Source organism: Streptomyces sp. NRRL S-337, assembly GCF_000720175.1.
Classification (GTDB): domain Bacteria; phylum Actinomycetota; class Actinomycetes; order Streptomycetales; family Streptomycetaceae; genus Streptomyces; species Streptomyces siderophoricus.
Genome location: NZ_JOIX01000053.1, coordinates 1 through 48,534 on the forward strand (window position 1 = coordinate 1; position 48,534 = coordinate 48,534).

Sequence of the window (48,534 nt, forward strand, 5' to 3'; positions counted from 1 at the left end):
GAGTCCGTCTCGTGGGCTCGGAGATGTGTATAAGAGACAGGACAAGGAGAGGGCCGGAGGAGTACCGCCGGAGGACCACGGGCCGCGGGCGGCCGACGGCAGGCCGGGCGGCAGACATCTCGGGCGGGAGGAGGGCGCGGCGTCACTGGCGGCCGTGATCCGCGGGCCGGCGGACCGGCCCCTGCCGGCCGGCGCCCGGCTGCGTATTCGCCGGCCGCGCCGCCTCCCGCGACCGCGCCCACCGCCCCGGCCGCCCGGCAGGCGGGCCCCCGTCCGACGGCCGGTCACAGTGGCGGCGAGTCTGCCCGGAGTGCCGACGATCGCGATCGCACCATCGGTGTCGGTGCGCAGCACCCGGGCGCCCTGGGCCCGCAGCGCGGCGATCGTCCGCGGCGCCGGATGGCCGTAGGGGTTGTCGGCGCCGCACGAAATCAGCGCCAGGCGCGGCGCCAGCTGGTGCATCAGCGGCGGATCCTGGTGTGCGGAACCGTGGTGCGCCACCTTCAGGACGTCGACCCCGGCCAGCTCCGGATGTGCCGCCAGCAGCGCCTGCTGCGCAGGCGGTTCGAGATCACCGAGCAGCAGGAGCGTCAGTCCGCCGGTCCGTACGAGCAGGGTCACGCTGGCGTCGTTGGGCCCGTCGAGCACGGGGGCGAACGGCACGACCGGAGGCCAGAGCACCTCCCAGCGGAGCGGGCCGAGCCGCCGCTGCTCCCCCGGGACGGCGCGCACGAGCGGGATCCGGGCCCGGGCGGCCGTCTCTCGTACGAACTGGGCCTGGCCCGGCGGATCTTGGAGGGTGGTGGTCTCGATCGCGCCGACCGACCGGCCACGGAGCACGCCGGGAAGTCCGTCCACGTGGTCGGCATGGAAGTGGGTGAGGACGAGCAGGGGGATCCGGCGGATACCCAGTTCCGTGAGGCAGCGGTCGATCGCGCGTGGCTCGGGGCCGGTGTCCACCACCAGAGCCGTACCGTCGCCGGCGGCCAGCACCAGGCCGTCGCCCTGCCCCACGTCGCAGACCACGGCACGCCACCCGGGTGGCGGCCAGCCGGTGATGACACGGGTGAGAGGAGCGGGGCGGCACACCGCCAGCAACAGCGCGAACGCACACAGGACGCAGAGCCAGGGACGGCGCACCACGCGTCGCCCGACCGGCACCAGCGCCACCATGACGGCCGCCAGCGCCAGCGCACCCACCCAGCCGCCGGGCCAGCCGATCTCAGCTCCGGGCAACGCCGCGCCCGTACGGGCGACACCGGCGATCCACTCGGTGGGCCAGCCGGCACACCACGCCAGCGCCTTGGCGACCGGCAGGACGAACGGGGCGGCGGCGAGCGCGGCGAACCCGAGGACCGTCGCCGGACCCACCGCCAGCTCGGCCAGCAGATTGCACGGCACCGCCACCAGGCCCACGCGGGCGGCGAGCACCACGATGACGGGCGCACAGACCGCCTGTGCCGCGGCAGCGGCGGCGAGCACTTCGGCGAGCTGGGGTGGCACCCGGCGCCGCTGGAGGGCGGCGCTCCAGCGCGGTGCGAGCAACAACAGTGCGCCGGTGGCCAGTACGGAGAGCAGGAAGCCGTACCGTCGCGCGAGCCAAGGGTCGTAGAGCACCAGGAGCAGCACCGCGGCGGCCAGCGCGGGGAGCAGCGAACGACGGCGGCCGGTGCCGATCGCCAGCAGGGTGATCAGGCCGCAGGCAGCGGCCCGCAGCACGCTCGGATCCGGTCGGCACACGACCACGAAGCCCAGCGCGAGCACGCCGCCGATGACGGCGGTGCCGCGGAGCGACAGCCTCAGGCGGGGCGCCAGCCCACGCCGCTCGGCACGCGTGGCGAGGTGCGGCGGGCCGATCAGCAGGGCGAGCACGATCGTGAGATTGCTGCCGGAGACAGCGAGCAAGTGCGTCAGATCGGTGGCCCGGAAGGCCTCGTCCAGATCCGGCGGCACGCGCGAGGTATCCCCTACGACCAGACCGGGCAGCAGCGCACGGGCGTCGGGCCGGAGCCCGTCCGTGGCCTCCCGCAGCCCGGCCCGCACGCGTCCGGCCACCCGCTGCAACACGGACGGGCCACCGACCTTGACCGGCGGCGCGTCGGCGTCGACCCGCAACACCGCGGCGACCTGATCACCCGGCATGAGCGGCGGTACGGCCCGCGCCACGACCCGGATCCGCGTCGACGGCAACAGCCCGCGCCAAGCCTCCGACAGCGACGAGGCCGCTGACGCCGAGCGCCCACCGCGCCGGTCCCGCTCACCCCCGGAGCCCTCGCCGCCGGGGCTCGCGCCATCGGGGCCCTTGCCGTCGGGCGCCTCGCCGCCAGGGCCCGCACCGCCAGAGCCCTCGCCATCGGCACTGTCGGCCCCGGCACCGGTGCTCTTCCCCTCGCCTCCGCTGCCGCCGGACGGCGCACCTTCGTCCCTTCCGCCCTGCCGTACGAGGACCAGAACCGGGGTGCGCACGGCGGTGACCGCTCCGGACGGTGCGGTCACCCGCACGGCATCGGCGTTGAACACCACGGCCGCAGGCGTCCGTTGGGAGCCGCGCACCCGGGGCCGGGTCAGCCGAGGATCATCCGTCACCTCCAGCTCCACCGTCACCCGTGCATAGCGGTCCGCCAGGTCAGGCAGCGGACCACGCCGGACGTCCGCTGCATGCAACGCCGCGGACGCCGCCCCTGCGACAGCACCCAGCAGCACGGCGGCCAGCGCCACCCACGCCCCGGAGGACCACCGACGGGAGAAGCCGGACCGGCGCATGCGACCCGCTCCGCCGCCCCGAGCACCCCCTGCCCCGCCCGCCGCCTCACCACCCGCACCCGCCCCGCTCTGCCCGCCCTCCTCGTACCGTTCGTCCTGCTCGTACTGTTCATCCTGCTCGTACTGTTCGTACTGCTTGCGCTCCTCAGTTCCCTCGCACTCCCCGCCTCCTCCGCGTTCCGCCCGGCGCCGTAGGACAGCCACTCGTAGCGCGACTGCCGCGAGCATCAGCCCCACGGCGCAGGCCACCGCCACCCCGTCGCCGGATGCGCCCAATCCGATCGCCGCGGCGGCCCAGGCCGCCAGTGCCGGTCCGGCCAGGCGCAGATCGGGCGGCCCTTCCTGCTGCGGGTCCGAAGCGCCGCGCGGCGAGGGGGACGTGGCGTGCACCGAGGGCCGGGCGGCGGTCATGGCTCCACCAAGGGCCGCAGATCGGCGAAGCGGCGGTCGCCGATACCGGTCACCTGACGAAGCTGCTCCACCGAGGTGAAGCCGCCGTGCTGGGTACGGAATTCGATGATGTGGCGCGCCAGTACGGGGCCGACCCCCGGCAAGGCGTCGAGCTGCTGCTCCGTCGCCGTGCTGAGGCTCACCGGCCCGCTCGGACCGGTTCCGCCGCCCGCCGTCCCGCCGCCCGTACCACCGGTCCCGGCACCACCGATGCCGGCACCGCTCCCGGCTGCGGCGCCCGGCACGCCGACCGCGATCTGTTCACCGTCGGTCAGCAGCCGCGCCCGGTTGAGCCCGCTGATATCCGCCCCGTGCAGCACACCGCCCGCGGCCCGCAGCGCGTCGATCACCCGTGAGCCCGGCGGCATACGGTGGATGCCGGGATGCCGGACCTTGCCCGTGACATCAACGACCAACTGGCGCCCACCACCGCCCGGTGAACCACCCGATGAACCAGTCGCGCCCGTCAACGAGGTCGACGAGGATGCGGGTGACGGGAGCGCCGACGAGTGCCGGTCGGCGGCCACACCGGGCCCGTGGTGCTGGTCGTCCGAACCCGTTGCGGACCGTTCGACGGCCGGGGCGCGTACCGGTTCCGGGCGCCCGGTCCAGAAGTGGTGCACCGCGAACGCCACCGCCACGATCAGCACCAATGCCAGGGCGGCCAGTGCCCTGGGGTCGGTACCGCACCGTAACTGCAGCCACAGCGGGAGCCGTTCGCGCACCGCCAGCCAGGACCGCTCCGCCCGGCGCGGGGGTCGGGGCTGGGGCGGGGGATCGTGTCCGGGTGGCGGCGGTCCGGTCATCGCGGACGCCCGCTCCGTATCGCCGAAGATCGCCGCCACCCGGGCCCGTACCCGCTCACGCTCCCGCTCCTCACGCGCCCGCGCACGAGAGGGGACCGCGGGTTCGCGCACAGGTTCGGGCGAGGACGGCACAGCTTCGCCCACCAGCTCTGGCGAGGGCGCCAAGGATGCGCCCACCAACTCGGGTGAGGGCGCCACAGATGCGCCCACCGACTCCGGAGGGGGTGACGAGCCAGAAAGAGATGACGACCCGGGACGAGACGGAGAGTCAGGACGAGGTGACGTGTCAGGAGGAGCTGACGTGTCAGGACGAGGGGAACTATCAGGAGGAGATGGAGTATCAAACGGTACGTTTTGCTCGTACGGGGCTGTTGAGTCGGACGCCCACGGCCAGCCGGATAGTTCGGCAGAGGCTTCCGGCGCCGAGGAGGGGCTGTCGGCCGGCGCGGCCCTCGTGGAAACGGATACGGACGAGTCGAGTCGAGCAGTCTGCGAGGAGTTCATAACTCCTCACGCTAAGTGACCGATGCAAAGTCCGCTGAGCGGCGTCAAATCCCGTGGACAACCCCACAGTTGTGGATAACTTCGCCACCCACACGGGCCCTGCCGTGCCCCTCACGCCTCGCTCAGCGCGGCGACACCACGACCCCCAGCAGCCCCGGCCCGGTGTGTGCGCCGATCACCGCGCCGACCTCGCTCACATGGAGCTCGTTCAGTCCCGGGATCCGCTCACGGAGCCGCTGGGCGAGCGCGTCGGCGCGTTCCGCGGCGGCGAGGTGGTGCACCGCGATGTCGATCTGGCCCTCGCCCGCCCGTTCCGCTGCGATCTCCTCCAGCCGCGCGATGGCCTTGGACGCCGTACGGACCTTCTCCAGCAGCTCGATCCGTCCGTCCGCCAGCTGGAGAAGCGGTTTGACGGCCAGCGCCGAGCCGAGCAGGGCCTGGGCCGCGCCGATCCGGCCGCCGCGCCGGAGGTAGTCCAGGGTGTCGACGTAGAAGTAGGCGGAGGTCCCCGCGGCCCGCTTCTCCGCCGCGGCGACCGCTTCGTCCATGTCGCCGCCGGCTTCCGCGGTCTCGGCGGCGGCGAGGGCACAGAACCCGAGGGCCATGGCGACCATCCCGGTGTCCACGACGTGTACCGGAACCGGGGCTTCCTTGGCGGCCATCACGGCCGCATCGTAGGTGCCGGAGAATTCCGAGGAGAGGTGGAGGGAGACGATGCCGGTCGCTCCGGCCGCCGCCACCTGGCGGTAGGTGTCCGCGAACGTGGCCGGGCTGGGCCGGGACGTCGTCACGCTGCGCCGCTTCTGCAGGGCCTGGGCGACGGATCTCGCGGAGATCTCGGTTCCCTCTTCGAGGGCCTGGTCCCCCAGGACGACGGTCAGCGGTACGGCCGTGATGCGGTGGCGCTCGACGGCCGTCCGCGGCAGGTAGGCCGTGGAATCGGTGACGATCGCGACATGGCGGGACATGACTGGGAGATTATCCGGGGATCGGGACGTCGCACAGTGCGGGTCCGTCCCCAAGATCTTCCAGGTTTCCCCAAGGCTCTGCCAAGTGCCCAGCGGGCAACGGAAGCATCACCCCCGCGACGCCCTCGCGACGAATCTCGTGACGGTCCTCGTGACGGCCCCACGACGGCCACGGTCGCCCGGGGGCACTCCGGTGGGCGCACCCCGGCGGCGGAGTCCCAGTTGGCGTCACCTGGCAGCGGGCTCTCCCGGTTGGTGCCCCCTGAAGGCGGGCTCCCGGTGGGCCTCCCCTATGGCCACGGGTGGGATGGGCCTTCCCCGGGGCCCCGCCCCCCACCCGCCTCCTCCACCTCGCCTCGCTCAAGTCTTGGTCGTACCGGTGCCCCTGCCGGTACCGCTGCCTGCTCCCCTGTCCCCGCTCCCGCCCCTGCCCTCCGGCCGCGAAGTCGCCACGTCTTGCGCCCGCGGGGTCTTCTCCCACGGGTACGTCGGCCGGCTGCGGTCGTCGCGCGCGGTGATCGCCCGCTGCTGCTCTTCCTCATCCTCCGGCACCCCCGAGCGGTGACCGCCGGGCGACGTCCCCTGCCCCGTCCCTCGAACGTCCCCGGAGCGACCCCAGCCCCCACCCCGGCCGTCCCGATCTCTCGCCGGCTCGTCAGGAGCCTGGGTCCAGTGGCGCAAGGCGCCCGCCTCGACGTCGATCTGGTCGGTGAGTGCCGCGAGGTCGTCGTCGGCGAACTTGCGTGCCCGGTCGCGGGCGGCCCAGCGGAGCGACTCGGCGGAGTGCGTGATCCGCTCCATGCGCTCCCTCAGCTCCGGGAGGCGGGCGGCGATGGTGGCCCGGTCGGGCTCGCGCTCCAGGCGTTTGAGGTCGGCGTCCAGCTCGTGGCCATGGGCGCTCAGCCGCTCGAACAGGCCGATCGCCTCGCTCAGGGAGGCATCGTCCGGAGGGCCCCCGTACAGCACGTCCTGGGTGGCCCGCATGGACGTTCTGAGCGACAGCCGCAGCTGGGCCAGCTCGCCGACCACGCCGGGCTGGGCGAGCTGCCGGGCCCGGAGGGTGGTGTCCTCGACCGTTCTGCGCGCCTGGGCGACCGTACGGTCCACGCCGCGCTTGGTCGCCTTCACGGCCTTGACCGTCAGGAGCACGCCGGCCAGGACGAACAGCACGAAGAGCAGTCCGAGGATGGCGGCGGCGGCTTCCATGGGATCTCCCCCAGGCGTGTCGGTGGCGCCGGACTTTCGTCCGCGCCCTGTCCTTCCACCGTAAACGGAAAGGGCAGGTTGCGGGGTCCGGAAGAACCCCCAACCTGCCCTTAGGGGAAACCCCCTATGCCGCGTTCAGCCGGCCGGCCTGCTGCCCGCCCGGCCGGCGCCCGCCGCTCATGTCCTCACGGACCGGCGGGCGCCGTCGATGGCTCACGTCCTCACGGACCGGCAGCCCCTCGGTGGCTCACGCCGGGACGATGTTCACCAGCTTCGGGGCGCGGACGATGACCTTGCGGATGTCCGCGCCGTTCAGCGCCGCGACCACCGCCGGCTCGGCCAGTGCGGTCGCCTCCAGGTCGGCGTCGGAGATCGACGGGGCGACCTCCAGACGGGCCTTGACCTTGCCCTTGATCTGGACGACGCAGGTCACGGTCTCGTCCACGACGTACGCCGGGTCCGCTACGGGGAAGTCCGCGTGCACCACCGAGTCGGTGTGGCCCAGCTTGCGCCACAGCTCCTCGGCGATGTGCGGGGCCAGCGGGGCGATCAGCAGGACCAGCCGCTCCGCGACCGTGCGCGGGACCGGGCCGCCCGTCTTGGTCAGGTGGTTGTTCAGCTCGGTGACCTTGGCGATGGCGGTGTTGAAGCGCAGGTTCGCCAGGTCCTGGCCGACCCCGTCGATGGCCTTGTGCAGGGCGCGCAGGGTGTCCACGTCGATGTCCGACTCGGGCACGTCCGCGACCGTGACCTCACCGGTCGCCTCGTCGACGACGTTGCGCCACAGGCGCTGCAGCAGGCGGTACTGGCCGACGACCGCCCGGGTGTCCCACGGCCGCGACACGTCCAGCGGGCCCATCGCCATCTCGTACAGGCGCAGGGTGTCCGCACCGTATTCGGCGCAGATCTCGTCGGGGGTGACGGCGTTCTTCAGGGACTTGCCCATCTTGCCCAGCAGGCGGCTGACCTTGTCACCCTGGTAGTAGTAGGCGCCGTCCCGCTCCTCGACCTCGGCGGCCGGGACGGCGATACCGCGGCTGTCCCGGTAGACGAAGGCCTGGATCATGCCCTGGTTGTACAGCTTGTGGAACGGCTCGGAGGACGAGACGTGCCCCAGGTCGTGCAGCACCTTGGACCAGAAACGGGCGTACAGCAGGTGCAGCACGGCGTGTTCGGCGCCGCCCACGTACAGGTCGACACCGCCGGCCGGCTGTCCGTCGCGCGGTCCCATCCAGTACTGCTCGACGGCCGGGTCGACCAGCGCGTCGTCGTTGCGGGGGTCCAGGTAGCGCAGCTCGTACCAGCAGGAACCCGCCCAGTTGGGCATGGTGTTGGTCTCGCGGCGGTAGCGCCGCACGCCCCGGCCGTCACCCAGGTCCAGCTCGACGTTGACCCAGTCCTCGTTGCGGGACAGCGGGGTCTCGGGCTGGGTGTCGGCGTCGTCCGGGTCGAAGGTGCGCGGGGAGTAGTCCTCGACCTCGGGCAGTTCCAGCGGCAGCATCGACTCGGGCAGCGCGTGCGCCACGCCGTCCTCGTCGTAGACGATCGGGAACGGCTCGCCCCAGTAGCGCTGGCGGCTGAACAGCCAGTCGCGCAGCCGGAAGTTGACGGTGCCCTCGCCGATGCCGCGCTCGGCCAGCCAGTCGGTGATCTTCGCCTTGGCCTCGGTGACGCCCAGGCCGTCCAGCGAGATGCTGTCGCCGGACGAGTTGATGATCTTGGCGTCGTACGAGGCGAAGGCGTCGTCCCAGGTGGCGGGGTCGGTGCCGCGGCCGTCCGTCGGCTCGACGACGCAGCGCATGGGCAGCTCGAAGGCGCGGGCGAAGGCGAAGTCGCGGGTGTCGTGCGCGGGCACGGCCATGATCGCGCCGGTGCCGTAGCCCATCAGGACGTAGTCGGCGATGAAGACCGGGACCTGCTCGCCGCTGACCGGGTTGGTGGCGAAGACACCGGTGAAGACGCCGGTCTTGTCCTTGGCCTCGGCCTGCCGTTCGAGGTCGGACTTGGCGGCGGCCTGCTTGCGGTAGGCGGCGACGGCCTCGCGCGGGGTGGCGTGGCCGCCGGTCCACACGTCGTGGGTGCCCTCGGGCCAGGCGCCGGGGACGATGGTGCCGGTGGTGTCGCCGTCCTCGGAGCCGGCGATCAGCGGGTGCTCGGGGGCCAGCACCATGTACGTGGCGCCGAACAGGGTGTCCTGACGGGTGGTGAAGACGGTGATCTTGTCGTCGCCCACCGGGAAGTCGACCCGGGCGCCCTCGGAGCGGCCGATCCAGTTGCGCTGCTGCAGCTTGATGGCCTCCGGCCAGTCCAGCGCGTCCAGGTCGCGCAGCAGCCGGTCGGCGTAGGCGGTGATGCGCATGTTCCACTGGCGCAGCTTGGCCTTGAAGACCGGGTAGTTGCCGCGCTCGGAACGGCCCTCGGCGGTGACCTCCTCGTTGGCCAGTACGGTGCCCAGGCCGGGGCACCAGTTGACCGGCGCGTCCGAGGCGTACGCCAGGCGGTACTCACCCAGGATGTCGGCGCGCTCGGTGACGCTCAGCTCGGCCCAGGGCCGGCCGTCGGGGGTCGGGCGGGTGCCGGCCTCGAACTGGGCCACCAGGGTGTCGATCGGGCGGGCGGCGTCCGCCTCCGGGTCGTACCAGGAGTTGAAGATCTGCAGGAAGATCCACTGGGTCCACTTGTAGTACGCCGGGTCGATCGTCTCGACCGAGCGGCGCGGGTCGTGGCCCAGGCCCAGCCGGCGCAGCTGGCGGCGCATGTTGACGATGTTGGCCTCGGTGGAGACCCGCGGGTGGGTGCCGGTCTGGACGGCGTACTGCTCGGCGGGCAGGCCGAAGGCGTCGAAGCCCAGGGTGTGCAGGACGTTGTGGCCCGTCATGCGCTGGTGGCGGGCGTAGACGTCGGTGGCGATGAACCCCAGGGGGTGGCCGACGTGCAGGCCGGCGCCCGACGGGTAGGGGAACATGTCCATGATGAACTTCTTGGGGCGGGCCACCAGCTCCGGGTCGCCGGCCAGATCCCCGCTCGCGTTCGGGGCCTCGTAGGTCCCGTCCTTCTCCCAGAAGTCCTGCCAGCGTGCCTCGATGTCGGCGGCCAGCGCGGCCGTATAGCGGTGCGGCGCTGCCACCTCGGCAGCGGTGGTCGTCTCGCTCATCGTCCTCAAAGCTCCATCGATCGTCTCTGCCTGCGGAAACGCGCCTTGTTCCGGAACTTGTCCCCGGAACTCCGGAAACAAAAAGACCCCTCGCACAGGAGGGGACGCCGCGCCGATTCCGACGGGTCTGTCATCCGTCGGCACTGATCAGCGCGGCCCGCTAAGCAGAAGGCGTACGGCACGCATGGCGCCAGGGTACCGCAAGGGCGTGCGGGGCCCGCGCCGGGATTCCCCCGGCGCGGGCCGCGCCGATCCGTCAGGGACGGTAGGAGCTCACGTAGCCGGCGCTGGGGCTGCCCACGCCGGTGACTTCGTCGTAGCCGACGACGGCGTGCAGGGAGCTGTCCTTGCCGAGGCTGCGCAGCGAGGTCGTGGTGCCAGCGCTGCTGTCGGTGCCGTTGACGTAGTCCACGCGGACGACGGCGAGGTCACGTCCGGCGCCCAGCGGGTGGTCGGTGACGTCGTGGTAGGCGGACGTTCCGTAGCGCTGGTAGATGCCGGGGTTGGCGAAGCCGATGGCCACACCGTGCCGGGCCTGCTGGGCGAGCGCCTGGACGCCGGCGATGACCGGGGCGGCCAGGGAGGTGCCGCCGATGCGGTACTCGTCGTAGCCGAGCTTGCCGCCGGGCAGGGTCTGGGTCTGTCCCACCAGGAAGCCGGTGTTGGGGTCGGCGACCGCGGAAATGTCCGGAACGGTGCGCATCCGGCCCTTCAGGAGGGTGTTGGACAGCGAGTCCGGGACGACTCCGCGCTGGTAGAAGGGCTGCGCGACGGTCTTGCTGACGCCGCCGCCGGCCCCGCCGTTGAAGGCGCCGGGGAAGCCGGCCCAGCTGCTGCCGTCCTTGGAGAGCAGCGCCTTCTGGGTGCCCCAGCCGGTCTCCCACTGGTACTTGTCGTGCTTGCCGACGGCCAGGGAGGTGCCGCCGACGGCGGTCACCCAGGCGGAGTTCGCCGGGGTGTCGACCTGCTTGGTGCCGGTGTTGGCGACCTCGTCACCGTTGTCGCCGGAGGAGAAGTAGAAGCCAATGCCCTGGACGGCGCCCTGCTGGAAGAGCTGGTCGTAGGCGGCGGCCACGTCCGGGGTCTCATTCGCCTCGATGTCGCCCCAGGAGTTGGAGACGATGTCGGCGAGGTGCCCGTCGACGATCTTGCCGAGCGAGTCGATCAGATCGTCGTCCATGCAGGAGGAGGCGCCGACGTAGACCACGTCGGAGGCCGGGGCGACCGCGTGGACGGCCTCGACGTCGAGGGTCTCCTCGCCGTACCAGCCGGCCGCGCCGCACTCGTCGATGTGCGTGTACTTGTTGGGCAGCACCTGGGAGAGCTGGCCGCGGCGGTACGCGGCGTCGCCGTTGCGGGCGGCGTACGTGGCGGCGTCCTTGGAGATCGTCGGCGAGGCGAAGGCGTCGGTGATCGCGACGGTGACACCCTTGCCGGTCCACTTCTTCGCGCCGTAGGCGGCCCGCAGCTGCTTGCCGGTGTAGCCCTTGACCGCGTACGGCGCCTTGCTCCCGTAGGCGGACGGCAGGCTCTTGTTGGTGCGCGAGCCGTAGTACGAGGAGAACGGGCCGGAGTTCCGGAAGACGCCCTCCGGGGGCGGCAGTTCGCCGGAGTGGTGCTTGGCGAGCTTCGGCGCGTTGTCCAGGCCGGTGACCGTCAGCACCGCGTCGGCCAGCGTGGCGGGCGCGGAGGCGGTGGTCGACGGGGCGTGGTAAGTGTGCCCGCCCTTGCGGTAGTTGTGCAGGTCGGTGGCGAAGGCCTGCTCGGCGGCGGCCGCGTCGCCCTGGACCGTGAGGTAGCGGTGGGTGGAGCCGGTGACCTTCAGGCCGGACTTCGTCAGCCAGTCGGTCACCTTGGCTATCTGGTCACGGGTGGCGCCGAAGCGCGCCCGCGTCTGGGCGGGGCTCAGGTACTTCCCGTACGCGGCCGAGTGCGGGTCGGACACGGCCCGGGCGTAGGCGGCCAGGCCCTTGGCGTCGCGGCCGGCGAGGTAGACCCGGGCGGTGACGGCCGTGGAGTCCGCGGTGGCGCCCTGGTCGGCCTTCTGGGTGGCCCAGAGGGGCTTGGTGCCCAGCAGTGCGTGCCGGCCACCGTCGTGGCCCGCGGCGTCGGCGGCGGGCGCGCCGAGTGCGAGCGCGCCGGCGACCAGGGGCAGCGCGGCTGCCCAGGCCAGACCGGCGCGGACGCGCGGTGATCCGGTGTGGCTTGATCTCATGTAACCCCCTGCTGTGGCGATGCGATGCGCTGCGGGGTGACGCGGTGCGCCGGTGCGCCGATGCGCGGCACCTCACGAGCGGTGCATGCGGTGGATGTGACGCTCACGCGATTCGCCACTCTTTCGGTGAACTGTTCATGTCAGGGGAATGTGATCACCAAGAAGAGGCCAAGGAATGACAAGGACTGGTCAGGAATGACCATCCGGCGAACAGTGAATCCGCCATAGCGGACAGGTACTTGACGGGGTGTCACTCCGCATGCCAAGCACTCACCCCACCCGGGAGCCGGGCGCACACAGCAGAGCAGGCCGTCCGCAATGGACGGCCTGCTCTGTTTTTGTGGAGCTAAGGAGAATTGAACTCCTGACCTCCTGCATGCCATGCAGGCGCTCTACCAACTGAGCTATAGCCCCAGATTTTGTTTTCCGCCCGGTTCCCCGCTGCGGCATCGCCTACATTACACGGACCTCCCCGCCTTCTGCCAAATCGTTCTCCCGAGGGCCCGTGGACGGGGCGCGCGGTACTGTCGGCAGGCCGTGCCCGATTCGTCCTGGGGGAGCCGTACGCCGTGACCGCGCTGGAGCTGGAACAGCCCACCGACCCCGGCGGCCCGCACCCCGACAGGGGCGTCCTGCGCCGCCATCCGACGGCCGCGGCGGCGCTGGCCTGCCTGGTCTCCTTCAGCGCTTTCTGGATCGCCCAGCGGCTCGCGCACGTCACGATGATCGACCTCATGGTCTACCGGGCCGAGGGGCTGACCGTCCGCAACGGCGAGTCCCTCTACGACATGGTGGCCACCTCGGCCCACCTGCCCAACACCTACCCGCCCTTCGCCGCACTGCTCTTCACCCCGCTCACCCTCCTCGGCGTCCCGGCGATGCGCACCCTGGCCACCGCCGGGAACCTGCTGCTGCTCGTCGCGGTCGTCGGCCTCTCGCTGCGCCTGGCGGACCGGCCCCGCCGGCTGCCCCGGCCGGCCGCCGCCCTGGCGGTCTCGGCGCTGCTGGTGTGGTGCGAGCCGGTGTGGACGACGCTGCGCTACGGCCAGATCAACCTGCTGCTCGCCGCGCTCGTGCTGTGGGACCTGACCCGCAAGGACAGCCACCGGTTCGCGGGTATCGGCATCGGTATCGCGGCCGGCATCAAGCTCACACCGGCACTGTTCGCCGTCTTCCTGGCCGTGGCCGGCGCCGTCCGGGCCGGGCAGCGCCTGCGCTCCGGCGCCGGTCCGCGCGCCGCCTGGAACCCCTGGCTGCGGCAGGCCGCCGTCGCCACCGCGACCTTCCTCGCCACCGCCCTCCTCTCCGCCCTCGCGCTGCCCCGCGACTCGCACCGCTTCTGGACGGAGATCGTGTTCGCCGCCGACCGGGTCGGTGAGGTGGAGATCACCGCGAACCAGTCGCTGCGCGGCGCACTCGCCCGGCTGCTGCACACCCACGACCCCGGCGCCTCCTGGGCCGTACTGGCCGGGCTGACCGCGCTCGCGGGCCTGGCCCTGGCCGCCGGGGCACTGCTGCGCGGGTCACAGACCTCCCCGTCCGACGGCGGGCGCGCCTGGGCGGCCGTCGCCTGCGCCGCGACCGCCCTCCTCATCAGCCCGGTCTCCTGGTCCCACCACTGGGTGTGGTGCGTACCGATGCTGATCCTGCTCGGATCCGAGGCGCTCGACCGGACCGGCACCGGCGCACGCCGCCGGTGGGTGACCACCGTCACGCTCGGCCTCCTCTTCTGCTCCTTCGCGCTGTGGTGGGTGCCGCACCGCTGGCACCAGCACCAGGAACTGCACCAGAACGGCCTCCAGATGCTGCTCTCCGACGTCTATCCGCTCGCCGGGCTGGCCGTGCTGGCACTGGCCGGGATCCGGCTGTGGCGGGCCAACCACTCCCCCGTCACCCGCGATTGACACGGCGGACAGCCCGTCGAGGATCTGCCGGGGCACCGGTCCGCACGCCGTCGACCGGTCCAACGCCGGGCGGGCCCACGGCAGTTCCGTCCGACCGGAACCGACCGGAACCGTACGGAAGTGCCCGGAAGCCTCCGGAGATGACCGGGAGGGGGTCAGAACGGCGCGCTCATCCGTCCCAAGGTGTGCGGAACGGGCTCCAGTTGGCGGGCGGCGCCGGTCAGGCCGTGGCGAACGAGTAGAAGCGCTTGAGCGTGCAGTGCTCGTCGAGCAGCCGCCCGTAGATCGGCTCTCCGTCGAGCTCCCGGTAGGTCTCGATCGGGTCGCCCTTTATGACCAGGGCGCGGGCGCATTCCTCGCACCAGTACTGGTAGTCGGTGTTGACCGGTTCCATGTCGCGGACGATCGGCGTGCCGCTGCCGCACCAGTCACATTTCCTGCTGTGGGCGCCCATCCATCAGCTCCAACTGTGGCCGCAGGCCGTACAAACGAAGGAGATGCCGCCGTTGTCGCCCAGCACCTGTGCGACGTGCGACGACCCGCACGAGGGGCACTGCAGGGCAGAGCCGTAGCAGGCGCCCGACTCAGCGGCGTCGAGCAGGTCGTCGACCTCCCCGAGGATGCTCGTGGGCATCGCTGTTTCTCCTCCCCTGGCGGCGCCGTCCGATTCTGCCACGGACGGCCCACCAGGTCAGGTCCGTCTTCACAGCGGGCCGGGCCCTGCGCGGGTCCGCACATACGCAATGATCCCGCCTCCATCTGGAGGCGGGATCATCCGGGTTGTGGAGCTAAGGAGAATTGAACTCCTGACCTCCTGCATGCCATGCAGGCGCTCTACCAACTGAGCTATAGCCCCGGGTCTTGTTCCGCTCCTCCGGGGTTTTCCCCGGCGGCGCCGCGAACAAGAAGAACTTTAGCCTGCGACCTGCCCAGATGTGAAATCCGGGTCCGCCGGGGCCACCGGCGGGGTCAGACGTCGTCGCCGAGCACCGGCTCCGGCAGGGTGCCGGCGTTGTGCTCCAACAGGCGCCAGCCGCGCGCGCCCTCGCCGAGCACGGACCAGCAGCAGTTCGACAGACCGCCCAGACCCTCCCAGTGGTGGGCCTCCAGGCCGAGCAGCCGCCCGATGGTGGTGCGGATCGTGCCGCCGTGGCTGACGACGACCAGGGTGCCGTTCTCGGGCAGCTTGTCGGCGTGGTTGAGCACCACGGGGGCGGCCCGGTCGGCCACCTCGGTCTCCAGCTCGCCGCCGCCGCGCCGCACCGGCTCACCGCGCTTCCAGGCGGTGTACTCCTCGCCGTAGCGCGCGAGGATCTCCTCGTGGGTCAGGCCCTGCCAGGAACCCGCGTACGTCTCGCGCAGGGCCGCGTCATGGGTCACGTCGAGCCGGGTGAGCCCGGCGAGCTCCTTCGCCGTGGCGGCTGCGCGGCTGAGGTCGGAGGCGATGATCGCGTCCGGCCGGAGGGCGGCGAGCAGCCGGGCCGAGCGCCGGGCCTGGGCCAGCCCGGCGTCCGTCAGCTCGATGTCCGTGGAGCCCTGGAAGCGGCGCTCCAGATTCCAGGCCGTCTGGCCGTGCCGCCACAGGACGATGCGGCGGCTCGTCACCCGCTTCGTGCCGTTCAGAGCAGCTCTCCGTCCTGTCCACCCGCGGCGGCCTCGGCGTGCGCGGCCGCCTTGCCACGGGTGGCCTTGGCGTCCTCGGGGAGGCCGATCTCCGGGCAGTCCTTCCACAGCCGCTCGAGCGCGTAGAACACGCGCTCCTCGCTGTGCTGGATGTGCACGACGATGTCGACGTAGTCGAGCAGCACCCAGCGGGCCTCGCGGTCGCCCTCGCGGCGGACCGGCTTGGCGCCGAGGTCCTTGGAGAGCCGTTCCTCGATCTCGTCGACGATCGACTTCACCTGGCGGTCGCTGGGGGCCGAGGCCAGCAGGAAGGCATCGGTGATCGAGAGGACGTCACTGACGTCGTACGCGATGATGTCGTGCGCGAGCTTGTCGGCCGCGGCCTGGGCTGCGGCGTTGATGAGCTCGATGGAGCGGTCCGTGGCGGTCACAAGCGGCTTTCCGGGTCGAGGGCTGCTTCTCCGGCCGGTCACGGGGCGGGGGGCTCGGCCCCGCCGCGGCGCGCGCCGCGGTCCCCGAGGGCAACCGGATCGGCGGTCAGGTACCCCTCAAGGGTCTCACGGACCACCGACACTCCCGGCAGGGTTTTCGAACCAGCGGGTCAGATCACGCATCCGGGCTGGTCAGAGCGGCGCCGGTGGCTCCGGCCCACCGGTGACGTAGCGGGGCGGGCCGGTCCTGCGGCGGACCGCCCGCCCCTCCCGTCAGCCCTTGTAGTCCTGGCCGAGGACCACGGTGATGTCGGCGTTCCCGGCGCCCTTGCCCTGCCGGACCCGGCCCGCCGGCAGGCCCAGCGTCTTGGCGACCTCGGTGGCCTTCGCCTTGGAGGCGGCGTCCGCGTACGTGACCTGGGAGGCGGCCCGGGCCGCGCCCTCCGTGCCGTCGTCGACGAAGGTGTAGCCGCCGTTGAGCAGGGCGACCTGCGCCTTTCCGGTCGCCGCCTTGTTGCCGGTGGCGTTGCGGACGGCCACCCGGGCGGTGGTGTCGGGGGCGGTCTTCTTGACCGTGCCGCCGAGCACGTCCTTGACGACGCCGGTCGCGGTGGTCTGGCTGAGCGTGCCATCGGCCTGTACGGGCAGCAGGGTCGTGCGGTAGGCCCCGGTCTTCGCCAGTTCTGCGCGCTGCGCCAGCGAGCTGCCCAGCTGGGCCTCGGTGAGCGGCGGGTCGAGGACCTGGAGGAGCGCCTTGACGGTGGCGGTGGCGCCGTCCGAATCGCTGGAGACCTTCTTCAGCGTCGCCTGCATGACCTGGCCGAAGCGTTGGAGCTGCCGGGTCTGCGGCTCGCCGGGCGCCTGGTAGGTGGCGTAGGCGACGGCCGCCTGGCCGCCCAGGTCCTGGGCGCGGCCCTGCTTGACCACCGGGGAGGCGCCCTTCTTGGCGCCGGGCACGGTGGCGTCGGTGTCGAGGGTGATCCCGCCGACCGTCTCGACGAGGTTCTCCAGATAGGGGGTGTCCAGCCGCCAGGTGGCCTTCAGGTCGGCGCCCAGGAGGCTGTTGAGGGCGTCCCGGGTGGGCTCGGCGCCGTCGGCCTTCACGGACTTGCCCAGCGTGGTGGCGCTGCCGTCGTCCTTGGGGACCACGAGGCTGTTGGGCAGCAGGACGGTGGTGCCCTTGTGGGTGGTCTCGTTGTCCACCAGGAGCGCGGTCGAGCTGTTGCCCGTCCTGGTGTCCCGCAGGTGCACGACGAGGACATCGCGCTTCTGGCCGCCGGCCGCGGCGGCCGGGCCGGTGCCCGGTCCGGCCAGTCCGGGCAGCTTGCCCGCCCACCACAGATAGCCGGCACCACCGGCCACCAGGAGGACCAGGACGACCGACAGCGCGATGATCCGGCTGCGGCCGCGCCGCTTGGCCTCCTCGCGCCGCTCGGTGCGGCTCTCGGTGAACTTCAGCCAGTCGATGACGTCTTCGGAGTCCTCGTCGGGCTCCTCGATGAAGGAGAACTGTTCGGTGTGGTACTCCGGGTCGCCGGAGGAGGCACCGCCGGCCCGGTCGGCCGGGCCGTTGGCCGTCTCCGCCGCCGGACCGTCCAAGGGGGCGCGGCGCCCGCCGCCCGGCTGCCGGGTGTCCTCGCGGCCCCCGGGTGCCGGCGCGCCGTGGCGCTGCTCCTCGTAGGAGAGCTGCTCGTACGGCGACCGCTGGGCCTGCTGCGGGATCCACTCCTGCGGGGGGACCTGCTGCGGGGGTGCCTGCTGGGGGGCTGCCTGCTGCGGCCGGCCGTACGGGTCGTACTGCTGGGGGTAGCCGGGTTCGGCCTGGACCTGGCCGCGGCCGTACGGGTCGTAGCCGTACTCCCCGCCGGTCTGTTGTCCCTGGTGGCCCTGGTGACCTTGGTAGGCCTGCTGCGCCTGGTGGCCCTGTGCCGTGCCGTACGGGTCGTAGCCCTCGTAGGCGGGCGGGGCGGAGTGCCCGCCGTACACGTCGTGTTGCTGTTCGTACGGCGGCCGGGCGGCGTCGTGGTAGACCGGCTGCCCGTAGGCGTCGTAGGTGTAGCCCGGCTGTCCCTGCTGCCCTTGTTGCTCCTGGGCGTAAGGGTCGCGGGCATACGGGTCCTGCGGCCCGTACGGATCGTGTCGGTCGCTCACCGGTGCCCCTTTCCGTCAGCCCCGTCAGCGGTCGTTGCGGTACAGCTGCTTTTTGTCGATGTAGCGCACCACACCGTCCGGCACCAGGTACCAGACCGGATCCCCCTGGGCGACGCGCGCCCGGCAGTCGGTCGAGGAGATGGCCAGCGCGGGCACCTCGACCAGGGACACCGCCCCCTCGGGCAGCCCGGGGTCCGCGAGGACGTGGCCGGGCCTGGTCACCCCGATGAAGTGGGCGAGCGACACCAGCTCCGCGGCATCGTGCCAGGTCAGGATCTGACTGAGCGCGTCGGCGCCGGTGATGAAGAACAGATCCGCGTCACGGTGCTCCGCGCGCAGATCACGCAGCGTGTCTATCGTGTACGTCTTGCCGCCGCGGTCGATGTCGATGCGGCTGACGGAGAACTGCGGGTTCGACGCGGTCGCGATGACCGTCATCAGATACCGGTCCTCGGCCGGGGACACCTTCTTGTGGCTCTTCTGCCACGGCTGTCCGGTCGGCACGAAGATGACCTCGTCGAGGTGGAACTGGCTGGCCACCTCGCTGGCGGCGACCAGGTGTCCGTGGTGGATCGGGTCGAACGTCCCGCCCATCACTCCGAGTCGCCGCTTCACGGGCCCTGTGTGCTCTCCCATGCGTGCAGACCCTACTGGGCGGCGCGCGATGCCGGGGTCCGGGTGCCGGGGCTCAGCGGTCCCGGTTGAAGCGGGTCGTGACCCACAGCAGGAGGAGCAGGACAAACAGGGCACCGCCGCCGGTCACGAAAGGGCTGAGGCTGGCGTGACCGCCCTCGTGGCCGGGTTCGGCGGCGAGGGAAACCAGGGACTGTGCGGTGGTGTGCAGGCTCATCGTCAGCAGGACCAATCCGGGCTCGGTTGCGGGCAGAGACTTCCACCACATCGTATGCGTCGGCCCACCGCGGGCTCACGGCGACTCCACCCGGATGCGCCCGGCCGCGTCCGCACGCCTGACGGGGCGCGGTCCCGGCCGGTCAGTCCTGGCCGTAGCCGCGCAGCAGGAACCACGCGAGGAGGGCGGCGCCGAGCACGCCCACGATGATCACGGTGCGCAGGATCCATCCGGGGCCGCCGTCCCTGGCGGTCTCCTCGGCTGCGGCGAGCAGCAGGCTCGGATGCGGCATGGCGGCGCTCCTCGGGTACCGGCCCGGCGGGTCTTTTGTACGGGCCTGTGCGGTCATTGGTGCGATCGCCAGCGTACGCCCGAGCATCCATTCGCCTGTCGGTGGCGTCCTCTAGTCTGAAACTCACGCAGTCGAAGAGGGGGAGGCCCCAATGACGGAGAGCCCAGACGGCAGCGCGCGTGTACCGAGCCGGGACCGGCGGCGATTCCCCGGAATCTCCTCGCGGTCGTACGAGCACCCCGCGGACCGCTCGGCGCTGGTCGCCCTGCGCAAGCTCAGCGGGTTCGACACCGTCTTCAAGACGCTCAGCGGCCTGTTGCCGGAGCGCAGCCTCCGGCTGCTGTTCCTGTCGGATTCGGTGCGCGTCAGCGACCAGCAGTTCTCGCACCTGAACGACATGCTGCGCGACGCCTGCTACATCCTGGACCTGGAGAAGGTCCCGCCGATGTACGTCAATCAGGACCCGCAGCCCAACGCCATGTGCATCGGCCTGGACGAGCCGATCATCGTGGTGACGACCGGTCTGGTCGAGCTGCTCGACGAGGAGGAGATGCGGGCGGTCGTCGGCCACGAGGTCGGCCACGCCCTCTCCGGGCACGCGGTCTACCGCACGATCCTGCTGTTCCTGACGAACCTCGCCATGAAGGTCGCCTGGATCCCGCTGGGCAACGTCGCGATCATGGCGATCGTGACGGCGCTGCGCGAGTGGTTCCGCAAGTCCGAGCTGTCGGCGGACCGCGCCGGACTGCTGGTCGGGCAGGACCTGCAGGCCTCGATGCGAGGCCTGATGAAGCTGGCCGGCGGCAATCATCTGCACGAGATGAACGTCGACGCCTTCCTCAAGCAGGCCGACGAGTACGAGTCGGGCGGCGATCTGCGCGACTCCGTGCTGAAGATCCTCAACCTCCTGCCACGCAGCCACCCGTTCACGACCGTGCGGGCGGCCGAGCTGAAGAAGTGGGCGGCCAGCCGCGAATACCAGCGGATCATGGACGGCCACTACCCCCGCCGCGACGAGGACCAGGACGCCTCGGTGTCCGACTCGTTCCGGGACTCGGCGGCGCACTACGCCGAGTCGGTCCGCAACAGCAAGGACCCGCTGATGGGCCTGGTCCGCGATATCGCGGGCGGTGCGGGCGACTTGGGCGGCAAGCTGCGGGACACGGTCTTCGGCGGCGGCTCGCGCGGCGGCCAGGGCGGCGCCAACGGCACGGACCGGACCAACGGCTCGGAAGCCTGACGGAACGACGCGCACGACGCCCGTCGGAGCGGCTCGTCCGCCCGGCGGGCCCTCGGACGCCTAGCGGATCGGGTGGGCCGGCCTCGGCTCGGCGGACGGCGCCAGCTGACCGCACAGCGAGGGGTTGGCCCGGTCCCTGGCGTAGGGGTCGGTGCCGGCCGGGCGGTCGCTGCCGGCGTGCTGTCCCGCGAAGAGCGGGTGCAGCGCGTCGGCCGACTGCGAGGAGCAGGCCAGCGGCCCGGCCTGCAGGCTGCTCTGCAGCACCTCCAGGCGGTGGTCGGTCAGGTCGTCGCGGCCCAGCCGGAAGTGCATCTCGCGCCGCACGGTGACCAGCGAGGCGGCGCCCGGGGTGGCCTTGCCGGCGTCCTGGCCGGCCGCGGCCCGCTGTGCGCCGGGGGCGGGCCGGACGGCGTAGACGAAGGTGTAGTCCGCGGTGACCTCCAGCGCGTCCGGGCTCAGCTCCGCGGCGGACAGCGTGCCGTTGACCCGTACGTTCCGGTCGGCGAGCCGGGTCTGCTTCGGGTCGAAGCGGACCAGCCAGCCGGTGGCGGCGTTCCGGCCGTTGTCGTCCGGGTGCGCCAAGCTGCGGTCGAACTGGTCGAGTTGGCCGGTGTCGAGCAGCAGCCGCAGCGGCCGCACGGAACCGCCGGTGAGGGCGTTCGGGTCCAGCGAGGAGCGGACGAGGTAGTCCTTGGCGATGGTCAGCGCGGAGACGATCTGGCCGTCGGAGAAGTGGTCGGTGCGGGAGACCGTGGGCAGGTTCACACCCGCGGCGCCGATCCGGTAATTCGCCGCGGGGCTGTGCGCGAAGAGGTCCTCGGGCGTGCCGCCGGGCACCTCCCCGCTCGGCGCGAGCGGCACGACGGCCGACCGCAACGGCTGCACCCGGGGCGGTTCCGGGGTCTTGTAGGGGTGCCGGATGCCCATGTAGACGGCGGTGCCGAAGGCCAGCACGATCAGCAGCACCAGGAGGATCGCCTGCCGGGAACCCCCCAGCCGCATCCAGGCGCGGCGGGTCTTCACCGCGGGTGCGTGGTGCTCACCGAGCCGTTCGTCGGCGGAGAATTCCTGCAGCCGCGCAGCGCGCACGAACGATTCGTCGAAGACGACGGATCGGTACTCGTCCTCACCGCCTCCCGGGGCGCCGTTGGGCGTCCCTTCGGGAGGGTCACCAGGCCCGGTCATACAACAAGAGTAGGTCGGCCGGGGCGAAGGTAAACGCCGGGGCGGCGGGCAACTTCAGCGCACCGTTCCGTTTCGGGCGCCCCGGATGCGGGCAACGCGCGACGGGGTCATTGTGCCCGGGTGCCGGCGGAGAACGACGGGCGCACGGTCTCGGCGGACGGCAGCGACGGCAGGCCCGGGCGGGCCGTGCGGACGCTGTCCGCGCCGCCGGTGGCCGGGGCGTCGACACCGCTGGACGTGGGAGCCGGCGCCGGGCTCTGGTTGCGCCCGGACGCACCGCGGAAGACGGCGCTGAAGGCCAGCGCGACCAGCCCGATGCCCATGACCACGGCCAGCACCCAGGCCACCGGCCGGTGCCAGCGGATACTGCCGCGGTAGGGCCGCAGCGAGCCGCCGTAGGGGCCGTACGGGCCGTGCGGCCGGTCGTCGTACTCGTCGTCCCCGTACCCGCCGTACGCACCGTGGTGCCGCGGGTCGCCGTACGCGTCGTGGTCGTCCGGGCCGTCGCCGTCGGGACCGAAACCGGCGGTCGAGCGGGCCGCTTCGGCCTCGGCGCGCGCCTCGGCGGCGGCCAGCATCCGCTCGACCGCCGAGGGCTCGTGGATCCGCGCGGACCGGACGAATTCCTCGTCGAAGACCACGGAAGCGAATTCCTCATCCGCTTTTCCGTGGCTCCCGTGGTGGTGCTCGTCGGGCTCTTCGCCGTCCGGGAACGGCGTGCCCCCCACGTCGTCCGGCACCCGTCCAGGTTAGCCCCGGGGGACCATTTTGGGCAGGGAGAAAGCACAGAGAACGGGGCGGCGGGGGCGGGAAATCCGGGGTCGGTGTCAGCGGGTGTGGCCGTCGCCGGTGACGATGTATTTGGTGGAGGTCAGTTCCGGCAGGCCCATGGGGCCGCGGGCGTGCAGCTTCTGGGTGGAGATGCCGATCTCGGCGCCGAAACCGAACTGTCCGCCGTCCGTGAAGCGGGTCGAGGCGTTGACCGCGACGGTGGTGGAATCCACCAACTGGGTGAATCGGCGGGCCGCGGCCTGCGAGGTGGTGACGATCGCCTCGGTGTGCCCGGAGGTCCAGCGCCGGATGTGCGCGACCGCTGCGTCCAGGTCGGGCACCACGGCGGCCGCGATGTCGTACGAGAGGTACTCCGTGGCCCAGTCCTCGTCGGTGGCGGGGGCGACCAGCCCGGGTCCGGCCTGCTGCCAGGCGGCGTCGCCGTGCACGACCACCCCGGCCTCGGTGAGCGCCTCCAAGGCGCGCGGCAGGAACTTCTCGGCGATCCCGGCGTGCACCAGCACGGTCTCGGCGGCGTTGCAGACGCTGGGCCGCTGGGCCTTGGAGTTGATCAGGATGTCGATCGCCATGTCGAGGTCGGCGGCCTCGTCGACGTAGACGTGGCAGTTGCCGGTGCCGGTCTCGATCACCGGGACGGTGGACTCCTCGACGACCGTACGGATCAGCGAGGCGCCGCCGCGCGGGATCAGCACGTCGACCAGGCCGCGGGCGCGCATCAGCTCGCGCACCGAGTCGCGGCTCTCGCCGGGCACCAGCTGGACGGCGTCGGCGGGCAGCCCAGCGCTCCGGACGGCGTCGCGCAGCACGTCCACCAGGGCGCTGTTGGAGGCGTAGGCGGAGGACGAGCCGCGCAGCAGCACGGCGTTGCCGGACTTCAGGCACAGGGCGGCGGCGTCCACCGTCACATTGGGCCGGGCCTCGTAGATGATGCCGATCACGCCGAGCGGGACCCGGACCTGGCGCAGGTCGAGGCCGTTGGGCAGGGTCGAGCCGCGGACCACCTCGCCGACCGGGTCGGGCAGCGCCACGACCTGGCGGACGTCCGCGGCGATCGCCGCGATCCGCTCCGGGGTGAGGGTGAGCCGGTCCACGATCGACTCGGCGGTGCCGGCCTCCCGGGCCTTGGCGACGTCCCGGTCGTTGGCGGCGACGATCTCCCCGGTCCGCTCCACCAGGGCGTCGGCGATGGCGAGCAGCGCGGCGTCGCGGGCCGTCCGCGGCAGTGGCGCCAGGACGGCGGCCGCCTCCCGCGCACGGCGGGCGGTGTCGAGGACGGGCGAGGTCTGCGATGCGCTGCTGGTCATGGCCGCAGCCTATCGGGCGGGCAGGCCGCGGCCAGGGGCCATCTCACAGCGCGGAACGCATCGGGCCGCCAGTCAGAAGGGGTGTACGCCTACGGGTGCGGCCGGTGGCGGCCCGTAACCCTCGGCGATGCGCTGGTGGTACGTCTCACGGTCGATGACCTCCAGGCCGACGATCTCCCACGGGGGCAGCTTGGCCGTCGAGCGGTGCTCGCCCCAGAGCCGCAGGGCGACCGCCGCGGCGTCGTGCAGGTCGCGGGCCTCCTCCCAGTAGCGGATCTCGGCGTGGTCGTTGGCGTAGCGGCTGGTCAGCAGGAAGGGATGGTCGTGCGCGAGCTGCTCCAGCGCCCGCCGGACCTCCCGCAGCGGGGCCTCGGCCCCCGAGACGCTGAGGGTGATGTGCCAGAGCCGGGACGCCTCTCCGCGGTCGCTCTCCGCGGTGCGCCGCGCGGTCCCGCTGCGCTCCTCCAGCTCCTCGTCCTCGGGCCGGCCGGCGGCCGGGCCGGGTCCGACGCTGGTCAGTGTGCGCTCCGCCGTCCCTCGGGGCGGTGCCCCTGGGCGCCCTCGTCTCACCGGCGGCCTCCTGTGTTGCGAATTGCTCGGCCCCGGGCGGTTGCGGGGCCGACTGGGTGGTACGTCGACGGGTGCGCTGGCGCGCGGTGGGCACCCCTCCCCTGTGGCGCCCCGCAACAAAGTTGACCAGTCCGCGGGCCGTCGCGGGGGCGTTTTTGCGAAGCTCTCGCGGGAAAAGACCGGTCGGTGCACCGCGGGCGGGGCGGTGTGCCGGTGCCATGACGGGCACCGGCGGGGGCCCGGCGGCGTCAGTGGTGCAGCAGCACCAGATCGTCGCGGTGCACGACCTCCCGCTCGTAGGCGGGGCCCAGCTCACGGGCGAGATCGCGGGTCGAACGGCCAATCAATCGGGGGATTTCCCGGGCGTCGAAATTGACGAGCCCGCGGGCGATCGCCCGGCCCCCGCCGTCCCGCAGCTCGACCGGGTCGCCGGCCGAGAACTCGCCTTCCACCGCCGCGATACCGGCGGGCAGCAGCGAGGAGTGCCGCTCCACGACGGCCCGGACCGCCCCGTCGTCGAGGACGAGCGCGCCGCGCGGCGTGGAGGCGTGCGCGAGCCACAGCAGCCGGTCGGCGGAGCGGCGCCCGGTCCGCAGGAAGTGCGTGCCCGTGGGCCCGCCGGCCAGCGCCTCCGCGGCGTGTACGGCGGAGGTCAGGATGACCGGGATGCCGGCCGCGGCGGCGATCCGGGCCGCCTCGACCTTGGTGACCATGCCGCCGGTGCCCACGCCGGCCTTGCCCGCGCTCCCGATGGAGACGCCTTCGAGGTCCTGGGGACCACGGACCTCGGCTATCCGCGAGGTGCCCGGGGTGGCCGGGTCGCCGTCGTAGAGGCCGTCCACGTCGGACAGCAGGATCAGCAGGTCGGCGCGGACGAGGTGGGCGACCAGCGCGGCCAGCCGGTCGTTGTCGCCGAAGCGGATCTCGTCGGTGGCGACCGTGTCGTTCTCGTTGACGATCGGCACGGCGCCCATGGCCAGCAGCTGGTCCAGGGTCCGGTAGGCGTTGCGGTAGTGGGCCCGGCGGCTGGTGTCGTCGGAGGTCAGCAGGACCTGGCCGACGCGCCGGCCGTAGCGGGCGAAGGAAGCGGTGTAGCGGGCGACCAGCAGGCCCTGGCCGACGCTGGCGGCGGCCTGCTGGCGGGCCAGGTCGCGCGGCCGCCGGTCCAGGCCCAGGGGGGCCAGGCCGGCCGCGATGGCACCGGAGGAGACCAGCACGATCTCCTTGTCCTGGTGCTTGGCCAGCACGTCCACCAGCGCGTCGACCCGGTCCGCGTCCAGTCCGCCGGCGGCCGTGGTCAGTGAGGACGAGCCCACCTTCACCACGATCCGCCGGGCGTGAGCGACGTCCTGCCTTGCGCCTGCCACCTGCTGTACCCCTGTACTGCTCGCCTGTTTCCCGGCCGCCGTACGGGTGGTCCCCCGACCGTCCCGTACACGTCCCTACGGGCGCAATCTACGGCAGTGCGGCCCGCCGGCGCGTGCCGATATCGCCTGGCGGACGCCCGGTGGGACGGCGACCGGCCGGCCGGAGTGGCGAACGCCACCGTGAAGCGGCGGGGACGACGAGAGTGGCGAACACCACCGTCAAATGGCTGGAACAATACGGAGGGACGCCCTCCGGTCCCCCTGCCGTGCACGGCCGAAAGGCTTCTTCCCGCGGCCGTATTTACTGCATTTACCGCCACTCACCTGGAATTCCTTAAGACGAGCGGAACGGCCAAGAGGTTGCGTTCGATTGGTCCGCTTTCGCGGTGATGAGAGCCACAGCAGATTGTCACCAAGGCCAACAAGGTCATACGGTCGGGTGTCCATCGGTCCCGTTTCGCCGCTCCGGCGGCGTCGCAGCGCGGGACCCGGCCGCCCCACTTCGGCCTCCCCCCTGACCTTCTTGCTGCCAGGAGCCCTCCCCCGTGCCTTCCGCCGGAATCGTTCCCCGCCGAGCCGTACAGCTCGCGGCACTCGTCGCGATGATGCTCGCGTTCACCGCCCAGCTCGTCGGTGCGCTGCTGCCCGTCATCCCGCTGTTCATCGCCGCCTCCGTGGTCAACCTGGGTCTCGACCTGGTCCTGCAGCACAAGCAGCCCGGCCTGCTCGCCGTGCTGGGCCGGATCCGGTTCGACGTCACGGTGCGCCAGCTGCTGCGCGACATGCTGATACTGGTCGGCCTGCTGCACATCGACGGCATCAACCCGCTGGAGGAGCAGGCGCCGCTCACCATCACGCTGCTCCTCTTCTACGGCACCCACTTCGTGTGCCAGGCGGTCGCGGTGCTGGTCCGCCGGACCCGCAGCCTGCCGTTCGTGACGCGCAACATCGACGCCGGCGAGCTGCGGCTGTGCGACGCGCCGCCGCGGATCCTGTCCCGCCAGACGGGCCGGCGGCTGCTGCGCTTCTCGGTGCCGACCACGATCGGCATGATGGTGACCGCGATCACGACCGACGCCTACTGGGGCGGCATCGGACTGGCCGTCTCCCTGGCCCTGTCGGCCGGCGGCACCCTCTACCTGGCCACCTGGCTGCTGCCCAAGAAGCGCGTGGTCGCCGAACAGCAGGCGCTGGAGTGGCTGGACAACTGGCTGGCCGAGTACCGGCCGACGGTCGGCATGTACTTCTCCGGCGGCGCCTCCTCGGCCTACCAGGCCAACATGTGGCTGAGCACGCTCGCCTCCCTGGACGGCAACCCGATCATCGTGCTCCGTGAGCGCTTCATGGTGCAGAAGATCGAGGCCACGGACATCCCGATCGTCTGCATCCCCAAGGTCGCCAACCTGATGCGCCTGGAGCACTCCACGCTGAAGGTCCTGCTGCACCCGGCGAACTCCGGCAAGACCTCGCAGATCCTGCGGATCCCGTCGATCAAGCACGCGTTCATCAACCACGGCGAGAGCGACAAGCTGTCCTCCTGCAACCCGTACGCCAAGGCGTACGACGAGGTCTGGGTGGCGGGTCCGGCGGCCCGCGACCGCTACCAGCTCGCCGACATCGGCGTGGAGGACAAGGACGTCGTCGAGGTCGGCCGCCCGCAGCTGTCCCCGATCCGCCCGATCCAGCGGCACGACAGTGCCCGGGCCGGCCGGCCGACCACCGTGCTGTACGCCCCGACCTGGGAGGGCTGGGACGGCAACCCGGGCAACACCTCGGTGATCCTGGCCGGCGAGAACATCGTCCGCGAGCTGCTCGCCGACGAGAACGTGCGGCTGCTGTACAAGCCGCACCCGATGACCGGTTCCGTCGACCCCCGTGCGGGCGCTGCCAACGCCCGCATCCAGGCGATGATCGCGGAGGCCAACGGCCGGCGCAGCGGTACGCGCCCCGGCCCGGAGGCCGCCGCCGAGCTGGCCCGCCGCGCCGAGGAGCTGAGTGCCCTGACCACCTCCGCGTTCCGCAAGAGCGCGGACGAGCTGGAGCGGATGCGGCTGCAGGGCACTCCCGAGGAGGGCCGCGCGGCCGCCGTCGCGGACGCGGTCACCGCCTGGGAGGAGGCGTACTGGAACTCCTTCCCCGAGTGGGAGCACCAGATCATCACCACCGCCCGCCCCGGCATCTTCAGCTGCTTCAACCAGGCCGACGTGCTGATCAGCGACGTCTCCAGCGTGGTGTCCGACTACCTGACCAGCGAGAAGCCGTACGCGGTCGCCAACACGTCGGGTATGAGCGAGGACGACTTCCGGGCGAACTTCCCGACCGTCCGGGCGGCGACGATCCTCACGCCGGACGCGGCCGGGGTGGCCGGTCTGCTCGACGCGGTCCGCGAGCCGGAGAAGGACACCCTCGTCGCGGCGCGGGCCGAGCTCAAGGAACACCTGCTGGGCCCGTCGGACCCGCCGTCGTCGGTCCGCTTCAACCGGGCGGCGATGGATCTGTGCACCAAGGCCGACGAGCGCCGCATCCGGATGGAGAACCGGCTCTCCGGCATCCCCGGCCAACGCTCGCAGGAGGGCGTGGACGGCCCGGAGACGGCCGAACACGAGGCCACCGGCACCTCGGACGCGACAGCCGGCGTCTAGCCCACAGAACGCCGTCTGCGGCCTCCGCGGACGACATTGAGCACCAGCGCAGGCCCCGGGAAGATCTCTTCCCGGGGCCTGCGCTTTGAGTTGGGGCCGTCGGTCGGGTTGCTGCCGCTTGGTTTTTTCCCCGCCGCCCACCCCCCTTCGGGGGGGGGTGGGCGGGTACATGTGCGCGGGGTACATGCGCGCGGGGCTGCGTCAGCTGCGTCAGGCGGCCTTCCCCGTAGGCCCCCGAGCCGCCACCTCCCCTAGAACGGCCGGAAGCCGTCGTACTCCTGGGCGGCCTCGTCGCGTTCCGCGTCGCGGTCGCGGCGGCGCTGGGCGGCCGGGCGGGGCGCCTCGAAGCGGTGGTCCTCGCCGCGCCGGCCCAGCATCTCCGCGCCGGCCGTCACCGTCGGCTCCCAGTCGAAGACCACCGCGTTGTCCTCGGGGCCGATCGCCACGCCGTCCATGGCGCGGGCGCCCGCCTTGAGGAGCGCGTCCTCGACGCCGAGGCGGCTGAGCCGGTCCGCCAGATAGCCGACCGCCTCGTCGTTGTTGAAGTCGGTCTGGCGCACCCAGCGCTCCGGCTTCTCGCCCCGTACGCGGAAGAAGCCCTCGCCCTCCTGCGTGACCGTGAAGCCCGCGTCGTCCACCGCCTTGGGACGGATGACGATCCGCGTGGCCTCCTGGACGGGCTTGGCGGCGCGCGCCTTGGCGACGATGTCGGCCAGCGCGTACGACAGCTCCTTCAGGCCCTGATGGGCGACGGCGGAGACCTCGAAGACGCGGTAGCCGCGCTCCTCCAGGTCCGGCCGGATCATGTCGGCCAGGTCCTTGCCGTCCGGGATGTCGATCTTGTTGAGCACGACCACCCGCGGCCGGTTCTCCAGGCCGCCGTACTGGGCGAGCTCCTCCTCGATGACGTCGAGGTCGGAGACCGGGTCCCGGTCGGACTCCAGGGTCGCGGTGTCCAGGACGTGCACCAGCACCTCGCAGCGCTCGACGTGCCGCAGGAACTCCAGGCCCAGGCCCTTGCCCTGACTGGCGCCCGGGATCAGCCCGGGGACGTCCGCGATGGTGTAGACCGTGGCGCCGGCGGTGACCACGCCGAGGTTGGGCACCAGCGTCGTGAAGGGGTAGTCCGCGATCTTCGGCCGGGCCGCGGAGAGCACCGAGATCAGCGACGACTTGCCCGCGCTCGGGTAGCCGACCAGCGCGACGTCCGCGACGGTCTTGAGCTCCAGGACGATGTCCCGGGCCTCTCCCGGCTCGCCGAGCAGCGCGAAACCGGGCGCCTTGCGGCGGGCGGAGGCCAGCGCGGCGTTGCCGAGGCCGCCGCGGCCGCCCTGGCCGGCGACGAAGGTGGTGCCCTGGCCCACCAGGTCGGCGAGCACCTCACCGTTCTTGTCGAGCACGACCGTGCCGTCCGGGACCGGCAGGACCAGGTCCTTGCCGTTCTTGCCCTCGCGGTTGTCGCCGGCACCGGGCTGGCCGTTGGTGGCCTTGCGGTGCGGATGGTGGTGGTAGTCGAGGAGGGTGGTGACGTCCTGGTCGACGACCAGGATCACATCGCCGCCGCGGCCGCCGTTGCCGCCGTCGGGGCCGCCGAGCGGCTTGAACTTCTCCCGGTGTACGGAGGCACAGCCGTGGCCTCCGTTACCCGCGGCGACGTGCAGCTCGACGCGGTCCACGAAGGTGGTCATGGTGGGGTGCCTCCAGATGAGCGGGGTGGTCTGGTACTGCGTACTACGGGGTCACTGCCCAGGCGCCGCGGAACTGCGGAGCAGTACGGCGCGTACGGCAGTGAGGGCGCGTACGTCAGAGATGTCTCTGTCGTAACACGCCAAGGGCGGACCGGCCTTCCCGCTCACGCGGGAAAAGGCGGTCCGCCCCTGGTGGTGCTGTGTGACGTCCGGGCCCGTATTACTGGGCGACCGGGACGATGTTCACGACCTTGCGGCCACGGTGGGTGCCGAACTGCACCGCACCGGCCTGCAGGGCGAACAGGGTGTCGTCGCCGCCGCGGCCGACGCCCGAGCCGGGGTGGAAGTGGGTGCCACGCTGGCGGACCAGGATCTCACCGGCGAGGACGGCCTGACCGCCGAAGCGCTTCACGCCGAGCCGCTGAGCATTGGAGTCGCGACCGTTCCGGGTGGACGATGCGCCCTTCTTGTGTGCCATGTCTCCTCAGTCCCTTACTTCGCCGGAGCGTCGATGCCGGTGATCTTCAGCGCCGTGTGGAGCTGGCGGTGGCCGATCCGCTTCTTGTAACCGGTCTTGTTCTTGTACTTCTGGATCCGGATCTTGTTGCCCTTGTGGTGGTCCACGACCTCACCCTGGACCTTCACGCCGGCCAGGACCCACGGGTCGCTGGTGACCGCGTCACCGTCGACGACCAGCAGCGTGGAGAGCTCGACGGTGTCGCCGACCTTGCTGGTGGAAATGCGGTCAATCTCGATGACGTCGCCGACAGAAACCTTCTGCTGGCGTCCGCCGGTGCGCACGATCGCGTACACGCGGAACTCTCTTTCGCTTGAAACGGATCCTCTGATGCCAGCCGCTCTCACGGGCTCGGGACGTCCCGTGGAATCCGATCGGACGAGCGGCCTCCCTCGGCGGACCGAGAGGTATTTGCTCAGAAGTGGTGGTGCCCTGAAGTCTCAGACACCGACGGTCAAGGTTACGGGGCCTTGACCAGGGGGTCAAACCGGCCCCGGGCCGCCGTGACGGCCCGGGGCGGGTTCGTGACGCTCAGTCCTCCGTCGAAACCGACACCGACGCGACCGAGGGCTGCTCGGCGGCTGCGGTCTTCTTGGCCGCGGCCTTCTTCGTCGTCGCCTTCTTCGTGGTGGTCTTCTTCGCCGTGGCCTTCTTGGCGGTGGTGGTCTTCTTCGCCGCCGCCTTCTTGGCCGTGGTCTTCTTCGCCGCGGCCTTCTTGGCGGTGGCCTTCTTGGCCGTCGCCTTCTTCGCGGTCTTCTTCGCCGCGGGCGCCGCCTCCGGCTCGGCCGCCTCGGCACCCTCGACGGGCTCCGCGGCCGGTGCCTCGGCCTGCTCCGTCACCGGCTCGGCGGCCGGCGTGGCGATCACCACGGTCGCCACGGAATCGTCGGACACCTCGGGCGAGCCCGCCGGAGCGGTCACCTTACGTGTCACCCGACGGCGCGGACGGGCCGGCGCGGGTTCCGGGGCAGCGGCCTCGGCGGCCGGCTCCGGCGCCGCGGCCGGCTCCGGCTCGGCGGCCTGGGCGGGCGCCGGCTCGGCCGGCAGCACGATCGCGGCGGCCTCCTCGGCGGCGGCCCTGGGGGCGCCCGCCGGAGCGGACACCTTCCGGCTCACCCGGCGGCGGCCCCGGCCACGTCCGGCCGCGGCCTCGGCCTCGGCCGGGCTGCTGAACCACTCGTCGGTACCGGCCACCGTGGGCTGCAGCTCGGCCTCCGTCACGGCCACCGGCTCCAGCTCGGGCGCGCCACCGTCCGGGGTGGGCTCGGCGGCCTCGACCTCGTGGACGTGCGGCTCGGCGGCCTCGACCGGCGCCGCCTTGCCCTTCTTCTTGCGCTTGCCGCCACCGCCGACCGTCGTCGGCTGGTCCATGTGGACGATGACGCCCCGGCCGTTGCAGTGCACGCACGACTCGGAGAACGACTCCAGCAGGCCCTGGCCGACCCGCTTGCGGGTCATCTGGACCAGGCCGAGCGAGGTGACCTCGGCCACCTGGTGCTTCGTACGGTCACGGCCCAGGCACTCCAGCAGGCGCCGCAGCACCAGGTCGCGGTTGGACTCCAGCACCATGTCGATGAAGTCGATCACGATGATGCCGCCGAGGTCGCGCAGCCGCAGCTGGCGCACGATCTCCTCGGCCGCCTCCAGGTTGTTCCTGGTGACCGTCTCCTCCAGGTTGCCGCCCTGGCCGGTGAACTTGCCGGTGTTGACGTCGACCACGACCATCGCCTCGGTCCGGTCGATCACCAGCGAGCCGCCGCTGGGCAGCCAGACCTTGCGGTCCAGCGCCTTCATCAGCTGCTCGTCGATCCGGTACGTGGCGAAGACGTCGACGTCCGAGGTCCACTTCTGCAGCCGGTCGGTGAGGTCCGGCGCGACGTGGGCGACGTAGCCGTGGATCGTCTCCCAGGCGTCGTCACCGCTGACGATGACCTTGGAGAAGTCCTCGTTGAAGATGTCCCGCACGACCCGGACGGTCATGTCCGGCTCGCCGTACAGGAGCGTCGGCGCGCTGGAGCTGCTGCCCTTGGCCTTCTTCTGGATCTCTTCCCACTGGGCCTGCAGGCGCTGGACGTCGCGCGCCAGCTCCTCCTCGCTCGCGCCCTCCGCGGCGGTACGGACGATCACGCCCGCGTCCTCGGGGACGATCTTCTTGAGGATCTGCTTCAGCCGGGCCCGCTCGGTGTCCGGGAGCTTGCGGCTGATACCGGTCATCGAGCCCTCGGGCACGTAGACCAGGTAGCGGCCGGGCAGCGAGACCTGGCTGGTCAGGCGGGCGCCCTTGTGACCGATCGGGTCCTTGGTGACCTGCACCAGCACCGACTGGCCGGACTTCAGCGCGCTCTCGATCCGGCGCGGGCCGTTCGCCATGCCCAGCGCCTCGAAGTTGACCTCACCGGCGTACAGCACGGCGTTGCGGCCCTTGCCGATGTCGACGAAGGCGGCCTCCATCGACGGCAGGACGTTCTGCACCTTGCCGAGGTACACATTGCCGACGTACGAGGTGGCCTGTTCCTTGTTGACGAAGTGCTCCACGAGCACGTTGTCCTCGAGGACAGCGATCTGGGTGCGCTCGCCGCTCTGGCGGACGACCATCACCCGCTCGACGGCCTCACGGCGGGCGAGGAACTCCGCCTCGGTGATGATCGGCACCCGGCGGCGGCCCTGCTCACGCCCCTCGCGGCGGCGCTGCTTCTTGGCCTCCAGGCGCGTCGACCCCTTGATCGACTGCACCTCGTCCGCGCCGGTGCCCTCCTCCTTCTTGCGGGGCTCACGGACCTTGACGACCGTGCGCTCGGGATCGTCGGCGTGCGAGGCCTCGACCTCGGCGGCGTCCCCGCTGCGACGGCGGCGGCGACGGCGACGGCGGCTGCTGCTGGAGCCGGCGCCCGACTGCTCGTCCTCGTGCTCCTCCGCCTCCTCGGCGGACTCCGCCTCGTGGCCGGGCTCCTCGGCCTCGGCCTCCTGGGCACCCTCCTCGGCAGCGGCCTCGGCCTGTTGCTCCTCGGGACCCTCGGCGGTCTCCCCGCGACGGCGGCGACGGCCACCACGGCGACGGCGGCGCGACGGGCGCTCGGCGAACTCGTCCTCGGCGTGGCCGGCCTCCTCGGCCTCGGCCTCCTCGGCGGCCTCCGGCTCCTCCACGGGAGCGGTGACGACCTGCTCGGCCTCGGCCGGGGCGCCCCGGCGGCGACGGCGCCGCGCACCGGCCGGCGGCTGCTCCTCGGCGACCGGCTCGGTCTCGGCGGCCTCCTGGCGCGCCGCGGCATGGGCGGCGGCGGCGGCGGTCTCGGGGGTCTGGAACATCGGCTCGGTGAAGACCGGCGCCTGGAAGACCGCGGTCGGCGGCCGCTGGGCACGACGGCGGCCGCGCACCGGCGCCTCCTGCGCGGGCTCCTCCTCGGCCCGCGGCGCCTCGGCGGCCGGCTCCCCGGCGCGCTCGGTACGGCGGCGGGACCGGCGGCGCGGGCCCTCGGTCTCCTCGGCGGGCGCCTCGGCCTGCGCCGCGGCTTCCGCGGCCGGGAGGGGCGCCTCGACGGGCTCCTCGGCGGCCTGCGGCGCACCCGCGGGAGCGGTGGCCTTACGGGTCGCACGGCGACGGGTACGGGCCGGCTTGGCCTCCTCGACGGCCTCCGCGGCCGCGGGCGCCTCCTCGGCGGCGGCCGGTGCGGCCGGGGCCTCGACGGGCTCCTCGGCACTCACCTGCGGGGCACCGGCCGGAGCGGTCGCCTTACGGGTCGCGCGGCGACGCGTACGGGCCGGCTTCGCGGGCTCCTCGGCGACCGGAGCGGTCTCCTCGGTCTCCTCGACTTCTTCGGCCTCCTCCGCCGGCTCGGCGGCGGGCGCCTCCGCGACGACCGGCTCCGGAGCGGCCTCGGGCTGCGGGGCCCCGGCGGGGGCGGTCGCCTTACGGGTCGCGCGGCGGCGGGTACGGCGCGGGGCGGCCTCCCCGGCCTGCGGCGCCTCGGCGGGCGTTTCGGCGGCGGCTGCGGCACCGGCTGCTGCCTCGGCAGGAGCCTCCACGGGCGTCTCTGCCGGCACCTCGGCGGCCGGCTGCGGGGCCCCGGCGGGGGCGGTGGCCTTACGGGTGGCCCGGCGGCGGGTACGGGCCGGTTTGGCCTCGTCGCCGCTGCTCACCGCGGACGCGGTGGACTCCTCGGCGGCGGCCCGGGCGGCCGTCGGCGCGGCGGGCTCGGTGCTCACCACGGTGGCCGCGGAGGCGTCGCCGGCGACCGGCGGGCCGGCCGGCCGGGACGCCGCCCGGCGCCGACGGCGCGGCGGCAGCGTGTCACTGGGTGAGTGGTTGTCGTCCGGACCGCGGTCCGGGGACGACGTCGATTCAGTGGGCTCAATGGGCTCGAGCATGCGGGCGGTTCTCCCGTCACGCTCCCGGGCGCCGCGCCTGATTCCGGTAGCGGTCCGCGTGATGAGCGCGGGCCCGCTGTCCGGGGCGTGGGCGCCGCACGGGAGCTGTCGTCTCGCTCGTCGGCCCCTTTTTGGGGTGGGACCGGCGAAAGTCTCCTGGTCAGTGCGTCTGCCGGACCGGGGTGGCGCCCTGGTTGATCGGCGACGCGACGACGGCGGTCCTACGCAGTACCGTCCCCGGCTGCCGGGGAGGCCCCGCCCGGCGCCTTCGCGGCACTCTGCCCGGCGGCCGTGGGTGGGGCGGCCGTAGCAGCGTCGCGGTCGGGCGCAAGCGGGTCGGTCACCGCGCCGGTCTCCTCATCGAGCAGCCCCTGCGCCAGCCTGGTCACCGCAGCGGGGACCGGCGGCGCCAGGTCGGCCGTAGCTCGGAGGCCGGACAGGACGTCGTCGGGTCGAACGGCGGGTGTCACATGCCGAACAACCAGCCGCAGTATCGCACAGGCAGCGCCGTCGGGCCTATCGCCCTGACAACCGGCCGCCTCCAGATGCGCCACCGCGGCCCGGGCGTCGAAGGTCCGCATGCCGTTCTTCGTGCGGCGTTCGACCAGCACCTCTTCGGCCGCGAGGAACGCCTCGACGGCGTGGGCGGCGGCCTCGGGGGTGACCCCGTCGAGCCGGAGCTGCCACACCGACGCCTGCAGCCGGTCGGCGAGGCCGCTGGTGCGCGCCTCGACCGATTCGATCACATCGAGCCCGGCCGGCAGCGACTCGTCGAGGAGTTCGCGAAGCTTGTCCGGGTCGCGGCGCTCGGCGAGCTGGATCTCCAGATACTCGGCCTCACTGCCCGTACCGGTCGGGGCGGCGTTGGCATACGACACCTTGGGGTGCGGGGTGAAACCCGCCGAATAGGCCATGGGGACCTCGGCGCGGCGCAGCGCCCGCTCGAAAGCGCGCTGGAAGTCGCGGTGGCTGGTGAACCGGAGGCGGCCGCGCTTGGTGTAGCGCAGTCGGATGCGCTGCACCGCCGGTGCGGGCGGCGGGCCTTCGGGCTGTCGCTTGCCCAGTGTCGTTCAGTCCTTCGTGAGTGCGGTCGTACTGCTACCTAGAGTACGTGTCTCACGGCCGCCAGGTTCCCCAAGGGCGGTCCGGCCACTCTCAGCGCTGCCCGGCGGACCCGCCGTCGACGCCGCCGGGGGGCACCGCCGCGGTGACCCAGTACCGCAGTTTCTCGTCCCGCTGATCCTCGAAGATCCCGCCGCAGGCCTCGATGACCTTGCGGGATCCGATGTTGTCCGCGTCGCAGGTGACCAGCACCGGATCGATGCCCAGCTCGTCGTGGGCGACCGGCAGGGCGGCGCGCAGCATCGCCGTGGCGTGCCCCTGCCGGCGGGCACCGGGGCGTACCGCGTACCCGATGTGACCGCCCCAGGTACGGAGGGAGGGGGTGAGCCGGTGGCGGAAGGTGACGCGGCCCAGATAGCTGCCGTCCACCACCCACCACCGGGTGGACACCGGCACCCGGCCGTCGGCACGCTCGTCGTACGCGGTGCCGCCCACCGCGGCGACGTACGCGGCGAACCCCTCGGGGGTCGGCCAGCGGGTGCGCCAGGCGCGCAGTTCGCGCGCCAGGCTGGACCGTGGAGCGTGCTCGGCGCCGTCGGCGCGGAACTCGTCCATCGCGGCGAGGAACGAGTCGTGGAACGCGACGGAGGGGACGACCAGCCGCCCTGACGTCGGCGTGTGCGGTGCGGGCATCGGATCATTGTGCCGAGCACACCGCGGCCCGGCCACCGCGGGGGGGGCGGAGGCCGGGCCGAACTGGCTTACGGGAAGCGCTACTTGACGACCGTCAGCGGCAGCAGCTTCTTGCCCGTGGGGCCGATCTGGATCTGGGTGTCCATCTGAGGACAGACCCCGCAGTCGAAGCACGGGGTCCAGCGGCAGTCCTCGACCTCGGTCTCGTCGAGGGCGTCCTGCCAGTCCTCCCAGAGCCAGTCCTTGTCGAGGCCGGAGTCCAGGTGGTCCCAGGGCAGGACCTCCTCGTACTCGCGCTCACGGGTGGTGTACCAGGCGACGTCCACGCCGAACTCCGGCAGCGTCTTCTCGGCGGCCCGCATCCAGCGGTCGTAGGAGAAGTGCTCGCGCCAGCCGTCGAAGCGGCCGCCGTCCTCGTAGACGGCGCGGATGACGGCGCCCACGCGGCGGTCACCGCGCGAGAGCAGGCCCTCGACGATGCCGGGCTTGCCGTCGTGGTAGCGGAAGCCGATGGAACGGCCGTACTTCTTGTCGCCGCGGATCTTGTCGCGGAGCTTTTCGAGGCGGGCGTCCGTCTCCTCGGCGGAGAGCTGCGGGGCCCACTGGAAGGGGGTGTGCGGCTTGGGGACGAACCCGCCGATGGAGACCGTGCAGCGGATGTCGTTCTGCCCGGAGACCTTGCGGCCCTCGGCGATGACCTTGACCGCCATGTCGCCGATCTGGAGGACGTCCTCGTCGGTCTCGGTCGGCAGACCGCACATGAAGTACAGCTTCACCTGCCGCCAGCCGTTGCCGTAGGCCGTGGAGACGGTCCTGATCAGGTCCTCTTCGGAGACCATCTTGTTGATGACCTTGCGGATCCGCTCCGAGCCGCCCTCGGGCGCGAAGGTCAGACCCGAGCGGCGGCCGTTGCGGGTCAGCTCGTTGGCGAGGTCGATGTTGAAGGCGTCGACCCGGGTCGAGGGCAGCGACAGGCCGATCTTGTCTTCCTCGTACCGGTCGGCGAGGCCCTTGGCGATGTCACCGATCTCGGTGTGGTCCGCGGAGGAGAGGGAGAGGAGGCCGACCTCCTCGAATCCGGTCGCCTTCAGACCCTTGTCCACCATCTCGCCGATGCCGGTGATGCTTCGCTCCCGCACGGGGCGCGTGATCATGCCGGCCTGGCAGAAACGGCAGCCGCGGGTGCAGCCGCGGAAGATCTCCACCGACATCCGTTCGTGGACGGTCTCGGCGAGCGGGACCAGCGGCTGCTTGGGGTACGGCCACTCGTCCAGGTCCATGACGGTGTGCTTGGAGACCCGCCACGGGACGCCGGAACGGTTGGGCACGACGCGGGAGATCCGGCCGTCGGCCAGGTATTCGACGTCGTAGAACTTGGGGACGTAGACGCTGCCGGTCTTCGCGAGGCGGAACAGCAGCTCGTCGCGGCCGCCCGGGCGCCCCTCGTTCTTCCAGGCGCGGATGATCTCGGTGATCTCCAGCACCGCCTGCTCGCCGTCGCCGACCACCGCGCAGTCGAGGAAGTCCGCGATCGGCTCGGGGTTGAAGGCGGCGTGGCCGCCCGCGAGGATCAGCGGGTGCTCGTCCGTGCGGTCCTTGGACTCGAACGGGATGCCGGCCAGGTCCAGGGCGGTGAGCAGGTTGGTGTAGCCCAGCTCGGTGGAGAAGGAGACACCGAGCACGTCGAAGGCGCCGACAGGGCGGTGCGCGTCGACCGTGAACTGCGGCACCTCGTGCTCACGCATCAGCGCTTCGAGGTCCGGCCAGACGCTGTAGGTGCGCTCGGCGAGCACGCCCTCCTGCTCGTTGAGGACCTCGTAGAGGATCATGACGCCCTGGTTGGGCAGCCCGACCTCGTAGGCGTCGGGGTACATGAGGGCCCAGCGGACGTCGCAGCTCTCCCACGGCTTGACCGTGGAGTTGAGCTCACCGCCGACGTACTGGATCGGCTTCTGCACGTGTGGGAGCAGAGCTTCGAGTTGCGGGAAAACCGACTCGGACATCTCGAACCTTCGTGGGCTGACAAGGGGCGACTCTCAAGCGTAACCCGCTCGGCGGCACCCAAAATCGCACGGCGAGCGCGGCCGCCCCCTCTCACGCCCCCAGCCGCGCCAGCAGCCGCTTGCGGGACGCCTTCGCCCAGGCGGCCGGGAGGTCGCGCTCCCGTTGGGCGGCCAGGGCCTCCTCGCGGCCGTGGAGGAGGCCGAAGGTGAAGCCGCCCTCGCCGGCGCGGTGGGCCTGGGTGGCCAGGTCACGGAGGGCGCCGCGGGCCACCACGCTGTCCTGGTGGTCGCCGAGCAGCTGCTGCACCTTCTTGATCCGCTTGGCGAACTTCTTCGCCGGCTTGCCGAGCGCCGGGCGGGCCGCCTCGGCCGCGTACCGGGCCCGCTTGGCGGCCTTGCGGGCGCTGTGCAGCGCCTCGTCCCGGCCCCGGCCGGCGGGGGCGTCCAGCGCGGCCGCCACGCGGCCGGCCAGCCGCCGGTAGTCCTTGAGGACGGCCCGGGCCGCGGCTTCGGAGGCGGGCCGTTGGGCGGCGGTGCGCAGCGGCGGCTCCTCCAGGAGGGCATGCAGCCGGTCGAGGAGGGCCAGGTAGCGGGGGTCGTCCAGGGCGGCGAGCAGCCGGTCGCGGGCGCCGGCCCGGTTGCGCTCGGACCACAGCCGCAGCCGGGCGGCCACCGGGCCGAGCCGGAGCGTCCGGGGCACCTCCGCCAGCGACGCGCGCAGCCGCTCGGCCAGCACCTCCTGGTCCCGGCCCACCCCCAACTCCCCCGCCAGCCACTTGAGTTCGGCGCCGATCGGGTCGGTGACGGCACGGTCGAGGACCTTGGCGTAGGACCGGAAGGTGCTGCGCAGGCGGCGGGTGGCGACCCGCATCTGGTGCACGGAATCGGGCAGGTCGCGGCGGACCGCCGGATCGAGGGCGGTGATCGCCCGCACCTGCGTGGCGGCGTAGTCCAGGACGAGGTCCGCGGCGGTGCGCGGCTTCCCGGCAAAGCGGGCGGTCGACGCGCCCGCGGCGTGCCGGTCGGCACCGTCGGGCCGCTCGGTGCGCAGGCCCGTCTCGGTCAGCGCGCGGGCCAGCTTGGAGGGTGCCGAGGCGGGCCGCACCCCGGCGTCGGCCAGCGCATGGCCGATCGCGTCCAGCAGCCCGGTGCCCCCGTCGCCGCCCGTACCGGCGCCGCCCTTGCCCGTACCGTCGCCGTCGTCGGCACCGGCCAGCTCGACCTCGATCTCGTGCCAGCGCGCCTCCATCGGGCCGGTGCCGCCGGACGCCGCCGCGGGCGGAGCGGCGAACGTCACCCGCCGCGCGGTCACCGCGTCCACCGCGACCTCGGCCAGCGGTGCGCCCGCGGCGTCGCGCAGCACCCGGACCGTCCGCCGGGTCCGCAGCCGCACCAGGGGGATCAGGTCCTGGCCGCGGGTCCGGGAGCGGACCAGGGCGGCAAGTTCGGGGGGTGGGGCGTCCGAGAGCGGTGCCCGGATCTCCTCGCGCACGCCGGGCTCGACCGGGAGTTTCAGGTGCCAGCCGGCGTCCGGGCCGCCGGTGCGCCGCCGGAGGGTGACGCCGTCCGCGGCGAGGCGCTGGTCGGCGGTGTCGTAGTAGAGGGCGTCCAGGTTTTCGGTGCCGCGCTCCTCCACCGTCGCGACCCGGTCGACGCCGGCCAGGTCGGGCAGGTGGGTGTCGTCGTCGGCCTCGTATTTCCGCTCGATCTCCCGCACGGTGTCCGCCATGCCTCGAATGTAGCCAGCAGCCATAACGGGGACCACCCACCCGGACAGGATCGCTCTGCGTGGTGTGGGCCGGCATCGGAAGAGCGGGTGGCACACGTCAGGGAAGGTGGCTTACGGTGTGTCACTAGCCGCCCACTCAGGGTGGCGATCGGCGCTCACTCGACCCCTCGGGGAGGGAGACACCCGTGCATCCCCACAGCGCAGCCGTCGCCCGGTCACCCATCCGCTTCTCGGCGGGGGCCCGCCCGTTCCTGCTGACGGCGCCGAGCGAACCCACCAGCCCGAAGATCGCCCGGGATTTCGTCCGGGCCGTACTGCGGAGCAGCCCGCTCACCCCGCTGCTGGACACCGCGGTGCTGCTCACCTCGGAGGTGGTCACCAGCTCCCATCTGCGCACCCCGCGGTCGGCGGACATCCTGCTGCGGCTGCTGACGGCCGGACACGGCCTGCGGATCAGCGTGCACGACGGGGCCGCGGTCCGCCGCCCCCCGCCGGCCGTCCCGTCGCAGGCCCGGCCGCCGTACGACCCGGTGGCCGAGGACGCCGATCACGGGCTGTGGCTGACCGGCGAGCTCGCCGACGAGTGGGGCACCACGCCGTACGCCGGCGGGCCGCGGTCCGCGTCGCTGTGGTTCGAGCTGTACACCGTGCGGTGACCCGGCGCGGGCCGGTCCCCGCCGTCAGCGGGACGCGGACAGCGGGCGGCCGACCCGGATCGACTGGAGCAGCCCTATGGCGATCCAGACCGCGAACATCGACGTGCCTCCGTAGGAGACGAAGGGCAGCGGCAGGCCGGTCACCGGCATGATGCCGAGCGTCATGCCGATGTTCTCGAAGGCCTGGAAGGCGAACCACGCGATGATGCCGGCGGCCACGATCGTGCCGTAGAGCTCGGTCGACTCGCGGGCGATCCGGCAGGCGCGCCACAGCACGATGCCGAGCAGGACGATGATCAGGCCCGCGCCCAGGAAGCCCAGCTCCTCGCCGGCAACGGTGAAGATGAAGTCCGTCTGCTGCTCGGGCACGAACTGGCCGGTGGTCTGGCTGCCGTGGAAGAGCCCGGAGCCGGTCAGTCCGCCGCCGCCGATGGCGATCCGGGCCTGGTTGGTGTTGTAGCCGACGCCGGCCGGGTCCAGGCTCGGGTTGGCGAACGCGGCGAAGCGGGCGATCTGGTACGCGTCGAGCAGCCCGAGCTGCCAGATGGCGACGCAGCCGACGACGCCGGCGCTCACCAGTCCGAGGATCCAGCGGTTGGACGCGCCGGAGGCGAGCAGAACGCCGAGGATGACGGCACCGAGCACCATGACCGAACCGAGGTCGGGCATCAGCAGGATGATGCCGACGGGCACGGCGGCCAGCCCGAGGGCCTGGACGACGGTGCGGTGGCCGGGGTACGGGCGGTCGCCGGCGTCGACCCGGGAGGCAAGGATCATCGCCATGCCGAGCGAGATGGTGATCTTCGCGAACTCGGCGGGCTGGAGGGAGAATCCGCCGGGGATGGCCAGCCAGGAGCGCGAACCGTTGATGGTGGCGCCGAGCGGGGTCAGCACCAGCAGGGCGAGCACCACCGACAGGGCGTACAGCACCGGGATCGCGCCGCGCAGGGTGCGGTGGCCGAGCCAGATCGTGCCGCCGGCCAGCGTCAGGCCGATGCCGAGGTTGAGCAGGTGGTGCAGGAAGAAGTAGTACTCGTCGCCCTTGTTGAGCTCGGTGCGGTTGCGGGTGGCGGAGAAGACGAGCAGCGAGCCGATGAGCGACAGCAGCAGGCAGGACACCAGCAGTATCCAGTCCAGCTTGCGCAGCACGGAGTCACGTGCCGTCAGCTTTCCCCAGGTACCGAGTTCCGGGGTGTAGCGGCGGACGGAGAAGGCCCGGGAGGTGTGGCTTGAGGTCACTGGGGGCTCCCCGAAGGTGAGGGCGACGGGGACGGCGGGGCATAGGGCTTGATGGGCTGGGCCTCGATGGTGCCGTCGCTCTCGATCTTGGGCAGCTTGCCCTGCGGCCTGGGCAGCAGGGCGGCCTTCGGGTTGATGCCGCCCTTCTCGTCGACGCCGTACAGGGCGTTGTAGATGTTGCGCACGGCCGGGCCGGAGGCTCCGGATCCGGTACCACCCTGGGAGATCGTCATGACGATCGTGTAGTCCTTGGTGTACGTCGCGAACCACGAGGTGGTCTGCTTGCCGTAGACCTCGGCGGTACCGGTCTTGGCGTGCATCGGGATCTTGTCCTGCGGCCAGCCCTGGAAGCGCCAGGCGGCGGTGCCGCGGGTGGCGACGCCGGCCAGCGCGGAGTCGATCTGCTTGAGGGTGTGGGGGCTGTCCGGCAGCTTGCCGTGCGAGCGCGGCACGATCTGCTGGATGTGCTTGCCGTCGGGGCTGACGATCGCCTTGCCGACGGTGGGGTTGTAGAGCGTGCCGCCGTTGCTGATCGCGGCGTAGATGGTCGCCATCTGGATCGGGGTGACGAGGGTGTCGCCCTGGCCGATGGCGTAGTTGATCGAGTCGTAGGCGTGCAGCTTCATGCCTTCGAGGCAGCCCTCACGGGCGAGCTTGGTGGTGTAGTCCTTCTTCTTGGGCCAGGCCTTGGCCTGCTGGCACCAGCCGTCCTTGTTGGCCTTCCAGAAGTTGTGCTTCCACCGGCGGTCGGGGACCCGGCCGTTGACCTCGTTGGGGAGGTCGATGCCGGTCTCCTTGCCGAGCCCGAACTGGTGGGCGGTCCGGTAGAACCAGTCGTTGGGGTCCTTCTTCGGCTTGTCGCCGCCGTCCTTCTTCCACTCCTCGTGCGAGAGCCGGTAGAAGACGGTGTCGCAGGAGACCTCCAGCGCCCGGCCCAGGCTGATGTCGCCGTGGCCCTCGCCCTCGAAGTTCCGGAAGACCTGGCCGCCGATGCTGTACGAGCTGGTGCAGGGGTAGTGGCCGTTGAAGTCGTAGCCCGCGTTGACCGCCGCGGTGGTCGAGATGACCTTGAAGATCGAGCCGGGGGCGGCCTGGCCCTGGATGGCGCGGTTCAGCAGCGGGTAGTTGGAGTCCTTGCCGGTGAGGCGGGCGTAGTCCTTGCCCGAGATGCCGCCGACCCAGGCGTTGGGGTCGTAGCTGGGGTTGGAGGCCATCGCCACCACCCGGCCGGTCTTCGCCTCCATGACGACCACGGCGCCGGAGTCCGCCTTGTAGTTGGTGCCGGTGTTCTTGTCGTGCACCTTACGGGCGTCCTTCATGGCCTGGTCCAGCTGCTTCTCCGCCAGCGCCTGCACCCGGGCGTCGATGCTGGTGACTATCGACGAACCGGACTGGCCCTTCTCGCTCTTGGCCTGGCCGATGACCCGGCCGAGGTTGTCGACCTCGTAGCGGGTGACGGCGGCCTTGCCGCGCAGGTACGTGTCGTAGGTGCGCTCCAGGCCGGAGCGGCCGATCTGGTCCGAGCGGAGCAGCGGCGAGTGGGTGTTCTTGGCCTTGTTGATCTCCTCGTCGGTGACCGGGGAGAGGTAGCCGAGCACCTGCGCGGTGTTGGCGCCGACGGGGGCCGGGTAGCGGCGGACGGCGGTGGGCTCGGCGGTGATGCCGGGGAAGTCCTCGGACCGCTCGCGGAGCTGCAGGGCCTGCTGGGTGGTGGCCTCGTCGGTGATCGGGATCGGCTGGTACGGCGAGCCGTTCCAGCACGGCTGCGGGGTCTTGGAGTCGCAGAGCCGGACCTTGTTGCGGATCTCCTTCTCGGACATGCCGAGCACCTTGGCGAGCCGGCCGAGCACGGCCTTGCCGTCGTCCTTCATCTTCAGCAGGTCGGTGCGGCTGGCGGAGACGACCAGCCGGGTCTGGTTGTCGGCCAGCGGCACGCCGCGCGCGTCGAGGATGGAGCCGCGGGTGGCGGGGTCGACGACCTGCTGGACGTGGTTGTTGCGCGCCTCGGTGGCGTACTCCTGGCCGTTGCGGATCTGCAGGTACCAGAGCCGGCCGCCGAGGGTGAGCAGCAGGGAGAAGACCAGGATCTGGATCGCGATGAGCCGGACGCTCACCCGCGAGGTCCGGGTTTCGGGGAGATGGGTCACAGCCGCTTGACCCCCTTGATCCGGCCGGCCTTGTCGCGGGCCGACTTGCCGAGCAGTCCGCCGCGCTGGCTGCCGATGTGGGCCTTGGTGCGGGCCGACTTCATGGCGCCGCGGCTGGCCTTGAGTCCGGTGCCGGTGGTGAGCCAGCCGTACGCGGAGTCACGGGTGGCGGTGCCGCTCGGGCTCGGGGAACCGTCGCCGACCACGGAGTCGTGCTCGGTGCGGCGGGCCAGCGCCATCACCAGCGGGACCGTGAACGGCGCCAGCAGCAGGTCGTAGAGGGTGGCACTGAGCAGCAGCCCGACCAGGCCGACGTGGCGGGCGGCGGTGTCGCCGACGAGCGAGCCGACGCCGGCGTACATCAGGGTCGAGCCGATGGCGGCGCCGATGACGACCATCAGCGGCAGGGTCGCCGAGCGGTGCTGACCGGAGTCGGGCTTGGTCAGCCCGGCGATGTAGCCGATGACGCACAGCACCAGCGCATAGCGCCCGATGGCGTGGTCGGACGGCGGGGCCAGGTCGGCCAGCAGCCCGGCGAAGAAGCCGACGAGCGAGCCGGCGACGTGGCCGTGGACCAGCGCCAGGCCGAGCACGACGAGCAGCAGCAGGTCCGGTACGGCGCCGGGAAGTTGGAGTCTGCCGAGGATGCTGACCTGGATGATGAGGGCGACGACCACCAGCGGGGCCGAGAGCAGGATCCGGTTGATACGCATCGGTCAGCTCCTGGGGGAGGCGCTCGCGGAGGGCGTGGCCGTGACGGTGACCGTCGGCGTCGGCTTGGGCTTGGCCGGCGCGGGCGGCAGGACGGTGTCCCGCGGGTCCTGGCGGGGCGGCTGCACGACGACGCCGACGATGTCGAGCTGGGAGAACGAGACGAACGGCCGGACCTGGAGGGTGCGGGTCAGATCGCCGTTGGAGGGCTCGACCTTGACGACCCGGCCGACCGGCACACCGGGGACGAACGGCTTGTCCTTGCTGGAGCCGAAGGTGACCAGGCGGTCGCCCTTCTTGACGGTGGCCCGGCCGTTGAGCAGCTGGACGCGCAGCGAGCGGACGCCCTGCCCGTTGGCGAAGCCGATCTCGTTGGTCTTCTCCATGCGGGTGCCGACGGTGAAGTCGGGGTCGGCGGCCAGCAGGACGGTGGAGGTGTCGGGGCCGACGGTGGTGACCCGGCCGACCAGCCCGTCGCCGTTGAGGACGGTCATGTCGCGGGCGATACCGTCCCGGCTGCCGGCGTCGATGGTGATGGTCCAGGAGAAGCCCTGGGCCGAGCCGATGGCGATCACCTGGGCGCCCTTGATGGCGTACTGGCCGGTGCCGGCGGTCTTGAGGATCTTGTCGAGTTCGGCGGCCCGGTTGCGGTTGCGGTCGGAGGAGCCGAGCTTGGCCTTCAGCGCCTCGTTCTCGTGCTGCAGCTGGGCGATCCTGCTGTGCCGCCGACCGGAGTCCCGTACGGCGCTGACGGCGTTGCCGACCGGGTCGACGACGCGGGCGACACCGGCCTCCACCGGGCCGAAGGCGGCGGCCGCGGCCTGCCGGGCGCCATCGAGCGGGGACTGTTCGCCGCCGCGGATGTCGACCGTGATCAGCGCGAACGCGATCGCGACCAGCAGCACCAGCAACAGCCGGCTCTCTCGTGTGTCCCTCACGTGCGGCGGCCGTGTCCTTCCTCGTAGGACCGGCCGGCTGCGGGCCCCGCCGGTCTCGTTCGGGAGTTGAGCGTTGTGCCTTGCTGTGACGGGCCCGGTGGTGAAGCGTCAGGGCACCGTGTCTGTCGGGAGGTTGTGCCTGTATATCAGCGATTCGCAGCAACGATCCGTATCAACGACCGGGACCGCCGGTATGTAGCGGTCCGCCGGACGGACGGGCCGCACTCGCCATGGTGCCCGACCGCCGCGGACGCCGCAGGACGGCCGCGGCGGGGCCGGGAACCGGGGTGTTACCTACGCGGCTGGGAGTCGAGGACCTGCTGCAGCGCCTCGAACTCCTCCACGCACTTGCCGGAACCGAGGGCCACCGAGTCCAGCGGGTCCTCGGCGATGTGGATGGGCATACCGGTCTCGCGGCGCAGCCGCTCGTCGAGGCCGCGGAGCAGGGCGCCGCCTCCGGTGAGCACGATGCCGCGGTCCATGACGTCACCGGACAGCTCCGGCGGGCACTTGTCGAGGGTCGTCTTGACCGCGTCGACGATGGAGTTGACCGGCTCCTCGATGGCCTTGCGGACCTCGGCGGCCGAGATGACCACGGTCTTGGGCAGGCCGGAGACCAGGTCGCGGCCGCGGATCTCGGTGTGCTCGTCCTGTTCCAGGTCGTACGCCGAGCCGATGGTGATCTTGATGCTCTCGGCGGTGCGCTCGCCCAGCAGGAGGCTGTACTCCTTCTTGATGTGCTGGATGATCGCGTTGTCGAGCTCGTCGCCGGCCACCCGGATCGACTGGGCGGTGACGATCCCGCCGAGCGAGATGACGGCGACCTCGGTCGTACCGCCGCCGATGTCCACCACCATGTTGCCGGTGGCCTCGTGGACCGGCAGGCCGGACCCGATGGCCGCGGCCATCGGCTCCTCGATGATGTGCACCTGGCGCGCGCCGGCCTGGGTCGACGCCTCGATGACCGCGCGGCGCTCAACTCCCGTGATACCGGAGGGAACGCACACCACGACCCGCGGGCGGGCCAGGTAGCGACGCTTGTGGATCTTCAGGATGAAGTAGCGGAGCATCCGCTCGGTGATCTCGAAGTCGGCGATCACGCCGTCCTTCAGGGGCCGTACGGCAACGATGTTGCCGGGCGTGCGCCCGATCATCTTCTTGGCCTCGGCGCCCACCGCGAGGATGCCCCCGGTGTTGGTGTTGATGGCCACGACCGACGGTTCGTTGAGGACGATTCCGCGGCCCCTGACGTACACCAGCGTGTTGGCGGTCCCGAGGTCGACAGCCATGTCACGGCCGATGAACGACATGTTGTTCCCCATGAGGATACGTCTGGCCTTCCCAACTGGAGCGAATGCTTACTGGAGGTCGGCAGGAGGTGGTGCGCACTGCGGCGCGGAAGCCTCCATCGTAGTTCGTAGTGCACCCACTCGAACACGTCGGGAGGCTGTTTCGCCATTGTCAGCCGTACACGTACCCGCCCCCCTCAATGGTGACGTCGTGTCGCGGTGATGCGTTCCCCCGATCGTGTCGCATACACCAAAGGGCGACCGATGAATTTGTCGGTCGCCCCTGGTCACGAGGGGTGCACAGCTGATGAAACGTCAGGAAATACCGGGGAAGAAAATCTTGATCTCGCGCTCGGCGGACTCTTCGGAATCCGAGGCATGGATCAGATTCTCCCGGGTGATCGTTCCGAAGTCCCCACGAATGGACCCACTCGGCGCGGCAATCGGGTCAGTCGGACCGGCCAGCGCACGCACGCCCTCGATCACCCGCTCCCCCCCGACGACCATCGCGACGACCGGGCCGGAGGACATGAACGCGACCAGTGGCTCGTAGAAGTCCCGGCCGACGTGCTCGGCGTAGTGCTGCTCCAGGATCGCCCGGTCGAGGGTACGCAGCTCCAGCGCGCTGATCGTCCAGCCGGCCTTCCGCTCGATCCGGCCGATGATCTCGCCGACCAGGCCGCGCTTGACGGCGTCGGGCTTGAGAAGGACGAGGGTGCGCTGGCTCACGGTACGGCTCCTTGAGGGGTCGGGTGCAGTGCGCTTGAGGCTACCTCCACGTACCCGTCTGTCCCGCCGTCGGGGTTGCTCGTTGTTGCGCTTTGCGGCGCCTCCCACGTACCCGTCTCTCCCGCCGCGGGGCTCGCTCGCCGTTGCGCCTGCGGCGGGCTGGGTGGGTGTCGGGTGCGGTGACGGGCCTCCGGGGCCGGCGTTTGGGACTGCTGTCGCTTTACGTCCCAAACACCGGCCCCTCCGGCCCGTCCCCTCCCGTGAGGGGAAAAGGGGCGGGGCGAGGTATTCCCGCTGACCAGCGACGTCAGGCGTACGTGCCACAACGCGCGCCCCCACGCACCCGCACAC

Annotated in this window: 37 protein-coding genes and 2 tRNA genes; 4 read left to right on the forward strand and 35 right to left on the reverse strand. The window is 71.9% G+C overall.

Annotated elements, in window-relative coordinates; translation table 11 throughout:
* The 7 genes from IG62_RS0128685 to IG62_RS0128725 all read right to left on the reverse strand — a co-directional run.
* Positions 1-2,763, reverse strand: a 2,763-nt coding sequence (locus IG62_RS0128685; RefSeq protein WP_420711123.1) for a ComEC/Rec2 family competence protein, incomplete at its 3' end; no start/stop codon positions are given.
* 407 nt (positions 2,764-3,170) lie between these two features.
* On the reverse strand, positions 3,171-4,130 hold the full coding sequence (locus tag IG62_RS45360; protein ID WP_234326794.1) for a ComEA family DNA-binding protein: 960 nt from the start codon (positions 4,128-4,130) through the stop codon (positions 3,171-3,173).
* Between the two features lie 515 nt (positions 4,131-4,645).
* A complete protein-coding gene (locus IG62_RS0128705) occupies positions 4,646-5,491 on the reverse strand; it encodes a DegV family protein (RefSeq protein ID WP_030809506.1) in 846 nt (281 codons plus the stop codon).
* A 360-nt stretch (positions 5,492-5,851) separates the two neighbouring features.
* The gene (locus IG62_RS0128710) at positions 5,852-6,697 is read right to left on the reverse strand and encodes a hypothetical protein (RefSeq protein WP_051798732.1); all 846 of its coding nucleotides are present in this window, start codon (positions 6,695-6,697) and stop codon (positions 5,852-5,854) included.
* 247 nt (positions 6,698-6,944) lie between these two features.
* Positions 6,945-9,851, reverse strand: a complete 2,907-nt coding sequence (locus tag IG62_RS0128715; protein WP_030809512.1) for a leucine--tRNA ligase — start codon at positions 9,849-9,851, stop codon at positions 6,945-6,947.
* 256 nt (positions 9,852-10,107) lie between these two features.
* On the reverse strand, positions 10,108-12,066 hold the full coding sequence (locus tag IG62_RS0128720) for a S53 family peptidase (protein WP_030809515.1): 1,959 nt from the start codon (positions 12,064-12,066) through the stop codon (positions 10,108-10,110).
* Between the two features lie 341 nt (positions 12,067-12,407).
* Positions 12,408-12,480, reverse strand: a tRNA-Ala gene (locus IG62_RS0128725).
* Positions 12,481-12,635: 155 nt separating this feature from the next.
* Here IG62_RS0128725 and IG62_RS0128730 point away from each other — a divergent pair.
* Complete coding sequence (locus tag IG62_RS0128730; protein ID WP_030809518.1) at positions 12,636-13,970, forward strand: glycosyltransferase 87 family protein; 1,335 nt, start codon at positions 12,636-12,638, stop codon at positions 13,968-13,970.
* 220 nt (positions 13,971-14,190) lie between these two features.
* Here IG62_RS0128730 and IG62_RS0128735 read toward each other — a convergent pair whose 3' ends face one another.
* The 9 genes from IG62_RS0128735 to IG62_RS48005 all read right to left on the reverse strand — a co-directional run bounded on the left by IG62_RS0128735 (position 14,191) and on the right by IG62_RS48005 (position 19,317).
* Positions 14,191-14,424, reverse strand: coding sequence for a hypothetical protein (locus IG62_RS0128735; protein WP_030413843.1), 234 nt, complete (start codon positions 14,422-14,424; stop codon positions 14,191-14,193).
* A gap of 3 nt (positions 14,425-14,427) precedes the next feature.
* The gene (locus IG62_RS47995; protein WP_199812541.1) at positions 14,428-14,604 is read right to left on the reverse strand and encodes a hypothetical protein; all 177 of its coding nucleotides are present in this window, start codon (positions 14,602-14,604) and stop codon (positions 14,428-14,430) included.
* Between the two features lie 149 nt (positions 14,605-14,753).
* A tRNA-Ala gene (locus IG62_RS0128745) sits at positions 14,754-14,826 on the reverse strand.
* Positions 14,827-14,939: 113 nt separating this feature from the next.
* Complete coding sequence (locus tag IG62_RS0128750) at positions 14,940-15,575, reverse strand: histidine phosphatase family protein (protein ID WP_234326795.1); 636 nt, start codon at positions 15,573-15,575, stop codon at positions 14,940-14,942.
* A gap of 14 nt (positions 15,576-15,589) precedes the next feature.
* On the reverse strand, positions 15,590-16,024 hold the full coding sequence (gene rsfS, locus IG62_RS0128755; RefSeq protein WP_030809523.1) for a ribosome silencing factor: 435 nt from the start codon (positions 16,022-16,024) through the stop codon (positions 15,590-15,592).
* A gap of 273 nt (positions 16,025-16,297) precedes the next feature.
* On the reverse strand, positions 16,298-18,175 hold the full coding sequence (locus IG62_RS0128760; RefSeq protein WP_030809526.1) for an LCP family protein: 1,878 nt from the start codon (positions 18,173-18,175) through the stop codon (positions 16,298-16,300).
* A gap of 24 nt (positions 18,176-18,199) precedes the next feature.
* Positions 18,200-18,811 carry a nicotinate-nucleotide adenylyltransferase gene (gene nadD / locus IG62_RS0128765; protein ID WP_051798734.1) on the reverse strand — a complete coding sequence of 204 codons (612 nt, stop codon included), beginning with the start codon at positions 18,809-18,811 and terminating at the stop codon, positions 18,200-18,202.
* Between the two features lie 52 nt (positions 18,812-18,863).
* Positions 18,864-19,025: a hypothetical protein gene (locus IG62_RS48000; protein WP_030809529.1), complete on the reverse strand. Its 162-nt coding sequence runs from the start codon at positions 19,023-19,025 to the stop codon at positions 18,864-18,866.
* 142 nt (positions 19,026-19,167) lie between these two features.
* Complete coding sequence (locus IG62_RS48005; RefSeq protein WP_199812542.1) at positions 19,168-19,317, reverse strand: hypothetical protein; 150 nt, start codon at positions 19,315-19,317, stop codon at positions 19,168-19,170.
* A 151-nt stretch (positions 19,318-19,468) separates the two neighbouring features.
* Between IG62_RS48005 and IG62_RS0128780 the strand changes: the two genes are divergently transcribed.
* Positions 19,469-20,557 (forward strand): M48 family metallopeptidase, encoded by a 1,089-nt coding sequence (locus IG62_RS0128780; protein WP_030809532.1) that lies wholly within the window; start codon positions 19,469-19,471, stop codon positions 20,555-20,557.
* Between the two features lie 60 nt (positions 20,558-20,617).
* Here the strand turns inward: IG62_RS0128780 and IG62_RS0128785 are convergent, their stop codons facing one another.
* From IG62_RS0128785 to proB, 5 genes are all read right to left on the reverse strand, one after another.
* The gene (locus IG62_RS0128785) at positions 20,618-21,742 is read right to left on the reverse strand and encodes a hypothetical protein (protein ID WP_030809535.1); all 1,125 of its coding nucleotides are present in this window, start codon (positions 21,740-21,742) and stop codon (positions 20,618-20,620) included.
* Positions 21,743-21,849: 107 nt separating this feature from the next.
* Entirely contained in the window at positions 21,850-22,482 is a 633-nt protein-coding gene (locus IG62_RS0128790; RefSeq protein WP_030809539.1) for a membrane protein, read from the reverse strand.
* 87 nt (positions 22,483-22,569) lie between these two features.
* Complete coding sequence (locus IG62_RS0128795; protein ID WP_030809542.1) at positions 22,570-23,838, reverse strand: glutamate-5-semialdehyde dehydrogenase; 1,269 nt, start codon at positions 23,836-23,838, stop codon at positions 22,570-22,572.
* 72 nt (positions 23,839-23,910) lie between these two features.
* The gene (locus IG62_RS0128800) at positions 23,911-24,408 is read right to left on the reverse strand and encodes a hypothetical protein (protein WP_030809545.1); all 498 of its coding nucleotides are present in this window, start codon (positions 24,406-24,408) and stop codon (positions 23,911-23,913) included.
* A 248-nt stretch (positions 24,409-24,656) separates the two neighbouring features.
* A complete protein-coding gene (proB, locus tag IG62_RS0128805) occupies positions 24,657-25,775 on the reverse strand; it encodes a glutamate 5-kinase (protein WP_078872305.1) in 1,119 nt (372 codons plus the stop codon).
* 545 nt (positions 25,776-26,320) lie between these two features.
* Between proB and IG62_RS0128810 the strand changes: the two genes are divergently transcribed.
* Positions 26,321-28,417 (forward strand): hypothetical protein, encoded by a 2,097-nt coding sequence (locus IG62_RS0128810; RefSeq protein WP_030809549.1) that lies wholly within the window; start codon positions 26,321-26,323, stop codon positions 28,415-28,417.
* A gap of 251 nt (positions 28,418-28,668) precedes the next feature.
* Here IG62_RS0128810 and obgE read toward each other — a convergent pair whose 3' ends face one another.
* The 8 genes from obgE to IG62_RS0128850 all read right to left on the reverse strand — a co-directional run bounded on the left by obgE (position 28,669) and on the right by IG62_RS0128850 (position 40,474).
* Entirely contained in the window at positions 28,669-30,105 is a 1,437-nt protein-coding gene (obgE, locus tag IG62_RS0128815; protein ID WP_030809553.1) for a GTPase ObgE, read from the reverse strand.
* A 220-nt stretch (positions 30,106-30,325) separates the two neighbouring features.
* Positions 30,326-30,583 (reverse strand): 50S ribosomal protein L27, encoded by a 258-nt coding sequence (rpmA, locus tag IG62_RS0128820; protein WP_030809556.1) that lies wholly within the window; start codon positions 30,581-30,583, stop codon positions 30,326-30,328.
* 14 nt (positions 30,584-30,597) lie between these two features.
* Complete coding sequence (gene rplU / locus IG62_RS0128825) at positions 30,598-30,918, reverse strand: 50S ribosomal protein L21 (RefSeq protein WP_030413828.1); 321 nt, start codon at positions 30,916-30,918, stop codon at positions 30,598-30,600.
* A 235-nt stretch (positions 30,919-31,153) separates the two neighbouring features.
* Entirely contained in the window at positions 31,154-34,987 is a 3,834-nt protein-coding gene (locus IG62_RS0128830; protein ID WP_030809559.1) for an Rne/Rng family ribonuclease, read from the reverse strand.
* 221 nt (positions 34,988-35,208) lie between these two features.
* Positions 35,209-36,009 carry a TIGR03936 family radical SAM-associated protein gene (locus tag IG62_RS0128835; protein ID WP_030809562.1) on the reverse strand — a complete coding sequence of 267 codons (801 nt, stop codon included), beginning with the start codon at positions 36,007-36,009 and terminating at the stop codon, positions 35,209-35,211.
* Between the two features lie 133 nt (positions 36,010-36,142).
* Entirely contained in the window at positions 36,143-36,742 is a 600-nt protein-coding gene (locus IG62_RS0128840; RefSeq protein ID WP_051798736.1) for a GNAT family N-acetyltransferase, read from the reverse strand.
* Positions 36,743-36,822: 80 nt separating this feature from the next.
* On the reverse strand, positions 36,823-38,745 hold the full coding sequence (locus IG62_RS0128845) for a TIGR03960 family B12-binding radical SAM protein (RefSeq protein WP_030809566.1): 1,923 nt from the start codon (positions 38,743-38,745) through the stop codon (positions 36,823-36,825).
* A 91-nt stretch (positions 38,746-38,836) separates the two neighbouring features.
* A complete protein-coding gene (locus IG62_RS0128850; protein ID WP_030809568.1) occupies positions 38,837-40,474 on the reverse strand; it encodes a CYTH and CHAD domain-containing protein in 1,638 nt (545 codons plus the stop codon).
* A 185-nt stretch (positions 40,475-40,659) separates the two neighbouring features.
* Between IG62_RS0128850 and IG62_RS0128855 the strand changes: the two genes are divergently transcribed.
* The gene (locus tag IG62_RS0128855; RefSeq protein WP_030809571.1) at positions 40,660-41,130 is read left to right on the forward strand and encodes an ATP-binding protein; all 471 of its coding nucleotides are present in this window, start codon (positions 40,660-40,662) and stop codon (positions 41,128-41,130) included.
* 24 nt (positions 41,131-41,154) lie between these two features.
* On the opposite strand, the gene IG62_RS0128860 is transcribed toward IG62_RS0128855, so the two are convergent.
* The 6 genes from IG62_RS0128860 to ndk form a co-directional block, all read right to left on the reverse strand.
* On the reverse strand, positions 41,155-42,369 hold the full coding sequence (locus tag IG62_RS0128860) for an FtsW/RodA/SpoVE family cell cycle protein (protein ID WP_030809574.1): 1,215 nt from the start codon (positions 42,367-42,369) through the stop codon (positions 41,155-41,157).
* Positions 42,366-44,516, reverse strand: a complete 2,151-nt coding sequence (gene mrdA / locus IG62_RS0128865; protein ID WP_030809577.1) for a penicillin-binding protein 2 — start codon at positions 44,514-44,516, stop codon at positions 42,366-42,368. Before mrdA ends, IG62_RS0128860 begins: the two co-directional genes overlap by 4 nt.
* On the reverse strand, positions 44,513-45,229 hold the full coding sequence (gene mreD, locus IG62_RS0128870) for a rod shape-determining protein MreD (protein WP_030809580.1): 717 nt from the start codon (positions 45,227-45,229) through the stop codon (positions 44,513-44,515). The genes mrdA and mreD overlap by 4 nt, the downstream gene beginning before the upstream one ends.
* A 3-nt stretch (positions 45,230-45,232) precedes the next feature.
* Complete coding sequence (gene mreC, locus IG62_RS0128875; protein ID WP_030809583.1) at positions 45,233-46,165, reverse strand: rod shape-determining protein MreC; 933 nt, start codon at positions 46,163-46,165, stop codon at positions 45,233-45,235.
* Positions 46,166-46,455: 290 nt separating this feature from the next.
* Complete coding sequence (locus IG62_RS0128880; RefSeq protein WP_003985182.1) at positions 46,456-47,475, reverse strand: rod shape-determining protein; 1,020 nt, start codon at positions 47,473-47,475, stop codon at positions 46,456-46,458.
* Between the two features lie 294 nt (positions 47,476-47,769).
* Complete coding sequence (gene ndk / locus IG62_RS0128885) at positions 47,770-48,183, reverse strand: nucleoside-diphosphate kinase (RefSeq protein ID WP_030809585.1); 414 nt, start codon at positions 48,181-48,183, stop codon at positions 47,770-47,772.
* Positions 48,184-48,534: the final 351 nt, after the last annotated feature.

Coding starts and splice junctions, on each gene's coding strand:
- IG62_RS0128705 (WP_030809506.1), bottom strand. CDS start 5,491: ATGTCCCGCCATGTCGCGATCGTCACCGATTCCACGGCCTACCTGCCG.
- IG62_RS0128710 (WP_051798732.1), bottom strand. CDS start 6,697: ATGGAAGCCGCCGCCGCCATCCTCGGACTGCTCTTCGTGCTGTTCGTC.
- IG62_RS0128715 (WP_030809512.1), bottom strand. CDS start 9,851: ATGAGCGAGACGACCACCGCTGCCGAGGTGGCAGCGCCGCACCGCTAT.
- IG62_RS0128720 (WP_030809515.1), bottom strand. CDS start 12,066: ATGAGATCAAGCCACACCGGATCACCGCGCGTCCGCGCCGGTCTGGCC.
- IG62_RS0128735 (WP_030413843.1), bottom strand. CDS start 14,424: ATGGGCGCCCACAGCAGGAAATGTGACTGGTGCGGCAGCGGCACGCCG.
- IG62_RS47995 (WP_199812541.1), bottom strand. CDS start 14,604: ATGCCCACGAGCATCCTCGGGGAGGTCGACGACCTGCTCGACGCCGCT.
- nadD (WP_051798734.1), bottom strand. CDS start 18,811: ATGGGAGAGCACACAGGGCCCGTGAAGCGGCGACTCGGAGTGATGGGC.
- IG62_RS48000 (WP_030809529.1), bottom strand. CDS start 19,025: ATGAGCCTGCACACCACCGCACAGTCCCTGGTTTCCCTCGCCGCCGAA.
- IG62_RS48005 (WP_199812542.1), bottom strand. CDS start 19,317: ATGCCGCATCCGAGCCTGCTGCTCGCCGCAGCCGAGGAGACCGCCAGG.
- IG62_RS0128780 (WP_030809532.1), top strand. CDS start 19,469: ATGACGGAGAGCCCAGACGGCAGCGCGCGTGTACCGAGCCGGGACCGG.
- IG62_RS0128785 (WP_030809535.1), bottom strand. CDS start 21,742: ATGACCGGGCCTGGTGACCCTCCCGAAGGGACGCCCAACGGCGCCCCG.
- IG62_RS0128795 (WP_030809542.1), bottom strand. CDS start 23,838: ATGACCAGCAGCGCATCGCAGACCTCGCCCGTCCTCGACACCGCCCGC.
- obgE (WP_030809553.1), bottom strand. CDS start 30,105: ATGACCACCTTCGTGGACCGCGTCGAGCTGCACGTCGCCGCGGGTAAC.
- rpmA (WP_030809556.1), bottom strand. CDS start 30,583: ATGGCACACAAGAAGGGCGCATCGTCCACCCGGAACGGTCGCGACTCC.
- IG62_RS0128830 (WP_030809559.1), bottom strand. CDS start 34,987: ATGCTCGAGCCCATTGAGCCCACTGAATCGACGTCGTCCCCGGACCGC.
- IG62_RS0128840 (WP_051798736.1), bottom strand. CDS start 36,742: ATGCCCGCACCGCACACGCCGACGTCAGGGCGGCTGGTCGTCCCCTCC.
- IG62_RS0128845 (WP_030809566.1), bottom strand. CDS start 38,745: ATGTCCGAGTCGGTTTTCCCGCAACTCGAAGCTCTGCTCCCACACGTG.
- IG62_RS0128850 (WP_030809568.1), bottom strand. CDS start 40,474: ATGGCGGACACCGTGCGGGAGATCGAGCGGAAATACGAGGCCGACGAC.
- mreD (WP_030809580.1), bottom strand. CDS start 45,229: ATGCGTATCAACCGGATCCTGCTCTCGGCCCCGCTGGTGGTCGTCGCC.
- IG62_RS0128880 (WP_003985182.1), bottom strand. CDS start 47,475: ATGTCGTTCATCGGCCGTGACATGGCTGTCGACCTCGGGACCGCCAAC.